General features: G+C 56.8%; 54 protein-coding genes and 4 tRNA genes (1 of these 58 only partly in view). 45 read left to right on the forward strand and 13 right to left on the reverse strand.

The window, feature by feature from the left end; all coding sequences use genetic code 11:
• From trxA to GO007_RS26555, 17 genes are all read left to right on the forward strand, one after another.
• A partial coding sequence (gene trxA / locus GO007_RS26475) for a thioredoxin TrxA (RefSeq protein ID WP_095105221.1) occupies positions 1 to 286 on the forward strand: 286 nt, incomplete at its 5' end.
• Positions 287 to 619: 333 nt separating this feature from the next.
• Complete coding sequence (gene rho, locus GO007_RS26480) at positions 620 to 1879, forward strand: transcription termination factor Rho (protein WP_002883293.1); 1260 nt, start codon at positions 620 to 622, stop codon at positions 1877 to 1879.
• A gap of 240 nt (positions 1880 to 2119) precedes the next feature.
• Positions 2120 to 3223: a UDP-N-acetylglucosamine--undecaprenyl-phosphate N-acetylglucosaminephosphotransferase gene (gene wecA / locus GO007_RS26485; RefSeq protein WP_041143476.1), complete on the forward strand. Its 1104-nt coding sequence runs from the start codon at positions 2120 to 2122 to the stop codon at positions 3221 to 3223.
• Positions 3224 to 3236: 13 nt separating this feature from the next.
• Positions 3237 to 4283 (forward strand): ECA polysaccharide chain length modulation protein, encoded by a 1047-nt coding sequence (wzzE, locus tag GO007_RS26490; protein WP_095105145.1) that lies wholly within the window; start codon positions 3237 to 3239, stop codon positions 4281 to 4283.
• A 56-nt stretch (positions 4284 to 4339) separates the two neighbouring features.
• Positions 4340 to 5470, forward strand: coding sequence for a non-hydrolyzing UDP-N-acetylglucosamine 2-epimerase (wecB, locus tag GO007_RS26495; protein WP_095105147.1), 1131 nt, complete (start codon positions 4340 to 4342; stop codon positions 5468 to 5470).
• Positions 5467 to 6729 (forward strand): UDP-N-acetyl-D-mannosamine dehydrogenase, encoded by a 1263-nt coding sequence (wecC, locus tag GO007_RS26500; protein ID WP_095105149.1) that lies wholly within the window; start codon positions 5467 to 5469, stop codon positions 6727 to 6729. The genes wecB and wecC overlap by 4 nt, the downstream gene beginning before the upstream one ends.
• Before the next feature lie 78 nt (positions 6730 to 6807).
• Positions 6808 to 7482, forward strand: coding sequence for a dTDP-4-amino-4,6-dideoxy-D-galactose acyltransferase (gene rffC, locus GO007_RS26505; protein WP_095105225.1), 675 nt, complete (start codon positions 6808 to 6810; stop codon positions 7480 to 7482).
• A gap of 4 nt (positions 7483 to 7486) precedes the next feature.
• The gene (gene rffA / locus GO007_RS26510) at positions 7487 to 8617 is read left to right on the forward strand and encodes a dTDP-4-amino-4,6-dideoxygalactose transaminase (RefSeq protein ID WP_095105223.1); all 1131 of its coding nucleotides are present in this window, start codon (positions 7487 to 7489) and stop codon (positions 8615 to 8617) included.
• Between the two features lies 1 nt (position 8618).
• On the forward strand, positions 8619 to 9869 hold the full coding sequence (gene wzxE, locus GO007_RS26515) for a lipid III flippase WzxE (RefSeq protein ID WP_095105153.1): 1251 nt from the start codon (positions 8619 to 8621) through the stop codon (positions 9867 to 9869).
• Positions 9866 to 10945 carry a TDP-N-acetylfucosamine:lipid II N-acetylfucosaminyltransferase gene (locus GO007_RS26520; protein WP_095105154.1) on the forward strand — a complete coding sequence of 360 codons (1080 nt, stop codon included), beginning with the start codon at positions 9866 to 9868 and terminating at the stop codon, positions 10943 to 10945. Before wzxE ends, GO007_RS26520 begins: the two co-directional genes overlap by 4 nt.
• Positions 10942 to 12288: an ECA oligosaccharide polymerase gene (gene wzyE / locus GO007_RS26525; RefSeq protein WP_095105155.1), complete on the forward strand. Its 1347-nt coding sequence runs from the start codon at positions 10942 to 10944 to the stop codon at positions 12286 to 12288. Before GO007_RS26520 ends, wzyE begins: the two co-directional genes overlap by 4 nt.
• Positions 12289 to 12299: 11 nt before the next feature.
• Positions 12300 to 13040: a lipopolysaccharide N-acetylmannosaminouronosyltransferase gene (gene wecG / locus GO007_RS26530; RefSeq protein WP_095105157.1), complete on the forward strand. Its 741-nt coding sequence runs from the start codon at positions 12300 to 12302 to the stop codon at positions 13038 to 13040.
• 338 nt (positions 13041 to 13378) lie between these two features.
• Positions 13379 to 14764 carry a bifunctional threonine/serine APC transporter ThrP gene (gene thrP / locus GO007_RS26535; RefSeq protein ID WP_095105158.1) on the forward strand — a complete coding sequence of 462 codons (1386 nt, stop codon included), beginning with the start codon at positions 13379 to 13381 and terminating at the stop codon, positions 14762 to 14764.
• A gap of 102 nt (positions 14765 to 14866) precedes the next feature.
• Positions 14867 to 14943: transfer RNA gene (locus tag GO007_RS26540), tRNA-Arg, on the forward strand.
• A gap of 65 nt (positions 14944 to 15008) precedes the next feature.
• Positions 15009 to 15084: transfer RNA gene (locus GO007_RS26545), tRNA-His, on the forward strand.
• Between the two features lie 22 nt (positions 15085 to 15106).
• Positions 15107 to 15192 (forward strand) — tRNA-Leu (locus tag GO007_RS26550).
• A 42-nt stretch (positions 15193 to 15234) separates the two neighbouring features.
• Positions 15235 to 15311: transfer RNA gene (locus GO007_RS26555), tRNA-Pro, on the forward strand.
• A 497-nt stretch (positions 15312 to 15808) separates the two neighbouring features.
• Here the strand turns inward: GO007_RS26555 and hemY are convergent.
• The 4 genes from hemY to hemC are packed head-to-tail and all read right to left on the reverse strand — an operon-like array spanning position 15809 to position 19896.
• On the reverse strand, positions 15809 to 17005 hold the full coding sequence (gene hemY, locus GO007_RS26560) for a protoheme IX biogenesis protein HemY (protein WP_095105160.1): 1197 nt from the start codon (positions 17003 to 17005) through the stop codon (positions 15809 to 15811).
• A 3-nt stretch (positions 17006 to 17008) separates the two neighbouring features.
• Positions 17009 to 18196, reverse strand: coding sequence for a uroporphyrinogen-III C-methyltransferase (gene hemX / locus GO007_RS26565; protein ID WP_095105161.1), 1188 nt, complete (start codon positions 18194 to 18196; stop codon positions 17009 to 17011).
• A gap of 21 nt (positions 18197 to 18217) precedes the next feature.
• Positions 18218 to 18958 (reverse strand): uroporphyrinogen-III synthase, encoded by a 741-nt coding sequence (gene hemD / locus GO007_RS26570; RefSeq protein ID WP_095105162.1) that lies wholly within the window; start codon positions 18956 to 18958, stop codon positions 18218 to 18220.
• Positions 18955 to 19896: a hydroxymethylbilane synthase gene (hemC, locus tag GO007_RS26575; protein WP_095105163.1), complete on the reverse strand. Its 942-nt coding sequence runs from the start codon at positions 19894 to 19896 to the stop codon at positions 18955 to 18957. Before hemC ends, hemD begins: the two co-directional genes overlap by 4 nt.
• A 348-nt stretch (positions 19897 to 20244) precedes the next feature.
• Here hemC and cyaA point away from each other — a divergent pair, with 348 nt between their 5' ends.
• Entirely contained in the window at positions 20245 to 22797 is a 2553-nt protein-coding gene (cyaA, locus tag GO007_RS26580; protein WP_095105165.1) for a class I adenylate cyclase, read from the forward strand.
• Between the two features lie 47 nt (positions 22798 to 22844).
• Here cyaA and cyaY read toward each other — a convergent pair whose 3' ends face one another.
• Positions 22845 to 23165: an iron donor protein CyaY gene (cyaY, locus tag GO007_RS26585; RefSeq protein WP_095105166.1), complete on the reverse strand. Its 321-nt coding sequence runs from the start codon at positions 23163 to 23165 to the stop codon at positions 22845 to 22847.
• 138 nt (positions 23166 to 23303) lie between these two features.
• On the opposite strand from cyaY, the gene lptM reads away from it, so the two are divergent.
• The 9 genes from lptM to GO007_RS26625 all read left to right on the forward strand — a co-directional run bounded on the left by lptM (position 23304) and on the right by GO007_RS26625 (position 31380).
• Positions 23304 to 23507, forward strand: coding sequence for an LPS translocon maturation chaperone LptM (gene lptM / locus GO007_RS26590; protein WP_095105167.1), 204 nt, complete (start codon positions 23304 to 23306; stop codon positions 23505 to 23507).
• Between the two features lie 64 nt (positions 23508 to 23571).
• A complete protein-coding gene (gene dapF, locus GO007_RS26595; RefSeq protein WP_045853712.1) occupies positions 23572 to 24396 on the forward strand; it encodes a diaminopimelate epimerase in 825 nt (274 codons plus the stop codon).
• A complete protein-coding gene (locus GO007_RS26600; RefSeq protein WP_095105169.1) occupies positions 24393 to 25100 on the forward strand; it encodes a DUF484 domain-containing protein in 708 nt (235 codons plus the stop codon). The genes dapF and GO007_RS26600 overlap by 4 nt, the downstream gene beginning before the upstream one ends.
• Positions 25097 to 25999, forward strand: a complete 903-nt coding sequence (xerC, locus tag GO007_RS26605) for a tyrosine recombinase XerC (protein ID WP_095105170.1) — start codon at positions 25097 to 25099, stop codon at positions 25997 to 25999. Before GO007_RS26600 ends, xerC begins: the two co-directional genes overlap by 4 nt.
• A complete protein-coding gene (yigB, locus tag GO007_RS26610) occupies positions 25999 to 26715 on the forward strand; it encodes a 5-amino-6-(5-phospho-D-ribitylamino)uracil phosphatase YigB (RefSeq protein WP_095105171.1) in 717 nt (238 codons plus the stop codon). Before xerC ends, yigB begins: the two co-directional genes overlap by 1 nt.
• A 78-nt stretch (positions 26716 to 26793) precedes the next feature.
• On the forward strand, positions 26794 to 28956 hold the full coding sequence (uvrD, locus tag GO007_RS26615) for a DNA helicase II (RefSeq protein WP_095105173.1): 2163 nt from the start codon (positions 26794 to 26796) through the stop codon (positions 28954 to 28956).
• 148 nt (positions 28957 to 29104) lie between these two features.
• On the forward strand, positions 29105 to 29161 hold the full coding sequence (gene ysgD, locus GO007_RS29675; protein ID WP_350028775.1) for a YsgD/CorL family protein: 57 nt from the start codon (positions 29105 to 29107) through the stop codon (positions 29159 to 29161).
• 148 nt (positions 29162 to 29309) lie between these two features.
• Positions 29310 to 30260 carry a magnesium/cobalt transporter CorA gene (gene corA / locus GO007_RS26620; RefSeq protein ID WP_041143496.1) on the forward strand — a complete coding sequence of 317 codons (951 nt, stop codon included), beginning with the start codon at positions 29310 to 29312 and terminating at the stop codon, positions 30258 to 30260.
• A gap of 217 nt (positions 30261 to 30477) precedes the next feature.
• The gene (locus GO007_RS26625) at positions 30478 to 31380 is read left to right on the forward strand and encodes an endonuclease/exonuclease/phosphatase family protein (protein ID WP_095105174.1); all 903 of its coding nucleotides are present in this window, start codon (positions 30478 to 30480) and stop codon (positions 31378 to 31380) included.
• A 46-nt stretch (positions 31381 to 31426) separates the two neighbouring features.
• Here GO007_RS26625 and rarD read toward each other — a convergent pair whose 3' ends face one another.
• Positions 31427 to 32320: an EamA family transporter RarD gene (rarD, locus tag GO007_RS26630; protein ID WP_095105176.1), complete on the reverse strand. Its 894-nt coding sequence runs from the start codon at positions 32318 to 32320 to the stop codon at positions 31427 to 31429.
• A 49-nt stretch (positions 32321 to 32369) separates the two neighbouring features.
• Positions 32370 to 32834 (reverse strand): acyl-CoA thioesterase YigI, encoded by a 465-nt coding sequence (gene yigI, locus GO007_RS26635; protein ID WP_095105177.1) that lies wholly within the window; start codon positions 32832 to 32834, stop codon positions 32370 to 32372.
• A 156-nt stretch (positions 32835 to 32990) separates the two neighbouring features.
• On the opposite strand from yigI, the gene pldA reads away from it, so the two are divergent.
• The 3 genes from pldA to rhtC all read left to right on the forward strand — a co-directional run bounded on the left by pldA (position 32991) and on the right by rhtC (position 36539).
• On the forward strand, positions 32991 to 33863 hold the full coding sequence (pldA, locus tag GO007_RS26640; protein WP_095105178.1) for a phospholipase A: 873 nt from the start codon (positions 32991 to 32993) through the stop codon (positions 33861 to 33863).
• Between the two features lie 68 nt (positions 33864 to 33931).
• A complete protein-coding gene (gene recQ / locus GO007_RS26645; protein ID WP_095105179.1) occupies positions 33932 to 35758 on the forward strand; it encodes an ATP-dependent DNA helicase RecQ in 1827 nt (608 codons plus the stop codon).
• 160 nt (positions 35759 to 35918) lie between these two features.
• A complete protein-coding gene (rhtC, locus tag GO007_RS26650; RefSeq protein ID WP_041143502.1) occupies positions 35919 to 36539 on the forward strand; it encodes a threonine export protein RhtC in 621 nt (206 codons plus the stop codon).
• Positions 36540 to 36582: 43 nt separating this feature from the next.
• Here the strand turns inward: rhtC and rhtB are convergent, their stop codons facing one another.
• A complete protein-coding gene (rhtB, locus tag GO007_RS26655) occupies positions 36583 to 37203 on the reverse strand; it encodes a homoserine/homoserine lactone efflux protein (protein ID WP_095105181.1) in 621 nt (206 codons plus the stop codon).
• 109 nt (positions 37204 to 37312) lie between these two features.
• Between rhtB and pldB the strand changes: the two genes are divergently transcribed.
• From pldB to GO007_RS26670, 3 genes are all read left to right on the forward strand, one after another.
• Positions 37313 to 38305, forward strand: a complete 993-nt coding sequence (gene pldB / locus GO007_RS26660; RefSeq protein WP_095105183.1) for a lysophospholipase L2 — start codon at positions 37313 to 37315, stop codon at positions 38303 to 38305.
• A gap of 192 nt (positions 38306 to 38497) precedes the next feature.
• Positions 38498 to 39298, forward strand: a complete 801-nt coding sequence (gene yigL / locus GO007_RS26665) for a sugar/pyridoxal phosphate phosphatase YigL (RefSeq protein WP_095105185.1) — start codon at positions 38498 to 38500, stop codon at positions 39296 to 39298.
• A gap of 88 nt (positions 39299 to 39386) precedes the next feature.
• Entirely contained in the window at positions 39387 to 40286 is a 900-nt protein-coding gene (locus GO007_RS26670) for a carboxylate/amino acid/amine transporter (protein WP_095105190.1), read from the forward strand.
• Here the strand turns inward: GO007_RS26670 and metR are convergent.
• Positions 40174 to 41127 (reverse strand): HTH-type transcriptional regulator MetR, encoded by a 954-nt coding sequence (gene metR / locus GO007_RS26675; RefSeq protein ID WP_095105193.1) that lies wholly within the window; start codon positions 41125 to 41127, stop codon positions 40174 to 40176. The two genes, GO007_RS26670 and metR, sit on opposite strands and share 113 nt — an antisense overlap.
• A 236-nt stretch (positions 41128 to 41363) precedes the next feature.
• Here metR and metE point away from each other — a divergent pair, with 236 nt between their 5' ends.
• Entirely contained in the window at positions 41364 to 43628 is a 2265-nt protein-coding gene (gene metE, locus GO007_RS26680) for a 5-methyltetrahydropteroyltriglutamate--homocysteine S-methyltransferase (protein ID WP_095105196.1), read from the forward strand.
• An 81-nt stretch (positions 43629 to 43709) separates the two neighbouring features.
• On the opposite strand, the gene GO007_RS26685 is transcribed toward metE, so the two are convergent.
• On the reverse strand, positions 43710 to 44525 hold the full coding sequence (locus tag GO007_RS26685; protein ID WP_095105199.1) for a dienelactone hydrolase family protein: 816 nt from the start codon (positions 44523 to 44525) through the stop codon (positions 43710 to 43712).
• A 267-nt stretch (positions 44526 to 44792) separates the two neighbouring features.
• Between GO007_RS26685 and udp the strand changes: the two genes are divergently transcribed.
• From udp to tatD, 9 genes are all read left to right on the forward strand, one after another.
• Complete coding sequence (gene udp, locus GO007_RS26690) at positions 44793 to 45554, forward strand: uridine phosphorylase (RefSeq protein WP_095105200.1); 762 nt, start codon at positions 44793 to 44795, stop codon at positions 45552 to 45554.
• A gap of 141 nt (positions 45555 to 45695) precedes the next feature.
• Positions 45696 to 47144, forward strand: a complete 1449-nt coding sequence (gene rmuC, locus GO007_RS26695) for a DNA recombination protein RmuC (protein ID WP_095105201.1) — start codon at positions 45696 to 45698, stop codon at positions 47142 to 47144.
• Positions 47145 to 47214: 70 nt separating this feature from the next.
• The gene (gene ubiE, locus GO007_RS26700; RefSeq protein ID WP_095105202.1) at positions 47215 to 47970 is read left to right on the forward strand and encodes a bifunctional demethylmenaquinone methyltransferase/2-methoxy-6-polyprenyl-1,4-benzoquinol methylase UbiE; all 756 of its coding nucleotides are present in this window, start codon (positions 47215 to 47217) and stop codon (positions 47968 to 47970) included.
• Between the two features lie 13 nt (positions 47971 to 47983).
• Positions 47984 to 48589, forward strand: a complete 606-nt coding sequence (ubiJ, locus tag GO007_RS26705; protein WP_095105203.1) for a ubiquinone biosynthesis protein UbiJ — start codon at positions 47984 to 47986, stop codon at positions 48587 to 48589.
• On the forward strand, positions 48586 to 50226 hold the full coding sequence (gene ubiB / locus GO007_RS26710) for a ubiquinone biosynthesis regulatory protein kinase UbiB (protein WP_095105205.1): 1641 nt from the start codon (positions 48586 to 48588) through the stop codon (positions 50224 to 50226). The genes ubiJ and ubiB overlap by 4 nt, the downstream gene beginning before the upstream one ends.
• A 131-nt stretch (positions 50227 to 50357) precedes the next feature.
• On the forward strand, positions 50358 to 50609 hold the full coding sequence (gene tatA / locus GO007_RS26715) for a Sec-independent protein translocase subunit TatA (RefSeq protein WP_095105206.1): 252 nt from the start codon (positions 50358 to 50360) through the stop codon (positions 50607 to 50609).
• Positions 50610 to 50612: 3 nt separating this feature from the next.
• Positions 50613 to 51149 (forward strand): Sec-independent protein translocase protein TatB, encoded by a 537-nt coding sequence (tatB, locus tag GO007_RS26720; protein WP_095105207.1) that lies wholly within the window; start codon positions 50613 to 50615, stop codon positions 51147 to 51149.
• 2 nt (positions 51150 to 51151) lie between these two features.
• Positions 51152 to 51925, forward strand: coding sequence for a Sec-independent protein translocase subunit TatC (gene tatC, locus GO007_RS26725; protein WP_041143522.1), 774 nt, complete (start codon positions 51152 to 51154; stop codon positions 51923 to 51925).
• Between the two features lie 27 nt (positions 51926 to 51952).
• Positions 51953 to 52747, forward strand: coding sequence for a 3'-5' ssDNA/RNA exonuclease TatD (tatD, locus tag GO007_RS26730; protein ID WP_189339928.1), 795 nt, complete (start codon positions 51953 to 51955; stop codon positions 52745 to 52747).
• 8 nt (positions 52748 to 52755) lie between these two features.
• Here tatD and rfaH read toward each other — a convergent pair whose 3' ends face one another.
• A complete protein-coding gene (gene rfaH, locus GO007_RS26735) occupies positions 52756 to 53244 on the reverse strand; it encodes a transcription/translation regulatory transformer protein RfaH (RefSeq protein WP_041143524.1) in 489 nt (162 codons plus the stop codon).
• A gap of 177 nt (positions 53245 to 53421) precedes the next feature.
• On the opposite strand from rfaH, the gene ubiD reads away from it, so the two are divergent.
• Positions 53422 to 54891: a 4-hydroxy-3-polyprenylbenzoate decarboxylase gene (gene ubiD, locus GO007_RS26740; RefSeq protein ID WP_095105209.1), complete on the forward strand. Its 1470-nt coding sequence runs from the start codon at positions 53422 to 53424 to the stop codon at positions 54889 to 54891.
• 55 nt (positions 54892 to 54946) lie between these two features.
• On the forward strand, positions 54947 to 55648 hold the full coding sequence (gene fre, locus GO007_RS26745; RefSeq protein WP_095105211.1) for an NAD(P)H-flavin reductase: 702 nt from the start codon (positions 54947 to 54949) through the stop codon (positions 55646 to 55648).
• 306 nt (positions 55649 to 55954) lie between these two features.
• Here fre and fadA read toward each other — a convergent pair whose 3' ends face one another.
• The gene (gene fadA, locus GO007_RS26750) at positions 55955 to 57118 is read right to left on the reverse strand and encodes an acetyl-CoA C-acyltransferase FadA (protein WP_095105212.1); all 1164 of its coding nucleotides are present in this window, start codon (positions 57116 to 57118) and stop codon (positions 55955 to 55957) included.
• A 9-nt stretch (positions 57119 to 57127) separates the two neighbouring features.
• On the reverse strand, positions 57128 to 57671 hold the end of the coding sequence (fadB, locus tag GO007_RS26755; protein WP_095105213.1) for a fatty acid oxidation complex subunit alpha FadB. Its footprint extends 1646 nt past the window's final position; only the last 544 of its 2190 coding nucleotides appear in the window; its start codon lies off the right edge, out of view; it ends in the stop codon at positions 57128 to 57130.

Consider the following 57671-nt stretch of genomic DNA (forward strand, 5'->3'; position numbering starts at 1 on the left):
GGACGTACTCAAGGCTGACGGGCTAATCCTCGTCGATTTCTGGGCAGAGTGGTGCGGTCCGTGCAAAATGATCGCCCCGATTCTGGATGAGATCGCTGGCGAGTATCAGGGCAAGCTGACCGTAGCGAAACTGAACATCGATCAGAACCCGGGTACGGCGCCGAAATACGGCATTCGCGGCATCCCGACTCTGCTGCTGTTTAAGAACGGCGAAGTGGCGGCAACCAAAGTTGGCGCACTGTCTAAAGGCCAGCTGAAAGACTTCCTCGACGCCAACCTGGCGTAATCAGTTTGCCATTCCGGCGTCCGGATTCCTATTTTTTGCGGAACTCTGGACGCCCGGCTTGAGTCGTGCTAAGTTAACTTCAGACTTCGTTTTAAACATACCTTTATTGTTTGAATCTTGCTTTACCCGAAGCATCCCGCAGAAATGCGCGTGAAGCTAAAAATTCCGGGCTTATCACTCATTCCGTTTTGTCGTTTCAGCTCTGCGTTCTTTCCTGTGACCAGGCAACGTACAGACACGAGATGTAGGCCGCTAACAGGCATGGATGTTCCTGCCATACCATTCACAACATGAAGTTCGAGTTCTACCCCGAGTTTAAGAACCCACACCATTATGAATCTTACCGAATTAAAGAATACGCCGGTTTCTGAGCTGATTACTCTCGGCGAAAATATGGGGCTGGAAAACCTGGCCCGTATGCGTAAGCAGGATATTATTTTTGCCATCCTCAAGCAGCATTCGAAGAGTGGCGAAGATATCTTTGGCGATGGCGTACTGGAGATACTGCAGGATGGATTTGGTTTCCTCCGCTCCGCAGACAGCTCCTACCTCGCCGGTCCCGACGATATCTACGTATCCCCTAGCCAAATCCGCCGTTTCAACCTTCGCACTGGTGACACCATTTCCGGTAAGATTCGTCCTCCGAAAGAGGGTGAGCGTTACTTTGCGCTGTTGAAAGTCAACGAAGTTAACTACGACAAGCCGGAAAACGCGCGCAATAAGATCCTGTTCGAGAACTTAACGCCGCTGCACGCAAACTCACGTCTGCGTATGGAACGTGGTAACGGCTCGACTGAAGACTTAACCGCTCGCGTCCTGGATCTGGCTTCGCCGATCGGTCGCGGTCAGCGTGGTCTGATTGTTGCTCCGCCGAAAGCCGGTAAAACGATGCTGCTGCAGAATATTGCGCAGAGCATCGCTTACAACCATCCTGACTGCGTGCTGATGGTCCTGCTGATCGACGAACGTCCGGAAGAAGTGACCGAGATGCAGCGTCTGGTTAAAGGTGAAGTTGTTGCTTCTACCTTTGACGAACCCGCATCCCGCCACGTTCAGGTTGCCGAGATGGTTATCGAGAAGGCCAAGCGCCTGGTTGAGCATAAGAAAGACGTTATCATTCTGCTCGACTCCATCACCCGTCTGGCTCGCGCCTACAACACCGTCGTACCGGCTTCCGGTAAAGTTCTGACCGGTGGTGTGGACGCCAACGCCCTGCACCGTCCGAAGCGTTTCTTCGGTGCCGCGCGTAACGTCGAAGAGGGCGGTAGCCTGACTATCATCGCTACGGCGCTGATCGACACCGGCTCCAAGATGGACGAAGTTATCTACGAAGAGTTTAAAGGCACCGGTAACATGGAGCTGCACCTCTCGCGTAAGATTGCAGAAAAACGCGTCTTCCCGGCTATCGATTACAACCGTTCCGGTACGCGTAAAGAAGAGCTGCTCACCACTCAGGAAGAGCTGCAGAAGATGTGGATCCTGCGCAAAATCATCCATCCGATGGGTGAAATCGACGCGATGGAGTTCCTCATCAACAAGCTGGCTATGACCAAAACTAACGATGATTTCTTCGATATGATGAAGCGTTCGTAAGTTAAAAAAAGCTGAAAAACGCCACGCAACCGCGTGGCGTTTTGTTTTTGGGATTTGTATGATCCAGAAAGGGAAATCGGAGCGGGTATTATCGTATGATGGGCTAGCTTCTCCTGGCAGAGATAACTTTAACAGACTAAAATCTATACAATAAATTTGTAATGATCTGCATTACCCCTTCAGGAGTTGAGACATCGTCGTTATACTTCCCGGATTAACCATGCTGAGAGCACATGCGTTGTGAATTTACTCACTGCTATTACTGAATTAATCAGTATTTTCTTATTCACTACCCTTTTTATATTTGTGGCTCGCAAGGCGGCAAAAAAGGTTGGGTTAGTCGATAAGCCTAACTATCGAAAACGGCATCAGGGTCTGGTTCCGTTAGTGGGTGGGATCTCAGTTTACGCGGGTATTTGTTTTACATTTGCGATCGCAGATTATTACATCCCCCATGCCTCGCTGTACCTGGCGTGCGCCGGTATTCTGGTACTGGTCGGCGCGCTGGATGACCGATTTGATATCAGCGTAAAAATTCGTGCGGTTATGCAGGCCGCCATTGCCGTCGTCATGATGATGGCAGGAAACCTGCATCTTAGCAGCCTGGGTTTTATTTTTGGCTCGTGGGAGCTGGTGCTCGGCCCCTTCGGTTTCTTCCTCACTCTTTTCGCCGTTTGGGCCGCGATTAACGCCTTTAATATGGTTGATGGCATCGACGGCTTGCTCGGCGGTCTGTCTTCGGTCTCCTTTGCGGCAACGGGCATCATCCTGTGGTTTGATGGCCAGTACAGCCTGGCAATGTGGTGTTTTGCGATGATTGCCGCCATTCTGCCCTATATTTTACTTAACCTCGGTGCGCTTGGCCGTCGCTATAAGGTTTTTATGGGCGATGCCGGCAGCACCATGATTGGCTTCACCATTATCTGGATCCTGCTGGAAACAACGCAGGGTAAAACGCATCCCATCAGCCCGGTTACCGCGCTGTGGATTATTGCAATTCCGTTGATGGATATGGTGGCGATTATGTATCGTCGCCTGCGCAAAGGCATGAGTCCGTTCTCTCCGGATCGCCAGCACATTCATCATTTGATCATGCGCGCTGGGTTTACTTCCCGGCAGGCATTCGTTCTGATCACGCTGGCGGCCGCTTTACTGGCGCTGGTAGGGGTGGTGGCGGAATATACCCGTATCGTTCCTGAATGGGTGATGTTAATACTCTTTTTGTTAGCCTTCTTCCTTTACGGCTACTGCATTAAACGCGCCTGGAAAGTGGCGCGCCTGGTTAAGCGCATCAGACGCAGAATACGGCGACACAGCAGCAATAATCCAAAATTAACCAAGTAGAACTGGGGACGTGATGACTCAACCATTACCGGGAGCACAAGCAGTGAACGTTGAGAATGAGCTGGATATTCGCGGGCTGTTTCGCGCCTTATGGGCAGGAAAAATTTGGATAGCAGGGATGGCCGTGCTGTTTGCGCTGATCGTACTGGTTTATGCCTTTTTTGCTCGCCAGGAGTGGAGCGCGACGGCAATTACCGACCGGCCAACCGTCAATATGCTAGGCAGCTACTACTCTCAACAGCAGTTTTTACGCAATCTGGATATCAAAGCCAATCTTGCGCCGGTCGATCAGCCTTCGGCAATGGACGACGCCTATAAAGAGTTCATCATGCAGCAGGGGTCCTGGGACACCCGCCGTGATTTCTGGCTGCAAACCGACTATTACAAACAGCGCCAGTCGGGTAATTCTCGCGCCGATGCCGCGCTGCTGGACGACCTGATTAACAATATTCAGTTTATGCCGGGCGATGCGGTAAAAAATATCAACGATAGCGTGAAGCTGACGGCCGAGACCGCGCCGGATGCCAATAATCTGCTGCGCCAGTACGTGGCGTTTGCCAGCCAGCGCGCGGCGGGTCATCTGAATGACGAGCTCAAGGGGGCCTGGGCGGCACGTACCGTGCAGATGAAAGCGCAGGTTAAGCGTCAGGAAGAGGTTGCCCGTCAGATTTTCAACCGTCGTACGCACAGCGTGGAAGAGGCGCTGAAAATCGCCCAGCAGCATAATATTTCCCGCAGTGAGACCGATATTCCGGCCGATCAGCTGCCGGATTCCGAGCTGTTTTTACTCGGCAGGCCGATGCTGCAGGCGCGCTTAGAAAATCTGCAGGCGGTAGGTCCGGAATACGATCTTGACTATGACCAGAGCCGCGCGATGCTGAATACCCTGAACGTTGGGCCGACATTAGATCCGCGTTTTCAGACTTACCGATATTTGCGTACGCCGGAAGAACCTGTAAAACGCGATAGCCCGCGGCGCGTATTTCTGATGGTGATGTGGGGGATTGTGGGCGCGCTCATCGGCGCAGGCGTTGCGTTATCGCGGCGTCGTATCCAGTGAATGCGGCCTGTGATGACGGTCATGCGGACTTCATCACCTAATCGAAGAGAATCGATGTGAAAGTACTAACTGTATTTGGCACAAGACCCGAAGCCATCAAAATGGCACCGCTGGTTCACGCGCTGGCCAGGGACCCTCATTTTGAGGCGAAAGTGTGCGTAACCGCGCAGCATCGGGAGATGCTCGATCAGGTGCTGAAGCTGTTTGCTATTGTTCCGGATTACGACCTGAATATCATGCAGCCGGGCCAGGGCCTGACGGAGATTACCTGCCGCATCCTTGAAGGGCTGAAGCCGGTTCTGGAGTCGTTTAAGCCTGACGTCGTGCTGGTGCATGGCGATACCACCACGACGATGGCTGCAAGCCTGGCCGCTTTCTATCAGCGCATCCCGGTGGGGCACGTTGAGGCGGGGCTGCGCACCGGCGATCTCAGCTCGCCGTGGCCGGAAGAGGGTAACCGGACGTTAACCGGGCGTCTGGCAACGTATCATTTTGCGCCGACGGAGACCTCGCGGCAGAACCTGCTGCGGGAGAATATTGCCGATAGCCATATCACGGTAACCGGTAATACGGTTATTGATGCGCTGTTCTGGGTTCGCGATCGCGTGTTGGGTGATGAGGCGCTGCGCATCGAGCTGACGCAGCGCTATCCGTTCCTTGCTAACGGAAAGAAGATGATCCTGGTTACCGGCCACCGTCGCGAAAGCTTCGGCCGCGGGTTTGAGCAAATCTGCCACGCGCTGGCGGAAATTGCGGCCAGCAATCCCGATGTACAAATTGTCTATCCGGTGCACCTGAACCCAAACGTCAGCGAGCCGGTAAACCGCATTCTTGGTCATGTTGATAACGTGATTTTGATCGAACCGCAGGATTACCTGCCGTTTGTCTGGCTGATGGATCGCGCATGGCTGATCCTCACCGACTCCGGCGGTATTCAGGAAGAAGCCCCTTCGCTGGGCAAACCGGTTCTGGTGATGCGTGAGATGACGGAACGGCCGGAGGCGGTGGCCGCAGGCACCGTCACTCTGGTCGGTACCGATAGCCAGCGCATCGTCGCGGAAGTCACGCATCTGCTGCACAATGATGCCGCATACCAGGCGATGAGCCGGGCGCATAACCCTTACGGCGATGGGCAGGCATGTAGCCGTATTTTGACCGCACTTAAAAATAATCAGGTAACGCTATGAGTTTTTCTACCATTTCAGTGATTGGCCTTGGGTATATCGGTTTGCCAACCGCTGCCGCGTTCGCCTCCCGGCAGAAGCGGGTGGTCGGCGTTGATGTTAATCAGCATGCCGTGGAGACCATTAACCGTGGCGAGATTCATATCGTGGAACCGGATTTGGCCAGCGTTGTTAAGACCGCGGTCGAGCAGGGCTATTTAAGCGCGACGACCGTACCGGTGGAAGCGGACGCCTATCTGATTGCCGTACCTACTCCATTTAAGGATCTGCACGAGCCGGATATGGTCTTCGTCGAGTCGGCGGCAAAATCGATAGCGCCGGTGCTCAAGAAGGGGGCGCTGGTTATCCTTGAGTCCACCTCCCCCGTCGGTGCGACGGAGCTGATGGCGGGCTGGCTGGCCGAGCTGCGCACCGATCTGAGCTTCCCGCAGCAGGCAGGCGAAGCGGCGGACGTGAATATCGCCTACTGTCCGGAACGCGTGCTGCCGGGCCAGGTGATGGTCGAGCTGATTAAGAACGACCGGGTGATTGGCGGGATGTCGCCGGTCTGTTCCGCCCGCGCCAGCGAGCTGTATAAAATTTTCCTCGAAGGCGAGTGCGTGGTGACCAACTCCCGCACCGCAGAGATGTGCAAGCTGACCGAAAACAGCTTCCGCGACGTCAATATCGCCTTTGCCAACGAACTGTCGCTGATCTGCGCCGAGCAGGAAATTAACGTCTGGGAGCTGATTCGCCTGGCGAACCGCCATCCGCGCGTCAATATCCTGCAGCCGGGACCGGGCGTTGGCGGCCACTGTATCGCGGTCGACCCGTGGTTTATCGTGGCGCAGAATCCGCAGCAGGCGCGGCTGATCCGCACCGCGCGTGAGGTCAACGACCATAAGCCCGAATGGGTTATCGAGCAGGTGAAGGCGCGGGTGGCGGAGTGTCTTGCCGCCAGCAACCGGCGTGCCAGCGAGCTGAAAATTGCCTGCTTTGGCCTGGCCTTTAAGCCGAATATCGACGATCTGCGCGAAAGCCCGGCGATGGCTATCGCCATGCAAATCGCGGCCTGGCACAGCGGTGAAACGCTGGTTGTCGAACCCAATATTCACCAGCTGCCGAAGAAGCTCGATGGTCTGTGTACGCTGGCATCGCTGAATGATGCGTTGGCGAACGCCGATGTGCTGGTGATGCTGGTCGATCACCATGAGTTCAAAGCGATCGACGGCGACAGCGTGACCCAGGCATTTATCGTCGATACCAAAGGGGTATGGCGGTGAGAACGCTTCTGGCCAGCGGAATGAGCCTGGGCCCGACGCCTGGTTCCGGCTATGGCCAATATTTACGGGATCTTATCCGTGTCCGTCCGCGCCAGTATTGAGCCCCTGGAGTGGGAAAATCGCTTCTTTGGCGTTAACAGCGCGATCGTGCGCTTTCGCGCCGATGCTCCGCCGCTGACGAACCAGGCGCTGACCGGCTGGTCGCGTCTGCAGGCGAAGATTGCGGCGGACGATACCGAACGGCTGGACGCCTTACAGCAGCTGGGTTTCCAGCTTGTGGAAGGGGAGGTCGATCTGGCGCTGTCGGTCGGGACGGCTGACGACCTCGGATGCGAAGTCGCCACCGCGTCGGACATTCCGCGACTGCGGGAGCTGGCGGCGCAGGCGTTTGCCCTGAGCCGCTTTCGCGCGCCGTGGTATGCCGCTGATGCCAGCGGCCGTTTCTATGCTCAATGGATTGAAAATGCGGTGCTGGGGACCTTTGATAACCAGTGCCTGATTTTTCGCACCTCCGACGGCGATATTCGCGCTTTTGTCTCCCTGCGTCAGCTCAATGCTACGGACGCCCGGATCGGCCTGCTGGCCGGCCGCGGCGCCGGCGCTGAGCTGATGCAGGCGGCGCGAAGCTGGGCCGGATCGCGCGGGCTCTCAACACTGCGGGTGGCGACCCAGATGGGTAATACCGCCGCGCTTAAACGTTATATTCTCAGCGGTGCGAATGTGGAAAACACCGCGTACTGGTTATACAGGTGACATGATGATTCCATTTAACGCGCCGCCGGTGGTGGGAACCGAGCTTGATTATATGCAGTCTGCGATGGGCAGCGGCAAGCTGTGCGGCGATGGCGGATTTACCCGCCGCTGCCAGCAGTGGATGGAGCAGCGTTTCGGCACGGTAAAAGCGCTGCTGACGCCGTCCTGTACCGCTTCGCTGGAGATGGCGGCGCTGCTGCTGGATATCCAGCCGGGCGACGAAGTCATTATGCCGAGCTATACCTTCGTCTCTACCGCCAACGCCTTTGTGCTGCGGGGAGCGAAAATTGTCTTTGCCGATATTCGTCGCGATACCATGAATATCGATGAAACGCTGATCGAAGCTGCCATTACTGAGAAGACCCGGGCGATTGTGCCGGTTCACTATGCCGGCGTTGCCTGCGAGATGGACACCATCATGGCTATTGCCAGCAGGCACAACCTGTTCGTGGTGGAGGATGCCGCACAGGGCGTCATGTCGACCTACAAAGGGCGTGCGCTCGGAACCATCGGGCACATCGGCTGCTTTAGCTTCCATGAAACCAAAAATTATACCGCCGGCGGCGAAGGCGGGGCGACGCTGATCAACGATCGCCAGCTGGTCGAGCGCGCGGAAATCATTCGTGAAAAAGGCACCAACCGCAGCCAGTTTTTCCGCGGACTGGTGGATAAGTACACCTGGCGCGATATCGGCTCCAGCTATCTGATGTCCGACCTGCAGGCCGCCTATCTGTGGGCGCAGCTTGAAGCGGCGGAGAAAATTAATCAGCAGCGCCTGACGCTGTGGCAGAGCTATTACGACGCGCTGCTGCCGCTGGCGCGCGCCGGGCGTATCGAGCTGCCGATTGTCCCTGCCGACTGCGGACATAACGCGCATATGTTCTATATCAAGCTGCGGGATATCGACGACCGCAGCAGGCTGATCGCGTGGCTGAAAGAGGCCGAGATTCTCGCCGTATTCCACTATATCCCGCTACACAGCTGCCCGGCAGGGGAGAACTTCGGCGAGTTCCGCGGTGAAGACCGTTTTACCACGCAGGAGAGCGAGCGCCTGCTGCGCCTGCCGCTGTTCTACAATTTGTCGCCGGTTAACCAGCGTACGGTGATTAACTCGCTGCTGAGCTATTTCTCCTGATATGTCGTTGGCAAAAGCTTCGCTGTGGACCGCGGCGTCCACCTTGGTCAAAATCGGCGCCGGGCTGCTGGTGGTTAAGCTGCTTGCCGTTTCCTTCGGGCCGGCAGGCGTAGGCCAGGCCGGTAACTTTCGCCAACTGGTCACCGTGCTTGGCGTCCTTGCCGGCGCCGGTATTTTCAATGGCGTAACCAAGCTGGTTGCGCAGCATCATGACGATAGCCAGCAGCTTACCCGGGTGGTCGGCACCTCCTCTTCGATGGTGCTGGGCTTTTCGACGCTGCTGGCGCTGATATTTTTACTCGCCGCGGCGCCCGTCAGCCAGGGGCTGTTTGGTCATCCGCAGTACCAGGGGCTGGTGCGGCTGGTGGCGCTGGTGCAGATGGGCATTGCCTGGGCTAACTTTCTGCTGGCGCTGATAAAAGGCTTCCGCGATGCGGCGGGGAACGCGGTATCGCTGATTGCCGGCAGCCTGATCGGCGTGGCGGCATACTATGCCTGTTACCATTTCGGCGGCTATCAGGGCGCGCTGCTTGGGCTGGCGCTGGTGCCGGCGCTGGTGGTGGTTCCGGCGGCTATCGTTTTGTGGCGGCGGGGGACCATCCCGCTTAGCGCGCTGCGCCCGCGCTGGGATAACGGCCTGGCGGGGCAGCTGTCTAAATTTACCCTAATGGCGCTGATTACCTCGGTGACGCTGCCGGTCGCGTACGTGATGATGCGTAACCTGCTGGCGGAACATTACGGCTGGGAGGCGGTCGGGATCTGGCAGGGGGTGAGCAGTATTTCCGACGCCTATCTGCAGTTCATCACCGCGTCGTTCAGCGTCTATTTGCTGCCTACGCTCTCCCGGCTAACCGCCAAAGCGGATATTACCCGCGAGATCGGCAAATCGTTAAAATTTGTCCTGCCGGCGGTGGCGGCGGCAAGCCTGACCGTTTGGCTACTGCGCGACTTTGCCATCTGGCTGCTGTTTTCCGAACGCTTTACGGCGATGCGCGATCTGTTTGCCTGGCAGCTGGTTGGCGATGTTCTTAAGGTCGGAGCCTATGTTTACGGCTACCTGGTGATCGCCAAAGCGTCACTGCGTTTTTATATTCTGACGGAAATCAGCCAGTTCACGCTGTTGACCGCCTTCTCACACTGGCTTATTCCGGCGCACGGCGCAGTTGGCGCAGCGCAGGCGTATATGGCTACGTATATTGTTTATTTCGCCCTTTGTAGCGGCGTGTTTTTACTTTGGCGTAAACGGGCATGACAGCACTGATACACGTACTGGGATCGGATATTCCGCACCACAACCAGACCGTTCTGCGGTTCTTTAATGACGAGCTGGCCGGTAGCGACGAGCGGGCGCGCACGTTTATGGTCGTCGGTGATGCAGCGGGCGTCCGCGAGGCGTACCCGGCGCTGTCGATTGCCTGCTATCCCGGGAAGAAATCGCTGGCACAGGCGGTTATTTCCGCGGCCAAAGCGGATCGACACCAGCGCTTTTTCTTCCACGGCCAGTTTAATACCGGGCTGTGGCTGGCGCTGCTCAGCGGCGGAATTCGCCCTTCCCAGTTCAACTGGCATATCTGGGGCGCCGATCTGTATGAGAATTCGTCCAGCCTGAAGTTTCGTTTATTCTATCCCCTGCGGCGTATGGCGCAGGGGCGAGTGGGGCGCGTTTTTGCCACCCGCGGCGACCTGAGCTGGTTTGCCCGTCGCCACCCTAAGGTGGCGGGGGAGCTGCTCTATTTCCCGACCCGGATGGATCCGGCGCTGAATACGCTGGCGGATAGCGCTCCGCGTGCCGAAGCGCTGACTATTCTGGTGGGCAACTCAGGCGATCGCAGCAATGAACATATTGCGGCGCTGCGCGCTATTCATCAGCAGTTTGGCGATACGGTAAATGTGATTGTCCCGATGGGCTATCCGGCCAACAATGCGGAATATATTAACGAAGTGCGCGCGGCGGGCGCGGCGTTGTTTAGCCCCGGGCGTTTACAGGTACTCAGCGACAGGCTGGAATTCAACGATTACCTGGCACTGCTGCGCCGCTGCGATCTGGGCTATTTCCTCTTTGCCCGCCAGCAGGGGATCGGCACGCTGTGCCTGCTGATTCAGGCGGGTATTCCCTGCGTCCTGAATCGGGAGAATCCGTTCTGGCAGGATATGACGGAGCAGAATATTCCGGTACTGTTTACCAGCGATACCCTGGATGTTGCCGTGGTACGCGAGGCTCAACGTCAGCTGGCGAACGTTGATAAGAACCAGATCGCCTTCTTCCGGCCAAACTACCTGACGGGCTGGCAGCGGGCATTGCAGATTGCCTCGGGAGTGAGCGCATGACATTAATGCAATTTTGCGGACTGCTGGTGGTCTGGCTGCTGTCGTCGCTGTTTATTGCCACCGCGACGTATTTCGAGTTTCGCCGGGTGCGCTTTAACTTCAACGTCTTTTTTTCGCTGCTGTTTCTGCTGACTTTTTTCTTTGGCTTCCCGCTGACCAGCATTCTGGTATTCCGCTTTGATGTCAGCGTTGCGCCGCCGGAAGTGCTGCTGCAAACCCTGCTGGTGTCGGTGTGCTTTTATGCGGTGTATTACGTCACCTACAAAACGCGGCTGCGTTCGTCCGCGCACGATCGCCAGCGCCGTCCGCTGTTCACCATGAACCGCGTTGAGACCCATCTGGCATGGATTATTCTTCTGGGCGTTGCGCTGCTGTGCGTCGGGATTTTCTTTGCCCACAACGGCTTCCTGCTGTTCAGGCTCAACTCCTATAGCCAGATCTTCTCCAGCGAAGTGTCCGGCGTGGCGCTGAAGCGCTTTTTCTATTTCTTTATCCCGGCGATGCTGGTGGTCTATTTTCTGCGCCAGGACTATAAGGCGTGGATTTTCTTCCTTATCAGCACCACCGCCTTCGGCCTGCTGACCTATGCGATCGTCGGCGGCACGCGGGCGAACATCATTATTGCCTTCGCCATCTTCCTGTTTATCGGCATTATTCGCGGCTGGATAAGCCTGTGGATGCTGGCTGCGGCCGGCGTGCTGGGCATTGTCGGTATGTTCTGGCTGGCCCTGAAGCGCTACGGGATGAACGTCAGCGGCGATGAGGCGTTTTATACCTTCCTGTATCTGACCCGCGATACCTTCTCACCGTGGGAGAACCTGGCGCTGCTGCTGCAGAACTACGGTAAGATAGAGTTCCAGGGGCTGGCGCCGATGATCAGGGATTTCTACGTCTTTATCCCCAACTGGATGTGGCACGGCCGGCCTTCGATGGTTCTGAATACCGCCAACTACTTCACCTGGGAAGTGCTGAATAATCACTCCGGGCTGGCTATCTCGCCCACGCTGATTGGTTCACTGGTGGTGATGGGCGGAGTTTGGTTTATTCCGCTTGGGGCGGTCGCGGTCGGGCTGATTATTAAGTGGTTTGACTGGCTGTATGAGCTTGGCAACCGGGAGAGCAACCGCTATAAGGCGGCCATTCTGCATAGTTTTTGTTTCGGCGCTATCTTCAATATGATCGTGCTGGCGCGTGAAGGGCTGGATTCTTTCGGCTCCCGCGTGGTGTTTTTCCTCGTGATCTTTGGTATCTGCCTGCTGGCGGCGAAATTGCTGTACTGGTTCCTGGATAGCGTAGGACTGATTCATAAGCGGACCAAACCGCTTTCGCAACCTCAGGTCTGATAAGGATTAACATGTCTGAGAGTACTTCCGCGCCGTTGTATCTGCTGAGAGGTTTACAGCTCATCGGATGGCGCGATATGCAGCATGCGCTGGATTTTCTCTACGCTGACGGCGCAATTCGTCAGGGTACGCTGGTGGCGATCAATGCCGAAAAGATGCTGGCAGTCGAGGACGATCCCGAGGTTCGGGCGCTGATTGAAGCGGCTGAATTTAAATATGCCGATGGCATTAGCGTGGTGCGTTCATTACGTAAAAAATATCCTCAGGCGCAGGTATCGCGCGTGGCGGGGGCCGACTTATGGGAAGCCCTGATGCAACGCGCCGGGGCCCAGGGCACGCCGGTCTTTCTGATCGGCGGCAAGCCGGAGGTGCTGGCCCAGACCTGTACGCAGCTGCGCCAGCGCTGGAACGTTAACATTGTCGGTAGCCAGGACGGCTATTTCTCCGCCGACCGGCGTCAGGAGCTGTTTGAGCGCATCCGCGACAGCGGGGCCGGGATTGTCACCGTCGCGATGGGCTCGCCGCGCCAGGAGATCCTGATGCGTGACTGCCGGCTGGTCTATCCCCAGGCGCTCTATATGGGCGTGGGCGGCACCTACGACGTATTTACCGGCCACGTTCACCGGGCGCCAAAGTTCTGGCAGGACATGGGGCTGGAGTGGTTTTATCGTTTGATATCACAGCCCAGCCGGATTAAAAGACAGATCAGACTGCTGCGATATTTACGTTGGTATTATACCGGTCAGCTCTAATATTCCACTGCAAACTGGCGCGTTTTCACACATATTCTGTGTAATGTATTCGCCTGGCTGATACTTTATTTGCCATTTCGGCAAAATTAATTAACCATTCGCATGCTTAATGCGCGCCGGCACTCTTTACCGGCGCGCAGGCAGGGCTATTTCATTTCACATATTTATAAAAATAACCGGTATATGCGCGGGACCTTCAGAAGGGCATCAAGGCGGCTCATCCGTTAACTTTCCGACATCGATAATCATGACGGAGGGACGGGTACGTGCTGCCAATAAAGAGGCCGTTCGGAGAGGAACAGCTAAAAACCCGGAGCAGGGCAAACACAAGAGGCTATATGACTAAGAAAAAAGCGGAACTTCAGCGCGGGCTGGAGGCCAGGCACATTGAGCTAATCGCCCTTGGCGGTACGATTGGCGTCGGTTTATTTATGGGATCGGCGAGTACGCTGAAATGGGCCGGCCCGTCCGTCCTGCTGGCGTATATTATTGCGGGCTTATTTGTCTTCTTTATCATGCGTTCGATGGGGGAGATGCTGTTTCTTGAACCGGTAACCGGTTCGTTCGCCGTTTACGCCCACCGCTATATGAGCCCGTTCTTCGGCTATCTTACCGCCTGGTCCTACTGGTTTATGTGGATGGCGGTAGGGATATCGGAGATTACGGCCATCGGGGTTTACGTCCAGTTCTGGTTCCCTGAGATGGCGCAGTGGATACCGGCCCTGATTGCCGTTGGGCTGGTGGCATTGGCGAACCTGGCGGCGGTACGCCTGTATGGTGAGATCGAGTTCTGGTTTGCGATGATTAAGGTCACGACCATCATCGTGATGATTGTGGTCGGGCTGGGGGTTATTTTCTTTGGCTTTGGTAACGGTGGGCACTCTATCGGCTTTGGCAACCTGACCGAACACGGCGGCTTCTTTGCCGGCGGCTGGAAGGGCTTCCTGACCGCGCTATGTATTGTCGTTGCCTCTTACCAGGGCGTTGAGCTTATCGGTATTACCGCCGGAGAAGCGAAGAATCCGCAGGTGACCCTGCGCAGCGCGGTCGGCAAAGTTCTGTGGCGTATCCTTATTTTTTACGTAGGCGCCATTTTCGTCATTGTGACTATCTTCCCGTGGAATCAGATTGGCTCCGGCGGCAGCCCGTTCGTGCTGACCTTTGCTAAGATCGGCATCACGGCGGCGGCGGGCATTATCAACTTTGTGGTGCTGACGGCCGCGCTTTCCGGCTGCAATAGCGGAATGTATAGCTGTGGGCGCATGCTCTACGCGCTGGCCAAAAACCGTCAGCTACCGGCGGCAGTCGGCAAGGTCTCCCGCAACGGCGTACCGGCGGCAGGCGTCGCGCTGTCGATCCTGATTCTGCTGGTCGGCTCCTGCCTGAACTATATTATTCCTAATCCACAGCGGGTATTCGTCTACGTCTACAGCGCCAGCGTGCTGCCGGGGATGGTGCCGTGGTTTGTGATCCTGATTAGCCAGCTGCGTTTTCGTCGCGCGCACCGGGCGGCGATGGCCAGCCACCCGTTCCGCTCGCTGCTCTTCCCGTGGGCGAACTATTTTACGATGGCATTTCTGGTTTGCGTGCTGATCGGCATGGGTTTTAACGACGATACCCGGATGTCGCTGTTTGTCGGAATTCTTTTTCTTGCCCTGGTGACCCTTATTTATAAGGTTTTTGGCCTCGGGCGGCATGGAAATGTCGACAAAGCGACGGAATAAGCAGCAAAGCGAATAAAGTGTGAGCAAACGGAAATTTTATTTAAAAAGGCACTAGACAGCGGGGGGGGAAGTCCGTAATATCCGACCCCGCAACGGCGCTAAGCGCCCGTAGCTCAGCTGGATAGAGCGCTGCCCTCCGGAGGCAGAGGTCTCAGGTTCGAATCCTGTCGGGCGCACCATTTAACCCGGTGCTTGAGCTGCGGTGGACTGTTTAAGACAGTGCCGCGTGAAAAGATTTGTAGTGGTGGCTATAGCTCAGTTGGTAGAGCCCTGGATTGTGATTCCAGTTGTCGTGGGTTCGAATCCCATTAGCCACCCCATTATTTGATAGAGTTGTGAATTGCGAAGGTGGCGGAATTGGTAGACGCGCTAGCTTCAGGTGTTAGTGTCCTTAGGATGTGGGGGTTCGAGTCCCCCCCCTCGCACCACGACTTTAAAGAATTGAACTAAAAATTCAAAAAGCAGTATATCGGCGAGTAGCGCAGCTTGGTAGCGCAACTGGTTTGGGACCAGTGGGTCGGAGGTTCGAATCCTCTCTCGCCGACCAATTTTGAACCCCGCTTCGGCGGGGTTTTTTGTTTTCTGCTATCGCGAAAACTTCTTGTATCTCCCTGATTTAAAAAATAAAACATCCCCGGCTCTGGCAAAATTTTTCGTCCAGAAAACTCTCAATTCGCCATCGGGGGAGATGTCATCTCCACAGAACCTGTGCGATAATAACCGGGTAGATGCTCATTCCATCTCTTATGTTCGCCTTAGTGCCTCATAAACTCAGGAATGATGCAGAGCCGTTTACGGTGCTTATCGTCCACTGACAGATGTCGCCATTCTATATCTGGTCTCATCAAACACCATGGACACGACGTTGAGTGAAGCACCCAATTTGTTGTCAAACAGACCTGTTTTAACGCCCGCCCTGATTATCAGTGCGGGCGTTTTTTTCTTTCAGGGACCGGTAAGAAAAGGGCAGGGGATAAACAGAGAAGGGGCGCGGCGAGAAGAGAGCTGTCGCCCCTGATGAGGCGACAGCTGCAGGAAGGACGGCTACTGCGGCGTATTGTTCTGCAGGGTTAGCAGCAGGCCATCGCGGCGCAGAGCGGCTGCCTCTTCCGGCTGATGCAGGCGGTCGAGCGTATCGGCCAGCCAGGCGTAGTCAAACGCATCCGGGCGCTGCTTCAGCGCGGCGCGGAACGCGATGCTGGCTTCCTGCCATTCGCCATGGCGCATCAGCGATTGCCCCAGCGTACTCCACAGCAGCGGACGATCGCCGACGGTTTTGATCTGCTGGCGCAGCACTTTTTCCAGCTGTTCCGGATTATTGGTCTTCAGGCGCGGGATAAGCATCACCAGACGATCGTCATACTGCTTTTTCAGGCCGTCGATAATAATTTGCTGCGCGGTATCGTGGTCATCGCTCTCAATGAGCAGATTCGCCATCGCCACCTGCAGCGCGACCTGGCCACGCGTTTTACGGCTTTGGTTTTTCCACCATTCGCGCAGGCCTTCGCTGCCCCGATCGGCCAGCGTCTTATCCATTAAACCGATCCACGCCTGCTGCTCCAGCGCGGCGCGATGCTCTTCATCGTTGACGTTGGCTTTTGCCATGGACGGGATGATATCCAGCAGCGAGTGCCACGCGCCGGTGCGGGTGTAGGCCTGTTCCGCCAGACGCAGGACTTCAGGATGTCGGGGAGTGATTTCCAGCAGTTTATCAATACCGTGGCGAGCCGCATGATTTTCATTACGCGCCAGCTGCAGGCGCACGCGGGCAATCTCTACCGGGATCAGATCGTCTCCGGCCAGCTCTGTCGCGCGCTCAAGATGCTGATTGGCGCGGGCTTCATCACCGCGCTGCTGAGCCGCTTCCGCCGCCAGAAGATAGTTAACCACCGGCTGCTCGGCGTGATCGGCATTTTTGGCCATCAGCTTTTCAACCTGCTGGTAGTCGCCTTCAGCCAGTTTTAGCAGCGCCTGCTCGGTTTGCTTACGCGCGCGGCGGCGTTTACGTCCTACGAACCAGCCGCGGGTATGCGCGCTGGTGCGAAAAATACGCCGCAGCAACCATTCAATGGCGAACAGCACCACCATCGTGAGGATCAGCACGATCGCCAGGCCGGTGACGCTGGTTTCAATGTTGTAGTTATCGGTTTGGATCAGCACATAGCCCTGATGCCCGGAAATGATGGGGCCGATAACGATCCCGGCGATCAGCAGTGCGAAGAGTAAGAGAATTTTCAACATGCGTTACTCTCCTTGTGGCGCAGGCGCTGGTGCCGGCACGGCTGGCGTCGGGGCAGGAGCCGGGGTAGCGCTCTGCGCGACGGCGGGCTGTGCCATCAGATTACGTACTCGCGTCTGCATCAGCTTCTCAAGTATTGCCTGACTCTGCAGATTTTCCGGTACGCTCATGGTGATGCTCTGCTGGCTCAGCTTATCGACTTCCTCAAGGAAGGCTTTGGTTGTGGCATCGTCAGTATCGTAATAGGCGCGGACCCAGGTCGACACGTTTTCCAGGGCCTGCTTGTACGTCTCTTCCTGGTGGCGCGGAACCGCCTGCGCGGCGACCAGCAGACGGGAGCGAATATTCTCGCGCAGGTAGACGTCCTGGTTCGGCGCCAGCAGCGGCACTGCCGTTTCGTCGCGGCGGCGGATGGTGATAAAGCTGTCCATAAAGCTCTGCCAGCTCTTCTGCAGGTTAATGCGCCACTCACCGATTGAGCTGGATAGCTCTTCGCTGTCGGAATCCATCGGGGAATCGTCGTCGTTATTATCTGCAAGACGCAGGTTGTCTATCTGATTAGCAAGCTGATTCACTTTGAGAATGATGCCGTCGTAGTCGACCTGGCTTACCGCCGAGAGCGAGGCGATATCGTCGGTGATGGCGCGACGGGCGCCAATCAGGCTGGGGTCGTTCATGTCGGCGAGGCTGGCGTCGGCGCTTTTTAGCAGCGCGGCGGCGGTCGTGACGTCCTGATCGCTCCACAGCTTGCGTCCGGCGACTTTCACCAGGAAATCAGCCTGAGCCAGCAGCCAGGTTTTGGCGTCGCTGCCGGAGATAACGGCCACTTTCTGCTGCACTTCTTCCAGCTGCTTCGCCAGCGCATCCTGCTGACTTTTGGCCGCGGTCAGCTGGTCAGCCTGCTGCCTGATGATGCCTTCGAGTTCGGTTTTTTGGCCTTCCTGCGATTTTTGCAGGGCCGCAATTTGCGCGGCTAACGCTGAGCTGGCCGCGTTTTGTCGGGATAGCTGCTGCTTGTGCACGCTGTACAGGCCCACGCCGGCGGCGAGGGCAATAGCGATAGCGACCGCGCTCAAAACGAGACTGGTTTTATTCCCGCCGTTTTCCTTCCCGGTTTTCTCTGGCTGTGGCGTCTTTTCCACGGCCTCCCTGGTCTCTTCAACCACGGCGGATTGATTTTGTTGTTCCGTCATTATGGCTTCCAATGTTGAGAGTTATTGTAATGCGCGTAGCAGCGTATCGTTGTCGGCGCTTTCGGCAACCTGGATATCCTGCCAGCCCAATTCCCGTGCCTGCTGGGCCAGGCGCTCGCTGACAACTAAAATGCGACAGCGGAGGAGCCACCGTTCTCGATACCATTGCGGGATCAGCGTCCAAAGCTGTTGCAGCATCTCACCGCTGGTAATGACCAGCGTGGAGACGCCGCGAGACTGCCAGCGCATTGCTTCTTCTGCACCATCATAATGCTTTGCACAACGTTGATAGCACTCACAAAAAGTGACATCAGCGCCGCGCTCGCGGAGCGTTTCGCCGAGTAGTTCCCGGCCGCCGTTGCCGCGAAGCAGGAGGGCCTTCTTACCAGCAATGTTTTGTAATTCAGGTAATTGTAGCAAGACTTCGCTGATTTCCCGATCTAATGGGTAGCGAATATTGTGGCCGCTGACCTTATGCAGAGCCAGCGCCGTGGTGCGGCCAATGGCAAAATAGCCGGGAGCCAGCGGCCAGCGCAGGGCCTGCTGCTGCAGGCGAGCGTGGGCAAACTCCACGGCGTGCTGCGAAAGGGCGAACAATAAATCGCCCGCGGAGAGGGCCGCCAGCCGGTCGCCGAGCGTGTGCAGCTCGCGGCCGGGCGTAAATTCAATGAGCGGAAAGCTCCAGGCCACGTGTCCCAGCCCGCGCAGGCGGCTGACCAGCTCTTCGCCTTGCGGCAGCGGACGGGTGACCAGGATACTCATCGTGGCGCGTCTCCGGCATAAACGGCGGTCAGGATCTCCCGGGCGCCATTATCCAGCAGCTCTTCCGCCAGAGAGACGCCAAGGCGCTCGGCGTCTTCCGGGCGTCCGCGGCGCTCGCCGTGAACCATCTGCGAACCGTCCGGCGCGCCGACCAGCGCGCGTAGCCACAGCTCGCCGTCAATAAGCTCGGCGTAGCTGCCGATCGGCACCTGACAGCCGCCCTCAAGACGGGTATTCATTGCCCGCTCGGCGCGAACACGTATTGCCGTTGGCGCATGGTTCAGCGGTGCCAGCAGAGCTTGCGTCCATTCGTCGTCAAGCCGACACTCAATGCCGACTGCGCCCTGGCCGACGGCGGGCAGCGACTGTTCAGGGCTTAACGGTTGGCGAATTCGCGCTTCGAGCCCCAGGCGTAGCAGCCCCGCAGCGGCGAGAATAATTGCGTCATACTCACCGCTATCAAGTTTACCCAGCCGGGTACCGACGTTGCCGCGCAGGGAGCGAATCTGCAGATCCGGGCGCTGTGCGGCCAGCTGACACTGGCGGCGTAAACTTGATGTGCCAACAATGCTGCCCTGAGGCAGCGCGTCAATGGAAGCATAGTGATTTGAGACAAAAGCGTCGCGAGGATCTTCGCGTTCACAAATGGTTACCAGTCCCAGACCCTCGGGAAACTCGACGGGAACATCCTTCATGGAATGCACGGCGATATCGGCGCGCCCTTCCATAATGGCAAGCTCTAACTCTTTGACAAACAGGCCCTTGCCACCCACTTTTGCGAGGGGTGTATCAAGGAGCACGTCGCCGCGTGTGACCATTGGCACCAGTTCAACCTTGAGCTCCGGATGGCAGGACTCAAGGCGCTCTTTCACATAATGCGCCTGCCATAGCGCAAGTGGGCTTTGCCGTGTGGCAATTTTCAAAACTTTGTCTAACATGCTTGTTACCGTCATTGTCGACCACAAACCATCCTAACATTGTTGTCTTATGGATGTTAGTTTTGTGGGTCAGGGCCTTGGCGATCTCTTTATTGGCCTTTTATGCGCATACCGGTTGCCGAACCGTAGAGAGGAATTTACACGCACTAAACGGTGCTACACTTGTATGTAGCGCATCTTTCTTTACGGTCAATCAGCAAGGTGTTAGATTGATCACGTTTTAAACCATTTGTCCGTCAGCAGTTCATCACAACCACACCGACGACGAATGGTGACGGTTTTTGTTGAAATACTGAAACCCGGTACTGGCTATGGTACGGCGGGTTTTTGAACATCAGGCGATATGTCTTGTACCTCTATATTGAGACGCTGAAACAGAGACTGGATGCCATCAACCAACTGCGCGTAGATCGCGCGCTTGCTGCTATGGGGCCCGCTTTCCAGCAGGTTTACAGTCTACTGCCGACATTACTACATTATCATCACCCGTTGATGCCGGGTTACCTTGACGGTAACGTTCCCCGAGGCATTTGCCTTTACACGCCTGATGAAACCCAACGCCACTACCTTGACGAGCTTGAGCTGCACCGCGGAATGCTGACGCAGGAGCCGCCGAAAGGCGAGCTGCCGATCACTGGCCTTTACTCCATGGGCAGCACCTCATCCGTCGGCCAAAGCTGCTCTTCCGACCTTGATATATGGGTATGCCACCAGGCCTGGCTCGATACCGATGAGCGCCAGCTGCTGCAGCGTAAATGCAGCCTGCTGGAGAGCTGGGCGGCGTCGCTGGGCGTGGAAGTCAGCTTCTTCCTGATCGATGAAAACCGCTTCCGCCATAACGAAAGCGGTAGCCTGGGCGGTGAAGACTGCGGCTCAACGCAGCATATCCTGCTGCTGGACGAATTCTATCGTACCGCCGTGCGCCTTGCCGGTAAGCGTATTCTGTGGAATATGGTGCCGTGCGACGAAGAAGAGCACTATGACGACTATGTCATGAGCCTCTACGCGCAGGGCGTGCTGACGCCGAACGAATGGCTGGATCTCGGCGGCCTGAGCTCGCTGTCGGCGGAAGAGTATTTCGGCGCCAGCCTGTGGCAGCTGTATAAAAGCATTGATTCGCCTTATAAGGCGGTGCTGAAAACGCTGCTGCTGGAAGCCTATTCCTGGGAATATCCAAATAACCGCCTGCTGGCGAAAGATATTAAACAGCGCCTGCACGACGGCGAGATCGTTTCGTTCGGTCTCGATCCTTACTGCATGATGCTGGAACGCGTCACGATCTACCTGCAGGCCATCGGGGACGATACGCGTCTCGACCTGGTACGCCGCTGTTTCTACCTCAAAGTGTGCGAAAAGCTGAGCCGCGAGCGCGCCTGCGTAGGCTGGCGTCGTGAGGTGGTGAGCCACCTGGTGAAAGAGTGGGGCTGGGATGAAAAGCGTCTGGCGATGCTGGACAACCGGGCCAACTGGAAGATCGACGAAGTACGTAAAGCGCACAACGAACTGCTTGATGCGATGATGCAGAGCTACCGCAACCTGATTCGTTTTGCGCGTCGCAACAACCTGAGCGTTTCCGCCAGCCCGCAGGATATTGGCGTGCTGACCCGTAAGCTGTATGCGGCGTTTGAAGCGCTGCCGGGGAAAGTAACCCTGGTTAACCCGCAGATATCGCCGGATCTGTCCGAACCAAATCTGACCTTTATCCACGTGCCGCCGGGCCGTGCTAACCGCACCGGCTGGTACGTCTATAATCGCGCGCCGGATATGGAATCGATCGTTAGCCATCAGCCGCTGGAATATAACCGCTATCTTAACAAGCTGGTGGCATGGGCGTGGTTTAACGGCCTGCTGACGTCGCGTACCCGGCTGTTTATTAAGGGTAACGGCATTGTCGACCTGGCGAAGCTGCAGGAGATGGTGGCCGATGTTGCCCACCACTTCCCTTTACGCCTGCCTTCACCCACGCCGAAAGCGCTGTATAGCCCCTGCGAAATCCGCCATCTGGCGATTATCGTTAACCTTGAATACGATCCGACCGCCGCGTTCCGCAATCAGGTGGTGCATTTTGACTTCCGCAAGCTGGACGTATTTAGCTTTGGCGAAGAGCAGAAGTGCCTGATAGGCAGCGTGGACCTGCTGTATCGTAACTCGTGGAACGAAGTGCGAACCCTGCACTTTAACGGCGAGCAGGCGATGATCGAAGCGCTGAAGACCATTCTGGGTAAAATGCACCAGGACGCCGCGCCGCCGGATAGCGTTGAAGTGTTCTGCTATAGCCAGCATCTGCGCGGACTTATTCGCACCCGCGTGCAGCAGCTGGTCTCCGAGTGCATTGAGCTACGCCTTTCCAGCACCCGTCAGGATACCGGCCGCTTCAAGGCGCTGCGCGTGTCCGGACAGACGTGGGGCCTGTTCTTCGAGCGTCTTAACGTCTCGGTGCAGAAGCTGGAAAATGCCATCGAATTCTATGGCGCCATCTCGCACAACAAGCTGCACGGCCTGTCGGTTCAGGTGGAAACCAACCACGTTAAGCTGCCGCAGGTGGTCGATGGTTTTGCCAGCGAAGGGATTATTCAGTTCTTCTTTGAAGATGCGGATAACGACAGCGGGTTTAATATCTATATTCTCGATGAGAGCAATCGCGCCGAGGTTTACCATCACTGTGAAGGCAGTAAAGAGGAGCTGGTGCGCGACGTTAGCCGCTTCTACTCGTCATCGCACGACCGGTTCACCTACGGTTCCAGCTTTATCAACTTCAACCTGCCGCAGTTCTACCAGATCGTTGACGTTGACGGCCGGCCTCAGGTCATTCCCTTCCGTAGCCAGGCAATCGGCGCCGTGACGGCACCGATGAATCAGGATGCCGCGGTGTCGCCGATGCTCCAGCAGCACTACTCCTGATATCGCGCAGTATTCCCCGGCTGCGCGAGGCGTAAGCGCAGTCGGCTTTAACGGAAACTCACCGCTTCGCCTGCCTGCTGGGTTGCCGCCTGCTCCAGCAGATCCCAGAAGGCTTCGCCGCTGCGATCGCAAATCCACTCATCGCCTTTCAGGTCAAAATGGTAGCCGCCCTGTTTGGTCGCCAGCCAGACCTGATGCAGCGGTTCCTGACGGTTAATGATGATTTTGCTGCCGTTTTCAAAGCTAATGGTCAGCACGCCGCCGTTAATCTCACAATCGATATCGCTATCGCCGTCCCACTCGTCCAGGCGCTCTTCGATAGTCATCCACAGGCTGTCAGCCAGGCGATGGAATTCACTGTCATTCATGGTTCTACCCTGCTTTTTTGAAGATGGCGGCAGTATAGCGCGAAACAAAAGCGCGCGCAGTCGGATGCTAAACGCTTGCTTTTACGTCTTCTCCTGCGATGATAGAAAGCAGAAAGAATGACTCACGGGCAACTATCAATGAAAAACCTTTTTCCTACGCTTGCCGTTCTGCTGGCGATCTTCAGCCTCACCGGCTGTGGTCTGAAGGGGCCGCTGTATTTCCCACCGGCGGATAAAACGGCGCCGCCGCCGACCAAACCGGTCGATAGCGGTATCCAGAGCGCAACGCCGGATCGTAACGATCGCGGCGATAGCGGTGGCCCGACCCAGGTAGACTACTGACGATACTCCCGGGGATGCACGGCTTGCCGTCTTCCTGAAACGCAAATTAGTTAGAGTACAGATGATGCAGTTTTCTAAAATGCATGGCCTGGGTAACGACTTTATGGTCGTTGACGCGGTAACACAGAATGTTTTTTTCTCTCCGGAGCTGATTCGCCGGCTGGCAGACAGGCATCTTGGCGTTGGCTTCGATCAGCTGCTGGTTGTCGAGCCGCCCTACGATCCGGATCTGGATTTTCATTACCGCATCTTTAACGCTGACGGCAGCGAAGTGTCGCAGTGCGGCAACGGTGCGCGCTGCTTTGCGCGGTTTGTACGTCTGAAAGGCCTGACCAATAAACGTGATATCCGCGTCAGCACGGCGAACGGGCGTATGGTATTAAGCGTAACGGAAGACGATCTGGTGCGGGTGAATATGGGCGAGCCGAACTTCGAGCCGTCCCAGGTCCCGTTCCGCGCGAACAAAGCGGAAAAGACCTATATTATGCGCGCCGCTGAACAGACAGTATTGTGCGGCGTGGTCTCAATGGGGAACCCGCACTGCGTCATTCAGGTCGATGATGTGGAAACCGCGGCGGTGGAAACGCTTGGCCCGGTGATGGAAAGCCACGAACGCTTCCCGGAACGCGCGAACATCGGTTTTATGCAGATAGTCGAGCGTCATCGCATTCGCCTGCGCGTCTATGAACGCGGCGCAGGCGAGACTCAGGCCTGCGGCAGCGGCGCCTGCGCGGCGGTCGCGGTTGGCATCCAACAGGGACTGCTGGCCGAGGAAGTGCGCGTGGAATTACCAGGCGGGCGTCTTGATATCGCCTGGAAAGGCCCGGGTCAACCGTTGTTTATGACTGGCCCGGCGGCACACGTCTACGACGGATTTATTCATCTATGAAACAAGTCGGGGAAGAACAGCAGGATACGATCGGCGCGCTGGATGACCGCGCGGTGGTGGACTATCTGTTGCAACATCCTGAATTCTTTATTCGTAATGCCGCTCTTGTGGAGCACATGCAGGTTCCTCACCCGGTTCGAGGCTCCGTTTCGCTGGTAGAGTGGCACATGGCCCGCGCGCGTAATCATATCAACGTGCTGGAAGAGAACATGACGCTGCTGATGGAGCAGGCGACGGCCAACGAAAGCCTGTTCCAGCGGCTCTTTCATCTGCAGACGCGGCTGGCGGCGGCAGACAGCCTCGATGAGATGCTCAATCGCTTTCATCGCTGGGCTCGCGAGCTGGGCCTGGCCGGAGCGACGGTGCGTCTGTTCCCCGATAGCTGGCGGCTCGGCGCGCCCTCAAAGTTCACCCACCTGGCGTTGACCCGACAGGCCTTTGAACCCGTGCGTATTCAGCGTCTCAGGCAAGAGCGCCACTACCTCGGTCCGCTGAACGGGCCGGAGCTGCTGGTGGTGCTGCCGGAAGCGAAAGCCATCGGTTCGGTGGCGATGTCGCTGCTGGGCGGCGATGATGCGCCCGGCGTTATGCTGTTCAGCAGCCGCGATGCGCAGCACTATCAGCAGGGACAGGGCACGCAGCTGCTGCAGGAAATAGCCCAGATGCTGCCAGGACTGCTGGAGCGCTGGGTTGAACGCGCATGACCGACTCTCCTCTGTTTGCCTCCGTCGCCCGTTTCCTGCGCTATCTTGGCGTGGAGCGTCAGCTTAGCCCGATTACGCTGCTTAACTACCGACGCCAGCTTGATGCGCTGATCGCGCTTGCTGAAAGCGCTGGCTTAAAAAGCTGGCAGCAGTGCGATGCGGCCCAGGTGCGTGGCCTGGCGGTGCGGAGTCGAAAACAGGGATTGGGTCCGGCAAGCCTGGCGCTGCGCCTTTCCGCGTTGCGCAGCTTTTTTGACTGGCTGGTGGCGCAGGGCGAGCTTACCGCGAACCCGGCAAAGGGGATTTCGGCGCCTAAAATACCGCGCCATTTACCGAAAAATATCGACGTTGATGACGTGAACCGACTGCTGGATATCGATCTGAACGATCCGCTGGCGGTACGCGACCGGGCGATGCTGGAAGTGATGTACGGCGCGGGTCTGCGTCTTTCTGAGCTGGTGAATCTCGACATTAAGCACCTCGACCTGGAGTCGGGAGAAGTGTGGGTGATGGGGAAAGGCAGTAAAGAGCGCCGGCTGCCGATTGGCCGCAGCGCGGTGGCGTGGATTGAGCACTGGCTTGATTTGCGCGGGCTGTTCGGCACCGATGACGACGCGCTGTTTTTGTCGAAGCTCGGCAAACGCATCTCCGCGCGTAATGTTCAAAAACGTTTTGCCGAATGGGGAATTAAGCAGGGGTTGAACAGCCACGTTCATCCGCACAAGCTGCGCCACTCCTTTGCCACGCATATGCTGGAATCGAGCGGCGATCTGCGCGGCGTGCAGGAGCTGCTGGGCCATGCCAACCTCTCCACCACTCAAATTTATACCCATCTTGACTTTCAACACCTTGCCTCGGTGTACGATGCGGCGCATCCGCGCGCCAAACGGGGGAAATAATGCGCTTTTACCGACCTCTGGGCCAGATTTCAGCACTGACGTTTGACCTGGACGATACCCTTTATGACAACCGCCCGGTCATCGACCGGACGCTGCACGAGTCGCTGGCCTTCGTGCGCAGCTACCATCCTTCGCTGAGCGAGTTCGATGCCCACCATCTGCAGCAGCTGCGCCAGACGCTGCTGGAGACCGAACCGGATATTTACCACGACGTGACCGAATGGCGACGCCGGGCCCTGGTGCTGGGAATGATGAACGCCGGACTCTCTGCGGCGCAGGCCGAATCCGGCGCCGATGCGGCGATGGCAAACTTTGCCCACTGGCGCAGCCTGATTGACGTACCGCAGGAAACCCACGATACCCTGGCCGCGCTGGCGGAAAAATGGCCGCTGGTGGCGGTGACTAACGGCAATGCGCAGCCTGAACTGTTCGGCCTGAGCGACTATTTCCGCTTTGTGCTGCGCGCCGGGCCGGATGGTCGTTCTAAGCCGTTCGCCGATATGTATCATCTGGCGGCGGAACGGCTGGCGCTGCCGCTGGGCCGGATACTGCACGTAGGCGATGACCTGACGACCGACGTGGCGGGCTCCATCCGCTGCGGCATGCAGGCCTGCTGGATTAAGCCGCAGGGCGCCGACCTGATGCACACCACCGACAGCCGGCTGCTGCCGCACATTGAAATTTCGCGGTTGGCATCTCTGACCTCGCTGATATAATCACCATTAGTTCTGTATATATTAACAGTATGCCCGGTCGGCGAAGCGCTGCCGGGCGGCTCATTTCCGGCGGTGCCAATGGACGTTTCTTACCTGCTCGACAGCCTTAATGATAAACAGCGTGAAGCCGTCGCGGCCTCGCGTACCAATATGCTGGTTCTGGCTGGAGCGGGCAGCGGTAAGACCCGCGTACTGGTGCATCGCATTGCCTGGCTGATAAGCGTAGAGAACTGTTCGCCGTTCTCCATTATGGCGGTGACCTTTACCAATAAAGCGGCGGCGGAAATGCGCCATCGTATCGGCCAGCTGATGGGCACCACCCAGGGCGGCATGTGGGTAGGAACCTTCCACGGCCTGGCGCACCGTCTGCTGCGCGCCCACCATCTTGATGCCAACCTGCCGCAGGATTTCCAGATCCTCGATAGCGAAGATCAGCTGCGCCTGCTGAAGCGTCTGATCAAAGCGATGAACCTCGATGAGAAGCAGTGGCCGCCGCGTCAGGCGATGTGGTACATCAACAGTCAAAAAGATGAGGGGCTGCGCCCGCATCATATCCAGAGCTACGGCAATCCGGTGGAGCAGACCTGGCAGAAGGTGTATCAGGCCTACCAGGAAGCCTGCGATCGCGCTGGGCTGGTGGATTTTGCCGAACTGCTGCTGCGCGCGCACGAGCTGTGGCTCAACAAGCCGCATATTCTTCAGCACTACCGCGAACGCTTTACCAATATCCTCGTCGACGAATTCCAGGATACCAACAATATTCAGTATGCCTGGGTCCGCCTGCTGGCGGGCGATAGCGGCAAGGTGATGATCGTCGGCGATGATGACCAGTCGATCTACGGCTGGCGCGGTGCGCAGGTTGAGAATATCCAGCGCTTCCTGACCGATTTCCCCGGCGCGCAGACCATTCGCCTGGAGCAGAACTACCGCTCAACCAACAATATCCTCAGCGCCGCCAACGCCCTGATTGAAAATAACAGCGGGCGTCTGGGGAAAAAGCTGTGGACCGACGGCGCCGACGGCGAGCCGATCTCTCTGTACTGCGCCTTTAACGATCTCGACGAAGCGCGTTTCGTGGTTAACCGGATTAAAACCTGGCAGGAAAACGGCGGGGCGCTGGAGCAGTGCGCCATCCTCTACCGCAGCAACGCCCAGTCGCGCGTGATGGAAGAGGCGCTGCTGCAGGCCAGCATGCCGTACCGTATCTATGGCGGTATGCGCTTCTTCGAACGCCAGGAGATTAAAGACGCGCTCTCTTACCTGCGCCTGATTGCCAATCGCAACGATGACGCGGCGTTTGAGCGCGTGGTCAATACGCCGACCCGCGGCATCGGCGATCGCACCCTGGACGTGGTTCGTCAAACGTCGCGCGATCGCCAGCTGACGCTATGGCAGGCGTGCCGCGAGCTGCTGAAAGATAAAGCCCTCGCGGGTCGTGCCGCCAGCGCCCTGCAGCGCTTTATGGAGCTGATTGACGCTCTGGCGCAGGAGACGGCGGATATGCCGCTGCATGTCCAGACCGATCGGGTGATTAAAGATTCCGGCCTGCGCATGATGTACGAGCAGGAGAAGGGCGAAAAAGGCCAGACGCGTATCGAGAACTTAGAAGAGCTGGTTACGGCAACGCGCCAGTTCAGCTACAACGATGAAGATGAGGATTTAATGCCGCTGCAGGCGTTCCTTTCTCATGCCGCGCTGGAGGCGGGCGAAGGGCAGGCGGATACCTGGCAGGATGCGGTGCAGCTGATGACCCTGCACTCGGCGAAAGGCCTGGAATTCCCGCAGGTGTTTATCGTCGGCGTGGAGGAGGGGATGTTCCCGAGCCAGATGGCGCTCGACGAGGGCGGGCGCCTGGAAGAAGAGCGCCGCCTTGCCTACGTTGGCGTGACCCGTGCGATGCAGAAGCTCACGATGACCTACGCCGAAACCCGTCGCCTGTACGGCAAAGAGGTTTACCATCGTCCGTCGCGCTTCATCGGCGAGCTGCCGGAAGCGTGCGTGGAAGAGGTGCGCCTGCGCGCAACGGTGAGCCGTCCGGTTAGCCATCAGCGAATGGGGACGCCGATGGCGGAAAACGATACCGGCTACAAATTGGGCCAGCGCGTGCGCCATCCGAAATTCGGTGAAGGCACTATCGTGAATCTGGAAGGCAGCGGCGAGCATAGCCGCCTGCAGGTGGCTTTCCAGGGGCAGGGCATCAAATGGCTGGTGGCGGCCTATGCGCGGCTGGAAACAGTGTAACAGTAAGAAAAGTATCGTTTTTTTGTAATAATCTGCTAGCCTTATATGCTAAAGGGCAGGATTTGCTCTTTAGCGTTCCGTTGCGTGTTGACGCCGTTTTTGCGCTGGCGTAACATGCGCGCACGATTACGCTAAGAGGACATTCGCCTTGGACACACCCAGTAGATGCTGGCTCAACTTCCTGTCCGTCAGGAACAACTCCTAAGGCTATCCTCTTATGCTGATAGCCTTAGCGGTTGTCAGCGACCCGTCATACCCGTCGCTCTGAGTCAGGCTTAATGGTCTGAAACCCCTTTTGTTTCTGTGTGCCCACCGAACTGTCCGATAATTTTTTTGCATTGGGAGTCCCGGTCATGCTGAGCGCATTTCAACTGGAAAATAATCGTCTGACGCGCCTCGAAGCCGACGAGATCAAGCACCTTGCCAGCTCGGTGTGGGTCGATTTGGTCGAGCCTGACGATGAAGAACGTAGCCGCGTGCAGACGGAACTGGGCCAGAACCTGGCAACCCGTCCGGAGCTGGAAGATATCGAAGCGTCGGCGCGTTTCTTCGAAGATGAAGACGGTTTACACATTCACTCATTTTTCTTCTTTGAAGATGCAGAGGATCACGCCGGCAACTCCACGGTGGCGTTTACCATCCGCGAAGGGCGCCTTTTTACCCTGCGTGAGCGTGAGTTGCCTGCATTTCGTCTGTACCGCATGCGCGTTCGCAACCAGTCAATGGTTGATGGTAATGCCTATGAGCTGTTGCTCGATCTGTTCGAAACAAAAATCGAGCAGCTGGCGGATGAAATTGAAAATATCTACAGCGACCTGGAAAAGCTGAGCCGGGTGATTATGGAAGGTCGGCAGGGCGACGAGTACGATGACGCGCTCTCTACCCTGGCGGAACAGGAAGATATCGGCTGGAAGGTGCGCCTGTGCCTGATGGATACCCAGCGGGCGCTGAACTTCCTCGTGCGTAAGGCGCGTTTGCCGGCGGGCCAGCTGGAGCAGGCGCGCGAGATCCTGCGAGATATCGAATCGCTGCTGCCGCATAACGAATCGCTATTCCAGAAGGTGAACTTCCTGATGCAGGCGGCGATGGGCTTTATCAACATCGAGCAGAACCGCATCATCAAAATCTTCTCGGTGGTATCCGTGGTCTTCCTGCCGCCAACGCTGGTGGCGTCGAGCTACGGGATGAACTTTGAGTTTATGCCTGAGCTGCACTGGAGCTTTGGCTATCCGGGGGCGATTGTCTTTATGATGCTTGCCGGGCTGGCGCCATACCTCTACTTTAAGCGAAAAAACTGGCTTTAAAACAATATATTATATCAAAACCGGCTCTCTCCTGGGGTAGCCGGTTTTTTTTTTGCCTTTATGTCGGTCATCAGCGGTGGCCACCGGAAATATTCTTTTATTATCCCGGCCAACTTAATTCTCTTCGCACCAAAAGTGTGGGCCGTGTATCACAAAAAGGGGGCTGGATAATTGTTACCATCGCAATATTCCCGCTAAAAAAAGGTGAAATTTCATAATGAAAAGTATCTTTACACTAACCTTCCTGGCCCTTGCCTGCCTCTCTGTAAATGCACAAGCTGTTGAAAAACTTGCTGGTAATGAAATCCTTGCGGTTCAAAAAGGCGGCGTTGCGGATAAAGTCTATGCCGAGAATTATCCTCAGCTGAAGATTGCGACCTATAACATCGGCAAGAATGAAGCTTCCGATAACGTGGCGGATTTTACTGCACTCAATTTAGCGATTAAGAACATTGGCGCCGATATTATTGCGGTTCCGGAAGTCGATAATAAAACCGCCAGAAGCCAAAAAATCGATCAGCTAAAAACCATCGCGGACGCTAACGGCTATCGCTATGCCTTCGGCAAAGCGCTGGAGTTCGACGGCGGAGAGTACGGTGTCGGTATTCTGTCTAAATATAAAATTGAGCATACTCAGGTGATTAAGCTGCCGTCAGGGGATGCCGAGCAGCGAATTGCGCTGCTGGCGCAAATCGCCGTTCCCGGCTTTGACAGCCCGGTGCTGGTGATGGTTACCCATCTCGACTGGCAAAAAGATCCGACGATGCGCGTTGAGCAGGTTCGCCATCTTCTGGACGTGAGCATCGGCGATGCCCCGTCGGACTTCAAAGATATCGCCTCATCAATCAAAATTCTCGCGGGTGATTTTAACTCCACGCACGATGAGCAGCCGTTAAAAGAGGTAGGTTATTTCTTTAACCCCGTGGCGAAGCAGGGGACGGATTACCGCACCTGGCCTGCGGTTAACCCGGCAATAGATATTGATCATATTTTCACCTTCAAAGGGCAAAAATGGAATGTGAAAAAAATCGAGGTGCCGCATAACTCACCGGCCTTTAGCTGGTCATCCGCCAGCGATCATTTACCCCTGATTGCCGAGCTGGAGCTTACCGAGCAGTAAGATAACGCTCCTGCCTCTGCGCACGAGAGGCAGGAGCGTGATGGCGTTATGCCCGACGCAGCCGGCGCTGGGTATACAGCGCATCGACGATAAACACCGCCAGCGCCACCCAGATAAAGGCGAAGGTCACCATCTTATCTGCCCCCGGCACTTCCCCGTAAAACAGCACCGCCAGCAGGAACATCAGCGTCGGGCCAATATACTGGAAAAAGCCCAGCGTGGAGAGACGCAGGCGGGTGGCCGCACCGGTAAAGCACAGCAGCGGGATGGTGGTAACGACGCCGGCGGCCATCAGCAGCAGGTTCAGCGACCACGGGTTTTGTCCCATATGGCTGGTGGGGCTATCGGCAATACCGAACAGGTAAAGGGCGGCAACCGGCAAGAGCCACAGGGTTTCAAACAGCATCCCGGTTTGGGCATCAACGGCAATCTTCTTGCGCACCAGCCCGTAGAAGGCAAAGCTAAACGCCAGCCCGAGGCCAATGATCGGCAGCGAGCCAAAGGTCCATAGCTGCACCAGCACCCCGCAGAGGGCCAGCAGCACCGCCAGCCACTGCATGCGGCGAAAACGCTCGCCGAGGAAAATCATCCCCAGCACAATATTGACCAGCGGGTTAATAAAGTAGCCCAGGCTGGCCTCCAGCATATGGTGGTTATTCACCGACCAAATGAAGAGCAGCCAGTTGCCGCCGATCAGCACCGCCGACAGCGCCAGCAGGAGCACTTTTTTCGGCGTATGCAGCAGTTTTTTAACCTGCGACCACTGGCGGCTAAGGCTAATAAGCGCCAGCATAAAGAAGAAGGACCAGATCACGCGGTGAGTCAGAATTTCATCAGCGGGAACGTAGTAGATAAGCTTGAAATATGCGGGTGCAATACCCCAGATAAAATAGGCGGCAAGAGCCAGAATAACGCCAAGCCGCGTTTGTTTTGCATCCATCGGTAAAATCCGTTACGCCAAAACAGCGATGTTACTCGATTTATGCCGATCAACCCACCATATACGTCGCCGTTGCGCTGGCAATATAAACCTGATCTTCGTTATGTAATTCTACGCGGGCGACCGCCACTTTATTGCCGGCGCGCAGCAGGCTGCTGGTGGCGGTGAAGTGCTCCCCGCGGCCCGGCCGCAGATAGTCGACGCGCAGATCGATGGTGCCCATACGCGACAGACGCTGGCGCAGCTCTTCCTCGTTGATGGTGCCATGACGGGTCAGCGTGCTTCCCACGCACACCAGGCCGGCGGCAACGTCCAGCGCCGAGGCAATCACGCCGCCGTGCAGAATGCTTTGCGCCCAGTTACCGACCATCATGGGCTGGTTTTTAAAGCTAAGCTGAGCGAACTCCTTTTCGTAACGCTCCAGCTTCAGGCCTAAGGCGCGGTTAAACGGCATATGGTTGACAAAAATTTCTCCCACCAGCTTTAGGGCGGCTTCGGAAGTGAGTTCAGACATAGCAGGCGTATCCATTCGTTAATGAGATGTTGATTTTATGCCTCAAAAATATTGATTTCCACTTTCGGAACGGATAACCGCGCAGGGAGTCGATAAACAGGTAAAATGAGCCCGGTGTAAAATAGAAATAAAAATCACTCTTTCAGGAGAACAGTAATGCGTATCTCTTTGGCCTGGCTGCTGGCGCTGGTTGCGCTTCCGGCCGGCGTTTTGGCACAGGACGTTCCGGTTAATCATCAGGTTCACGATACCCCGCCGGTGCGCGGCAGCATTATCGCTAACCTGCTGCAGGATCATGATAATCCGTTCTTGCTTTATCCCTATGAGAGCAACTATTTGCTCTATACGTGGAGCAGCGATATCAACAAGGAAGCGATCTCCAGCTACGACTGGGCCGAAAATGCCCGCAAGGATGAGGTGAAATTCCAGCTCAGCCTGGCCTTCCCGCTGTGGCGGGGGATCCTCGGTGATAATTCGCTGCTCGGCGCTTCCTATACGCAGAAATCCTGGTGGCAGCTCTCAAACAGCAAGGAGTCCGCGCCGTTTCGCGAAACGAACTATGAACCGCAGCTGTTCCTCGGCTTTGCGACGGATTATCGGCTCGCCGGCTGGACGCTGCGCGATATTGAGGTAGGCTATAACCATGACTCCAACGGCCGCTCCGATCCCACCTCCCGCAGCTGGAATCGCCTGTATACCCGCCTGATGGCGCAAAACGGCAACTGGCTGGTGGAAGTGAAGCCCTGGTACGTTATCGGCAGCACCGATGATAATCCGGACATTACCAAATATATGGGCTATTACCGGCTGAAAATCGGCTATCAGCTAGGCGATGCCATACTCAGCGCGCAGGGGCAATATAACTGGAATACCGGCTACGGCGGCGCAGAGGTTGGCGTCAGCTATCCGATAACCCGTCACGTGCGTTTTTATACTCAGGTCTACAGCGGCTATGGCGAGTCGCTTATCGACTATAACTTTAACCAGACGCGCGTCGGCGTCGGCGTGACGCTCAACGATCTGTTTTAATCGTTGCACTCTGGCTCACGGGCGCTGAAAATAGCGCCTGTTTTTCTTTTCAGGCAGACGGGGTCAATGTGGCACAGGCGGAAGTATTGAATCAAACATTGCTGGCAAAGCAGGTTTTACAGGAAACCTTCGGCTACCAGCAGTTCCGCCCGGGTCAGGAAACCATTATCGACACCGCGCTGGAAGGGCGTGATTGCCTGGTGGTTATGCCAACCGGCGGCGGTAAATCGCTGTGTTATCAGGTACCGGCTCTGGTACTTGATGGCCTGACGGTGGTGGTGTCCCCGCTGATCTCGCTGATGAAAGATCAGGTCGATCAGCTGCTGGCGAACGGCGTATCGGCGGCCTGCCTGAACTCAACGCAGAGCCGTGAGCAGCAGCAGGAGGTGATGGCCGGCTGCCGCAGCGGACAGATTCGCCTGCTCTATATCGCTCCTGAACGCCTGATGCTGGATAATTTCCTCGAGCATCTTAGCCACTGGAATTTGTCGATGCTGGCGGTGGATGAGGCGCACTGTATTTCCCAGTGGGGGCATGATTTCCGTCCGGAATACGCCGCGCTGGGGCAGCTGCGTCAGCGGATGCCGCAAATCCCGTTTATGGCGCTGACCGCCACCGCCGATGACACCACCCGTCGCGATATTGTTCGCCTGCTGGGTCTGAACGACCCGCTGATTCAGGTCAGCAGCTTCGATCGCCCCAACATCCGCTATATGCTGATGGAAAAGTTTAAGCCCCTGGATCAGCTGATGCGCTATGTGCAGGACCAGCGGGGCAAGTCGGGCATTATTTACTGTAACAGCCGTTCGAAAGTCGAGGATACCGCCGCTCGTCTGCAAAGCCGCGGCGTCAGCGCGGCGGCTTACCATGCCGGGCTGGAGCATGAGGTCCGTGCCGATGTGCAGGAGAAGTTCCAGCGCGATGATTTACAAATCGTGGTGGCGACGGTGGCCTTCGGGATGGGCATCAATAAGCCGAACGTCCGTTTTGTGGTGCACTTTGATATTCCCCGCAATATTGAATCCTACTATCAGGAAACCGGCCGCGCCGGGCGTGACGGTCTGCCCGCGGAGGCGATGCTGTTTTACGATCCGGCCGATATGGCGTGGCTGCGCCGCTGCCTTGAAGAAAAGCCCGCCGGGCCGCTACTGGATATTGAACGCCATAAGCTGAACGCCATGGGCGCTTTTGCCGAGGCGCAGACCTGTCGCCGCCTGGTGCTGCTGAACTATTTTGGTGAAGGGCGTCAGGAGCCGTGCGGCAACTGCGATATCTGCCTTGACCCGCCGAAGCAGTACGATGCCTTAATGGATGCGCGTAAGGCGCTGTCGACGATCTATCGCGTCAACCAGCGGTTCGGGATGGGCTACGTCGTGGAGGTTCTGCGCGGCGCGAATAACCAGCGTATTCGCGAAATGGCGCACGATAAGCTGCCGGTTTACGGCATCGGTCGCGATCAGAGCCACGAGCATTGGGTGAGCGTGATTCGCCAGCTGATTCATCTCGGTCTGGTGACGCAGAATATCGCCCAGCATTCGGCGCTGCAGCTAACCGAAGCCGCTCGCCCGGTACTGCGCGGCGAGGTCCCGCTGCAGCTGGCCGTGCCGCGCATCGTGGCGCTGAAGCCGAAAGCGATGCAAAAATCATTCGGCGGCAATTACGATCGCAAGCTGTTTGCCAAGCTGCGCAAACTGCGTAAAGCGATTGCCGATGAAGAAAATATCCCGCCCTATGTGGTCTTTAACGATGCGACGCTTATCGAAATGGCCGAGCAATCGCCGCTGACCGCCAGCGAGATGCTCAGCGTCAACGGCGTCGGTACGCGAAAACTGGAGCGCTTCGGCAAAGAGTTTATGGCGCTGATCCGCGCGCATATTGATGGTGAAGAGGAGTAGTCAGGCGGGCGAAAAGGTGTCAGGATATCCTCTTCATCCTTCAAGCTGCTCTGCGTTGACTGCGCTCACTCACCCTCGTCGCCGGCTGTTTTCCGCGCCTGGGAATGTCCTCATTTGTCACCTTGACGCATCTTGATCACTCAATTCCAGTGGGTTAACTATGCTGATGCTTTTCCTTACCGTCGCGCTGGTACACATCATCGCGCTGATGAGTCCGGGCCCGGACTTTTTCTTCGTTTCGCAAACCGCCGTCAGCCGTTCGCGCAAAGAGGCGATGATGGGCGTACTCGGGATCACCTGCGGGGTGATGGTTTGGGCGGGAGTGGCGCTGCTCGGCCTGCACCTGATCATTGAAAAAATGGCCTGGCTGCACACCATTATTATGGTCGGCGGCGGGCTCTATCTGTGCTGGATGGGCTATCAAATGCTGCGCGGGGCGCTGAAAAAAAGCGAGGCGCCCGCCGCGGAGCCGCAGGTTGAACTGGCCCGCAGCGGCCGTAGCTTCCTCAAAGGGCTGCTCACCAACCTGGCTAACCCGAAAGCGATTATCTACTTCGGCTCCGTTTTCTCGCTGTTTGTTGGCGATGACGTAGGCGCAGGGGAGCGCTGGGGTATTTTCCTGCTGATCGTCCTGGAAACGCTGGCGTGGTTTGCGGTGGTTGCCAGCCTGTTTGCCCTGCCGGCTATGCGCCGTGGCTACCAGCGCATGGCGAAGTGGATTGACGGCGTCGCCGGCGCGCTGTTCACCGGATTCGGCATTCATCTGATTATTTCACGTTAAGCCCGAACGACCCGGCAGGCGGCGCCTGGCCGGGCTATTCACCTCAGGCGTGGCGCGCTGAAGCCAGCAGCGCGCCAACCAGCATAAACAGCGATCCAAAGATCTTGTTCAACGCCGTCATCTGCTTTGGCCCCTTAATCCATACCGCAATGCGCTGCGCCAGCGTGGCATAGCCAATCATCACGATGATATCGACCACAATGGTGGTGACTCCCAGTACCAGATACTGCATCACCTGGGGCTGATGCGGCACGATAAACTGCGGGAACAGGGCGGCCAGGAACACAATGCTCTTCGGGTTGGTCAGATTAACGAAAACCGCCCGCTGGTATAATTTCCCCTGGGTTTGCGCTTTGGCGAGGGTCGTCAAATTGATTGCCCCCGCGGCTCGCCACTGCTGAATGCCCAGCCAGATAAGATAAGCCGCGCCCGCCCATTTCAGCACTTCAAAGGCCAGCACCGAACGGGAAAACAGCGTTCCCAGACCAATACCCACCAGAACGATGTGAATCGCTAGGCCGGTCTGCAGGCCGGCAATCGAGGCCGTCGCTCCGCGGTAGCCGTGGTTGATTGAGGTGGTCATGGTATTAATCGCCCCTGAGCCCGGGGACAGGCTGAGAATAATCGATGTCAGCAGATAGGCGAACCACCACTCGAACGTCATGAGAAACTCCCTGATTGTCTGTTTTTATGCCACAATACGCTATTGTGTAAGCCTTGTGTGATACACGATAAAAAAACGATTTCTGGCGGTTAACAGGGGTGTAAACCCGATGTTTTGGCAGCAAAAGGATTGGGACACACGAGAAAACGCGTTTGCGGCTTTTACTATGGGGCCGCTGACCGATTTCTGGCGACAGCGGGAAGAAGCGGAATTTACGGGCGTGGATAGCATCCCGGTCCGCTTTGTTCGCTTCTGCGCCAAACAACACGACCGGGTGGTGGTTATCTGCCCGGGGCGTATCGAAAGCTACGTGAAGTACGCCGAGCTGGCCTACGATCTGTTCCACAGCGGTTTTGATGTGATGATTATCGATCACCGCGGACAGGGGCGATCGGGGCGCATATTAACCGATAGCCACCGTGGTCACGTCGTCAACTTCAGCGATTATGTTGACGATCTTGCTGCGCTTTGGCAGCAGGAAGTTGCGCCAGGCCACTGGCGAAAACGCTTTATACTGGCCCACTCAATGGGCGGTGCAATCGCGACGTTATTTTTGCAACGCCACCGCCAGCACTGTGACGCCATCGTGCTGTGCGCGCCGATGTTCGGGATCGTCATGCGCCTCCCGGACTGGATGGTGCGCCATATTCTCGACTGGGCTGAGGGCTATCAGCGCATTCGTGAAGAGTACGCCATTGGCACCGGCCGCTGGCGGGCGCTGCCCTTCTCGGTTAACGTCCTGACGCATAGCCGCCAGCGCTACCGGCGCAACCTGCGTTTTTATGCGGACGAACCCCAGCTGAGGGTGGGCGGGCCAACGTATCACTGGGTGCGCGAGGGGATCCTCGCGGGCGAAGAGGCGCTGGCTGGCGTAGAAAAAGATATTACCCCCACGCTGTTGTTGCAGGCTGAAGAAGAACGCGTGGTCGACAACCGTATGCACGAGCGCTACTGCGAGCTCCGCGCTGCGGCGGGCCACCCCTGCGAAGGTAATAAGCCGCTTGTCATAGAAGGGGCATACCATGAGATCCTTTTTGAAAAGGACGCCATGCGCTCAGTCGCGCTCAATGCCATCGTCGATTTTTTCACTCGACACAATTAGAGCCTATCCCAGCAGGTGTAAATTGTTGCAGCCAGTTTGGACACCGACAGCGCGGAACAACCGCAACGTACACGTAGTACGTGAGGATTGTGAGCACTGCCCAGGTCCAAAATGGCAAATAAAATAGCCTAATGGGATAGGCTCTTAATCCGACGAAAACGCTCGTCGCCCTGCTTAGAGGTTAAAATTTTTATGTACCAGGTTGTTGCGTCTGACTTAGATGGCACGCTGCTTTCCCCCGATCACTACTTAACCCCCTACGCGAAAGAGACGCTGCAGCTGCTGACCGCTCGCGGCATTAATTTTGTTTTTGCTACCGGCCGTCATTACATCGATGTCGGGCAGATTCGCGATAATCTCGGCATTAAGTCCTACATGATCACCTCCAACGGCGCGCGCGTGCACGATAGCGAGGGGAATCAGGTGTTTGCCCATAACCTCGATCGCGATATTGCCAGCGATCTGTTTGAGATGATGCGTAGCGATCCGCTGGTCGTCACCAACGTTTATCGCGACGACGAGTGGTACATGAACCGCCACCGCCCGGAAGAGATGCGTTTTTTCAAAGAAGCGGTGTTTAACTACAAGCTGTACGAGGCCGGTGAGCTTGATTCTCAGGGGATCAGCAAGGTGTTTTTCACCTGCGAGGATCACCAGCATCTGCTGCCGCTGGAGCAGGCGATCAACGCGCGCTGGGGCGATCGCGTAAACGTCAGCTTCTCCACGCTGACCTGTCTGGAAGTAATGGCGGGCGGCGTATCGAAAGGTCATGCCCTCGAAGCGGTGGCCAAAATGCTGGGCTATAGCCTGAAGGATTGTATCGCCTTTGGCGACGGCATGAACGATGCAGAGATGCTATCGATGGCGGGAAAAGGCTGCATTATGCTGAATGCGCACCAGCGCCTGAAAGATCTTCACCCCGAGCTGGAGGTGATTGGCAGCAACGCCGACGATGCGGTGCCGCACTATCTGCGCAGGCTCTATCTCTCCTGATAAAGATTGACGACTGTCGGTTTATTGTTCAGTTGTCAACCTGACTCTTCGCTACAATGAGTGCTCTTCCTCCTGAGAGACATTCATTGTGGCGCTACTGATTATTACCACCATCCTGTGGGCCTTCTCCTTTAGCCTGATCGGCGAATACCTGGCGGGCAGCGTGGATAGCTACTTTTCGGTGCTGATGCGCGTTGGGCTGGCGGCGCTGGTGTTCCTGCCGTTTTTGCGCACCCGCGGGCAGTCGCCGCGTACTATCGTGCTGTATATGCTGGTAGGGGCCATGCAGCTTGGCATTATGTATCTGCTGGCGTTCCGCGCCTACCTCTACCTGACGGTATCTGAATTCCTGCTGTTTACGGTATTTACGCCGCTCTATATCACCTTGATTTATGACCTGATCAGCGGGCGCAAGCTGCGCTGGGGCTACCTGCTCAGCGCCGGGCTGGCGGTGCTGGGGGCGGCCATTATTCGCTACGATAAAGTGAGCGATCATTTCTGGACCGGGCTGCTGCTGGTTCAGCTGTCGAATATCTGTTTTGCCATCGGCATGGTGGGCTACAAACGCCTGATGGAGCTGCGGCCGATGCCCCAGCACAACGCTTTCGCGTGGTTCTATATGGGGGCGCTGCTGGTGGCGGTTGCGGCCTGGCTTATGCTGGGCAACCCGCACAGGCTGCCGACGACTACCCTCCAGTGGAGCATCCTGGTATGGCTCGGCGTGGTGGCGTCAGGGTTAGGCTACTTTATGTGGAACTACGGGGCGACGCAGGTGGATGCCGGAACGCTGGGCATCATGAATAACGTCCATGTTCCAGCCGGGCTGCTGGTTAACCTTGCCATCTGGCAGGAGCAGCCCCACTGGCCGAGCTTTATTATCGGGGCTCTGGTGATCCTGGCCTCGCTGTGGGTCCATCGCCGCTGGGTCGCTCCGCACTCCGGACAAACGGCAGATGATCGCAAGCGTGGTTCCGCGCTGAGCGAATAAACGCTTCGGTAACCGGCTGACGCTGCTCGCCATCGCGCACGGCGGCGTACAGCCGGCTCCACAGGCCGTCCCCGAGGGTTTTGGTCACCACCAGACCCTGGCGTTCAAAATTCTCCACTACCCAGTGCGGCAGCGCCGCGATGCCCATGCGTGCGGCAACCATCTGAATTAACAGCAGCGTATTATCGACGCTCTTCAGCTGTGGGCTGATGCCCGCCGGCTGCAGGAAGTGGCGCCAGATATCCAGGCGACTGCGTTGCACCGGGTAAATCAGCAGCAGCTCTGCGGCCAGGTCTTCCGGCACAATCCGCGTTTTCAAGGCCAGCGGATGATCCGGCGCCAGCACCAGGCGCACTTCAAAATCAAACATCGGCGAATAGTGCAGCCCGCTGCGCGGCAGAATATCGGAAGTCATCACCAGATCCAGCTCGCCCTGCTGCAGCGCAGGCTGCGGGTCAAAGGTTACCCCGGACTGAAAATCAACCTCAACGTGCGGCCAGCTGGCGCGGAAGCTCTCCAGCGCCGGCGTCAGCCACTGAATGCAGCTATGGCACTCAATGGCGATGCGCAGCCGGGTTTGCTGCGGCTCGTTACAGTCCTGCAGGGCGCGGGTGATTTGCGGCAGCACCTGGTTTGCTAACTGCAGCAAAATCTCCCCCTGGGCGGTGAAGCGCAAGGGCTGACTTTTACGCACAAACAGACGGAAGCCAAGGCGCTGTTCCAGATCGCTGAACTGGTGGGACAGGGCGGATTGGGTCTGGTGCAGGGCCGCTGCTGCGCCCGCCAGTGAACCGCTATTCCGCAACGCCAGCAGCGTTTTCAGGTGTTTAATTTCGATCATGAAAGTCCTTCACTTCGGCATGAATAATTTGCGCTTGAGGAATATACAGTAACCGCCAATTATGGATGTGTAAACATCTGGACGTCTAAAAAATCCGTCGTCTTTTAAATTAATAGCGCGTTGGCTACGTTTCCCCACCCCGGTCACTGACTTATGTAACCTCCCGGGGATGAGCAAACTTGCCGCCTTCTCTGAATTTAAAATCCTTAGGATTTGCACATCATGAGGCTCAAAAAATGACAATTATTAATCACACCCTCGGTTTCCCTCGCGTTGGTCTGCGCCGCGATCTGAAAAAAGCGCAAGAGAGCTACTGGGCGGGTAACGCCACCCGTGAAGAACTGCTGGCGGTGGGTCGCGAGCTGCGCGCTCGCCATTGGGATCAGCAAAAGCAGGCGGGCATCGATCTGCTGCCGGTGGGCGATTTCGCCTGGTACGACCATGTTCTGACCACCAGCCTGCTTCTGGGTAACGTGCCGGCTCGTCATCAGAACAAAGACGGCTCCGTCGATATCGATACGCTGTTCCGCATTGGCCGCGGCCGCGCGCCGACCGGCGAACCGGCGGCAGCGGCGGAAATGACCAAATGGTTTAACACTAACTATCACTACATGGTGCCGGAGTTTGTGAAAGGTCAGGCGTTCAAACTGACCTGGACCCAGCTGCTGGACGAAGTTGACGAAGCCCTGGCGCTGGGCCATAAGGTGAAGCCCGTGCTGCTTGGCCCGGTCACTTATCTGTGGTTGGGTAAAGTGAAGGGTGAGCAGTTCGATCGTCTGGATCTGCTGAACGATATTCTGCCGGTCTATCGGCAGGTGCTGGCGGAGCTGGCAAAACGCGGCGTTGAGTGGGTGCAAATTGATGAACCGGCGCTGGTGCTGGAGCTGCCGCAGGCGTGGCTGGATGCCTTCAAGCCGGCATACGATGCGCTACAGGGAGAGGTTAAGCTGCTGCTGACCACCTATTTTGAAGGGGTTAGAGCCAACCTCGATACCATCACCGCGCTGCCGGTGCAGGGTCTGCACGTTGACCTGGTTCACGGTAAAGATGATGTTGCCGAACTGAATACGCGCCTGCCGTCAGACTGGCTGCTCTCTGCGGGCCTGGTCAACGGGCGTAACGTCTGGCGTGCGGATCTCACCGAGAAATATGCGCAAATTAAAGAGATCGTCGGCAAACGTCCGCTGTGGGTGGCCTCCTCCTGCTCCCTGCTGCACAGCCCGATCGATCTGAGCGTGGAAACCCGCCTGGATGCGGAAGTGAAAAGCTGGTTTGCCTTCGCCCTGCAAAAATGTGAAGAGCTGGCGCTGCTGCGCGATGCGCTGAACAGCGGCGATACCGCCGCTCTTGAGGAGTGGAGCGCGCCGATTCAGGCCCGTCGCCACTCGACCCGCGTACACAACGCCGCGGTGGAAAAACGTCTGGCGGCCATTACCGCCCGGGACAGCCAGCGCAACAGCCCGTACGCAGAGCGTGCCCAGGCGCAGCGCGCCCGCTTTAACCTGCCATCATGGCCGACCACAACCATCGGCTCTTTCCCGCAGACCACTGAGATTCGCGGCCTGCGCCTGGACTTCAAGAAAGGTAATCTCGACGCTAACAACTACCGTACCGGCATTGCGGAACATATTAAGCAGGCGATCGTTGAGCAGGAGCGTTTAGGCCTGGACGTGCTGGTACACGGTGAAGCCGAGCGTAACGACATGGTGGAGTATTTCGGTGAGCATCTCGACGGCTTTATCTTTACGCAAAACGGCTGGGTGCAGAGCTACGGTTCGCGCTGCGTGAAGCCGCCGGTGGTTATCGGCGATGTCAGCCGCCCGGAAGCCATCACCGTTGAGTGGGCGAAATACGCGCAGTCTCTCACCGACAAACCGGTGAAAGGCATGCTGACCGGCCCGGTGACGATTCTGTGCTGGTCATTCCCGCGCGAAGACGTCAGTCGTGAAAAGATTGCTAAGCAGATTGCGCTGGCGCTGCGTGATGAGGTCGCGGATCTTGAGGCTGCGGGTATCGGCATCATTCAGATTGATGAACCGGCACTGCGTGAAGGCCTGCCCCTGAAGCGTAGCGACTGGGATGCATACCTGCAGTGGGGCGTGGAAGCCTTCCGTATCAACGCCGCTGTGGCGCAGGATGATACCCAGATCCATACCCATATGTGTTACTGCGAGTTCAACGACATCATGGATTCTATCGCGGCGCTGGACGCGGACGTGATTACCATTGAGACCTCGCGTTCCGACATGGAGCTGCTGGAGTCGTTCGAGGAGTTCGAATATCCGAACGAAATCGGGCCGGGGGTGTATGACATCCACTCGCCTAACGTTCCGAGCGTAGAGTGGATTGAAGCCCTGCTGGAGAAAGCCGCTCAGCGCATCCCTGCGGAGCGTCTGTGGGTTAACCCGGACTGCGGCCTGAAAACTCGCGGCTGGCCGGAAACCCGCGCTGCGCTGGCTAACATGGTCACAGCCGCGCAGAACCTGCGTGAATCCGCGTAAAGAGCCGCAGCGGTAGCGTGATAATAAAAGAGGAGGCTAATGCCTCCTCTTTTTTATTTTTTATTCGTCGGGAGCGTAAGTTCAGGCTTTCTTCCGTCCGCCATACTGAGCAAACCACGCCAGCATGCGCTGCCAGCCGTCCTGCGCCGACTCCTCGTGGTAGCTGGCACGATAGTCGGCATTAAACGCGTGTCCGGCCTGTGGGTAGACCACGATTTCTGCCGTAGCGTTGGCGGCGCGCAGCGCCTGGCGCATGGTTTCTACCGTATCCTGCGGGATGCTCTCATCCTTCGCACCGTAGAGTCCCAGCACCGGCGCGTTAAGATCGACGGCGATGTCCACCGGATGCTTCGCGGAGTTCAGCGTTTTCTGCCCGACCAGTTTGCCATACCAGGCGACCGCGGCCTTCAGCTGCGGGTTATGCGCGGCATAGAGCCAGGTAATTCGTCCGCCCCAACAGAAACCGGTGATCAGCAGGCGATGAGCGTCGCCCCCATGACGCGCCGCCCAGCTGGCGACATGGTCAAGGTCTGCCAGCACCTGAGAGTCCGGGACTTTGCTGACCAGCTCCTGGAATAGCGTCGGGATATCGGTGTACTCATTCGGATCGCCCTGGCGAAAGTACAGCTCTGGGGCGATAGCCAGATAGCCTTCCAGCGCCAGACGACGGCAAACGTCGCGGATGTGCTCATGGACGCCGAAAATTTCCTGCACCACGATAACCACCGGAAGCGGCCCATCGCTATTTTTTGGCCGGGCATGGTACGCCGGCATGTTCTCTCCCTGGGAAGGGATAGAGGTTTCTCCGGCAGTAATGCTCTCTTCCGGCGTATAAACGGCGGTAGAAGCGTGCGGGGTGGCTGCAGGTGCAAAGCCGGGTTGCTTGGTTGTGGTCATGGTATTCTCCGTACCCTTAATTTATCAGCGCATCGATAACTATAGACTCTTAAGACCGAACGTTAACGAATCACAGTGCCCGAAACAGGCTATCTTTTGTTCAGCTGCAGTGAATATAACTTGTTAATGTGACGTAACTCACTATTTAATGGAATATTGTTGCAATGATTTTCATTCATGGTGATTGGTGTCACAAAATTAAGCGGATGGCTTCTGTAAAGTACCGTTTTGCTTCTGCTGATAATTCGACCCACAGAGGAGTTTTTTATGTCTAAGTCTGATGTTTTTCATCTCGGCCTCACCAAAAACGATTTACAAGGGGCTACGCTGGCTATCGTCCCTGGCGATCCGGAGCGTGTGGAAAAGATCGCCGCGCTGATGGATAAGCCGGTCAAGCTGGCATCTCACCGCGAATTTACCTCCTGGCGCGCCGAGCTTGACGGCAAGCCGGTGATTGTATGCTCTACCGGTATCGGCGGCCCGTCGACATCGATTGCTGTTGAAGAGCTGGCTCAGCTGGGAATCAATACCTTCCTGCGTATCGGTACCACTGGCGCCATCCAGCCGAATATTAACGTTGGCGACGTTCTGGTTACCACGGCATCCGTACGCCTCGACGGCGCGAGCCTGCACTTTGCGCCAATGGAATATCCGGCAGTCGCTGACTTTGCCTGTACCACCGCGCTGGTGGAAGCGGCTAAATCAATCGGTGCGACGACTCATATCGGCGTGACCGCATCGTCCGACACCTTCTATCCGGGCCAGGAGCGCTATGACACCGTTTCCGGTCGCGTGGTGAGCCGTTTTAAAGGCTCGATGGCAGAGTGGCAGGCGATGGGCGTGATGAACTATGAAATGGAATCCGCCACGCTGCTGACCATGTGCTCCAGCCAGGGCCTGCGTGCCGGGATGGTTGCCGGGGTGATCGTTAACCGTACCCAGCAGGAAATACCTGACGCCGAAACCATGAAGCAAACCGAAAGCCATGCGGTGAAAATTGTCGTTGAAGCGGCCAGCCGTCTGCTGTAGTTCATCCCCTCGTTGCGAAGGCCGGCTCGTCCGGCCTCTCTTTTTTGCGCTGCGCCTCGCAGGAAATTCCTTTTAAACTGGACGTTTGTACAGCACAATTCTATTTTTGTGCCGTAAGCGGTTGCAGTAGCAGGGGGCGTTGTGGATATCTCAATGATTATAAGTGCCATCGCGGCGCTGGCCGTAGGGCTGGTCGTCGGTTGGCTGGCGACGAAGGCCGCCGCCGATCAAACGCGTGCTGACCTTATTGAAGAGCGGCGCGAGCTGGATATTGAGCTGAGCTCGGCCCGGCAGCAGCTGGTGCAGGCGGCCCACTGGCGCGATGAGTGCGAGCTGCTGAATAATGAGCTGCGCAGCCTGCGCGATATCAATAGTTCGCTGGAGGCCGATCTCCGTGAAGTCACCACTCGCCTTGAATCCACCCAGCTACATGCGGAAGAGAAAATTCGCCAGATGGTGAACAGCGAGCAGCGACTCAGCGAGCAGTTTGAAAATCTGGCTAACCGTATCTTCGAACACAGCAACCGGCGGGTTGATGAGCAGAACCGGCAAAGCCTGCACGGCCTGCTGACGCCGCTGCGCGAACAGCTGGACGGTTTTCGTCGCCAGGTACAGGACAGCTTCGGTCAGGAGGCGCGAGAACGCCACACGCTGGCCCATGAAATCCGCAATTTGCAGCAGCTGAATACCCGGATGGCTCAGGAGGCCCTGAACCTGACCCGTGCGCTTAAAGGCGATAACAAAACCCAGGGCAACTGGGGGGAAGTGGTTTTAACCCGCGTGCTGGAGGCTTCCGGGCTGCGGGATGGCTACGAATACCAGACCCAGGTCAGTATTGAAACGGAAAACCGCTCGCGGATGCAGCCGGACGTGATCGTCCGTTTGCCGCAGGGAAAAGACGTGGTCATTGATGCCAAAATGACGCTGGTGGCCTATGAGCGCTACTTTAACGCCGAAGATGATTACGCCCGCGAGGCGGCGCTGCAGGAGCATATTGCGTCGGTGCGCAGCCATATCCGCCTGCTTGGCAGGAAAGATTATCAACAGCTGCCGGGGCTGCGATCGCTCGACTACGTCCTGATGTTTATCCCCGTTGAGCCCGCATTTCTGCTGGCGATAGACCGCCAGCCCGAACTGATCAGCGAAGCGCTGCAGCACAATATTATGCTGGTCAGCCCCACCACGCTTCTGGTGGCGTTGCGTACCATTGCCAATCTCTGGCGCTATGAGCACCAAAGCCGCAATGCGCAGAAAATTGCCGAACGCGCGGGCCGCCTGTACGACAAAATGCGGCTGTTCGTCGATGATATGTCCGCAATAGGCCAGAGCCTCGACAAAGCGCAGGATAATTACCGCCAGGCGATGAAAAAGCTGGCCTCCGGCCGCGGCAACCTGCTGGTGCAGGCTGAAGCCTTTCGTGGCCTCGGCGTGGAGGTTAAGCGCGGGATTAATCCTGACTTAGTCGAGCAGGCAACCGCCCAGGACGATGAATACCGGCTGGATGAGGATGATAACTCACCGGAAAATAACGAATTTTCATCAGAATCTTCCGCTGCATCGATGTCAGGTGAGGGTTCTCAGCCGCGTTGAACCGTATGGGAAATGCGCTAAATCTGTTACACTCGCTGAACATTTTCTTGATAAGCAAGCAGGCATTGAGATGGTTGAGGATTCACAAGAAACGACGCACTTTGGCTTTCAGACGGTTGCCAAAGAGCAGAAGGCGGACATGGTTGCGCATGTATTCCATTCTGTGGCCGCAAAATATGATGTGATGAACGATTTGATGTCGTTCGGTATTCATCGTTTGTGGAAGCGTTTCACCATCGATTGCAGCGGCGTGCGTCGTGGGCAGACCGTACTGGATCTGGCCGGCGGCACCGGCGACCTGACGGCGAAATTCTCCCGCCTGGTGGGTGAGTCTGGCCGCGTCATGCTGGCAGACATTAACGATTCAATGCTGAAAATGGGCCGCGAAAAGCTGCGCAACATCGGCATTATCGGCAACGTTGAATACGTTCAGGCAAATGCGGAAGCGCTGCCGTTTGCCGATAACACCTTTGACTGCATCACTATTTCATTCGGCCTGCGTAACGTCACTGATAAAGAAAAAGCGCTGCGTTCCATGTACCGGGTTCTGAAGCCGGGCGGACGTCTGCTGGTGCTGGAATTTTCAAAACCGATTATTGAGCCGCTTAGCAAAGCGTACGACGCCTACTCCTTCCATATCCTGCCGCGCGTGGGGGAGCTGGTGGCTAACGACGGCGAGAGCTATCGCTACCTTGCGGAATCTATTCGCATGCATCCCGATCAGGACACCCTGAAGGGCATGATGCAGGATGCGGGCTTTGAAAGCGTCGATTACTACAACCTGACGGCAGGTATCGTGGCGTTACACCGCGGTTATAAGTTCTGACAGGGGAGACGCTATGCCTTTCAAACCACTGGTAACCGCGGGTATTGAGACGGTCCTGAATACTTTTCTCTGGCGCGATAAGGCCTTAAAACCGGCGCGTCAGCGTTTGTCAGGGAAAGTGCTGCGCGTGGAGCTGCAGGAGCTGGCGACGCCGGTGGTTCTGGTCTTTAGCGACCGCCAGGTCGATGTGCTCGGCGCGTGGGAAGGCGAAGCGGACTGTACCGTCATCACCCGCCTGAGCGTTCTGCCGCAGCTGCGCAATCGTCAGCAGCTTACCGCGCTTATCCGCAGCGGCGACCTGCAGGTGCAGGGCGATTTGCAGGTGGTGCAGAATATGGTGACGCTGTGCGATCTGGCGGAGTTCGATCCCGCAGAGCTGCTGGCCCCGTATACCGGCGATATTGTCGCCGAGGGCGTCAGCAAAGTATTCCGCACCGGCGCTCGCTTCCTGCTGCACGGCGCGCAGCGCCAGCAGCGGTATGTTGCTGAGACGCTCACCGAAGAGTGGCGTCTGGCGCCAGGTCCGCTGGAAATGGCCTGGTTTGGGGAAGAGACCGCCGCCGCGGAACGCGCCCTGTCTGCGCTTGAAAAACGGCTGGAAATGCTGGAGGGCAAATGACGCCAGGAGAATTACGGCGCCTGTATCTTATTATCCGCACCTTTTTGAGCTACGGGCTTGATGAGCTGATCCCCAGGATGCGTATCACGCTGCCGCTGCGTATCTGGCGGCGCACGCTGTTCTGGATGCCAAATCGTCATAAAGACCAACCCCTCGGCGAACGCTTACGCCTTGCGTTACAGGAGCTGGGACCCGTCTGGATCAAATTTGGTCAGATGCTGTCAACTCGTCGCGATCTCTTTCCTCCGCAAATTGCCGATCAGCTCGCGCTCCTGCAGGATCGCGTGGCGCCGTTTGATGGTCAGCAGGCTAAAAAGCAGATCGAGCAGGCGATGGGCGGCCTTCCGGTTGAGGCCTGGTTTGATGATTTCTCGATTGAGCCGCTGGCTTCCGCCTCGATTGCCCAGGTACATACCGCGCGCCTGAAAGAGAACGGCAAAGAGATCGTGATTAAGGTTATCCGCCCGGACATCGTGCCGGTTATCAAAGCGGATATGAAGCTTATCTATCGCCTGGCGCGCTGGGTACCTCGCCTGCTGCCCGACGGCCGCCGCCTGCGCCCGCAGGAAGTGGTGCGCGAATATGAAAAAACGCTGCTCGACGAGCTCAACCTGCTGCGCGAATCGGCAAACGCTATCCAGCTGCGGCGGAATTTTGAAGATAGCCCAATGCTGTACGTTCCGGAGGTTTACTCCGACTACTGCAGCGAAGGCATGATGGTGATGGAGCGGATTTACGGCATCCCGGTTTCCGATGTCGAGGCGCTGGAGGCCCAGGGCACCAATATGAAGCTGCTCGCAGAGCGGGGCGTGCAGGTCTTTTTCACCCAGGTATTCCGCGACAGCTTCTTCCACGCCGACATGCACCCGGGTAATATTTTTGTCAGCTACGAACATCCGGAGAACCCGAAATATATCGGCATTGACTGCGGCATTGTGGGCTCGCTGAATAAAGAGGATAAGCGCTATCTGGCGGAAAATTTCATTGCCTTCTTCAACCGCGATTATCGCAAAGTTGCCGAGCTGCACGTTGATTCCGGCTGGGTGCCTGCGGATACAAACGTTGAAGAGTTCGAATTTGCCATCCGCACCGTCTGCGAACCTATCTTCGAAAAGCCGCTGGCTGAAATCTCCTTTGGGCATGTTTTGCTGAACCTGTTCAATACCGCCCGGCGCTTCAATATGGAAGTTCAGCCGCAGCTGGTATTGTTACAGAAGACATTACTTTACGTAGAAGGGGTAGGCCGCCAGCTCTATCCTCAGTTAGACTTGTGGAAAACGGCGAAGCCTTTCCTTGAGTCGTGGATTAAAGATCAGGTCGGTATTCCGGCGCTGGTACGCGCGTTCAAAGAAAAAGCGCCGTTCTGGATTGAAAGAATGCCGGAGATACCGGAGCTGGTGTACCAAAGCCTGCAGCAGAGCAAACAGCTGCAGAACAGCGTTGATACTATTGTCCGGGACATCCAGGTGCGGCACGCTCGCCAGGGACAGTCCCGTTATCTGTTTGGTATAGGCGCCGTTTTGTTACTTAGCGGTACTCTGTTATTCATCCACCGACCGGAGTGGGGCCTGATGCCCGGCTGGCTAATGGCCGGTGGCGTTGTGACCTGGCTGATTGGCTGGCGGAAAACGCGCTAAGCGGTATTGCCTTCATCACGGCGCATTCGTTCATGCGCGAAGTCATGCGAGCGGCCGGACAAAGAGGCGACCCGCAGGATGACGTGTATAATGCGTCCCATTAATTCATCATCTGTCATAGAGGAATGTGTATGGGTGGTATCAGTATCTGGCAGTTATTAGTTGTTGTCGTCATCGTAGTTCTGCTTTTTGGGACAAAAAAGCTGAGCTCGCTGGGGTCGGATTTAGGCGCATCAATCAAGGGCTTTAAAAAGGCCATGAATGATGATGAAAAACCTGAAAACGGGACTCAGGATGCAGATTTCGCGGCGAAATCTATCGCTGATAAGCAGGATGATGCGAAAAAAGACGAGACAAAACGCCACGACAAAGAGCAGGTGTAATTCGTGTTCGATATCGGTTTTAGTGAACTACTGCTGGTGTTTGTGATTGGCCTTATCGTACTGGGGCCACAGCGACTGCCTGTAGCGGTAAAAACGGTGGCTAGCTGGATCCGCACGCTGCGGTCGCTGGCGGCCACCGTACAAAATGAGATTACTCAGGAACTAAAACTGCAGGAATTTCAGGAAAGCCTGAAGAAAGTGGAAAAGGCGAGCCTGGATAACCTGACGCCTGAGCTGAAGGCCTCAATGGACGAACTGCGTGAAGCGGCCGAATCCATGAAACGCTCCTATTCCGCTCACGATCCTGAGAAAGCCAGTGACGAAGCGAACACTATCCATAACCCGGTGGTGAAAGGCAGCGAAGAACAGCGCCAGGACATCACGCCGGCGACGGCCGAGTATCAGGCCAGCGCGCCGGTTCATGCGCCAGCCAGCGCTGTCGATGAGCCGCTTCCGCCGTCGACCGAGCTTCCTGAAGCCAAAGAAAAAGCTGCCGTAAAAGCTACCGATTCCTCTCCCGCATCGAGTGATAAACCGTAAAAATGGGCGTAGACGATACTCAACCGCTAATTTCGCATCTGATTGAGCTGCGTAAGCGTCTGATCAACAGCATTCTCGCGATTCTGGTGATTTTTCTGGCGTTGGTTTACTTTGCCAACGACATCTATCAGCTGGTTTCGGCACCGCTCATCCGGCAGATGCCGGTAGGCGCGACGATGATCGCCACGGACGTAGCCTCTCCTTTCTTTACGCCGATCAAGCTGACATTTATGGTCTCGGTCATTTTGTCGGTGCCGGTCATTCTTTATCAGGTCTGGGCCTTTGTGGCGCCTGCATTGTATAAGCATGAACGCCGGCTGGTGATGCCGCTGCTGGTCTCCAGTACGCTGCTGTTCTACATCGGTATGGCCTTCGCCTACTTTGTGGTGTTCCCGCTGGCGTTCGGCTTCCTGACGCACGCGGCGCCGGAAGGCGTGCAGGTCTCCACCGATATCCGCAGCTATCTCGACTTCGTTATGGCGTTATTTATCGCCTTCGGCGTCTCGTTTGAAGTGCCGGTGGCCATCGTGCTGCTGTGCTGGATGGGCGTCACCACGCCGGACGATCTGCGTAAGAAACGCCCCTATGTGCTGGTCGGCGCCTTCGTTGTGGGTATGCTGCTGACGCCGCCGGATGTATTCTCACAAACGCTGCTGGCGATCCCGATGTACTGCCTGTTTGAAGTTGGGGTCTTCTTCGCCCGCTTCTACACCGGAAAACGACTGACGCGTGATGAAGATGCCGCCGCTGAAGAGGCGGGCAGCAAAGAAGAGTAATTAACCGCCCGTCAGGGCGGTTGTCATATGGGAGGGGCGATGTTCGATATTGGCGTAAATCTGACCAGTTCACAATTTTCCCGCGATCGCGATGAGGTCGTTGCCCGCGCTCAGGCCGCCGGAGTGACCGGTATGCTGCTGACCGGCACCAATCTCCATGAAAGCGAACAGGCGCAGCAGATGGCGCGGCGCTATTCACGCTGCTGGTCAACCGCAGGGGTACATCCGCATGACAGCAGCAGCTGGACGGAGTCGGTCGCGGTGGCGATCGGCGAGCTGGCGCGCAGGGCGGAAGTGGTGGCAATTGGCGAATGCGGTCTCGATTTCAACCGCAACTTTTCGACTCCGGCGGAGCAGGAAGCGGCGTTTAGCGCGCAGCTGGCGCTGGCGGCTGAGCTTTCGCTGCCGGTATTTTTGCACTGCCGCGACGCCCACGAGCGCTTTCTGACTCTGCTCGCGCCGTGGCTGGATAAGCTGCCCGGAGCGGTGCTGCACTGCTTCACCGGCAGTCGTGATGAGGTGCGCGAGTGTCTGGAGAGGGGTTTGTATATCGGGATCACCGGCTGGGTATGCGATGAGCGTCGCGGCCTTGAGCTGCGCAATCTGCTGACGGAGATCCCGGCCGATCGCCTGCTGATTGAGACCGATGCGCCCTATTTACTGCCGCGTGACCTGAGCCCTAAACCCAATTCCCGGCGCAATGAGCCCATGTATCTGCCGCACATTCTGACGCGCGTTGCCGGCTGGCGCGGTGAGGAGGCTCAGAGGCTGGAAGAGGTTACCGACACGAACGCCAGAACGCTCTTTGGCGTTCGCTTTTAACCGTGCCGTCAGATTTTATGGAAGTCAGTATTTTTGACGCTTTGCAGCACCTGTTTGTTAAGCAGGTTCAGCAGCAGCATAGAGCGGGTTTCGCCATCCGGCTCGCTGAAGATCGCCTGCAGGCCTTCGAACGCGCCGTCGGTAATCAGCACGCTATCGCCCCCGTGCGGCGTTTCCGGGTCCGTAATGCCTTCCGGTTTATAGATCGAGAGCTGATGAATCACCGCCGACGGTACGGTAGCCGGCTGGGCGCCGAAACGAACGAAGCTGTTCACGCCGCGCGTAGCGCTAATGGTCGTGGTATGGATAACTTCCGGATCGAATTCGATAAACAGATAGTTAGGGAACAGGGGTTCGCTGACCGTAGTGCGTTTACCGCGGACGATTTTTTCCAGTGCGATCGTCGGCATCAGGCAATTGACCGCCTGCCGTTCGAGATGTTCCTGGGCGCGCTGAAGCTGCCCACGCTTGCAATACAGTAAATACCAGGCTTGCATAATAACTCTTTCCACTCGATTAGTAGCAAGCATAACAAAAGCCTGGAGCGATCGCGAAAGCCATTATAAGTGAAAACTAAAATTCTATATTCTTTCACGCTAATTTAACAAAAGTACAGCATGGCGCCGATGAACACCGTATAATCAGCCGCCTGTATAGAGGTCAATAACAACTCCATGAAATACCACGATCTACGCGACTTTCTGACATTACTGGAGCAGCAGGGGGAGCTGAAAAGGATATCCCTGCCGGTCGATCCTCATCTGGAAATCACCGAAATTGCCGATCGCACTTTACGTGCCGGCGGCCCGGCTCTGCTATTTGAAAATCCTAAAGGTTACACCATGCCGGTGCTGTGTAATCTGTTTGGCACGCCGAAGCGCGTGGCGATGGGCATGGGGCAGGAAGACGTTAGCGCGCTGCGGGAAGTGGGCAAGCTGTTAGCTTTCCTCAAAGAGCCTGAGCCGCCAAAAGGCTTTCGCGATCTCTTCGATAAGCTGCCGCAGTTTAAGCAGGTACTGAATATGCCGACTAAGCGCCTGCGCGGCGCGCCCTGTCAGCAGAAAATTATCGAAGGCGAGAGCGTTGACCTGACGCAGATCCCGATTATGACCTGCTGGCCGGATGATGCCGCGCCGCTGATTACCTGGGGGCTGACGGTAACCCGCGGCCCGCATAAGGAGCGGCAGAATCTGGGCATCTATCGCCAGCAGCTGATTGGCAAAAATAAGCTGATTATGCGCTGGCTATCCCATCGCGGCGGCGCGCTGGATTTCCAGGAGTGGTGCGCGGCGCATCCAGGAGAACGTTTTCCGGTCTCCGTGGCGCTGGGCGCCGATCCGGCGACAATTCTTGCGGCAGTGACGCCGGTTCCCGATACACTCTCGGAGTACGCTTTTGCCGGCCTGCTGCGCGGAACGAAAACGGAAGTCGTGAAGTGTATTTCTAACGATCTGGAAGTGCCTGCCAGCGCTGAAATTGTGCTGGAAGGGTATATTGAGCCAGGGGAAATGGCGCCGGAAGGACCGTATGGCGATCACACCGGCTATTACAACGAAGTGGATAGCTTCCCGGTGTTTACGGTGACCCATATCACCCGGCGCGAAGATGCCATTTACCATTCGACCTACACCGGAAGACCGCCCGATGAGCCTGCCGTATTAGGCGTGGCGCTAAACGAAGTCTTTGTGCCGATTCTGCAAAAGCAGTTCCCGGAAATTGTCGATTTCTATCTGCCGCCGGAAGGATGCTCTTACCGCCTGGCGGTGGTCACCATGAAGAAACAGTACGCCGGGCATGCTAAACGCGTAATGATGGGCGTATGGTCGTTCCTGCGCCAGTTTATGTACACTAAGTTCGTTATTGTCTGCGATGATGACGTTAACGCGCGCGACTGGAACGATGTGATCTGGGCGATTACTACCCGGATGGACCCGGCTCGTGATACGGTACTGGTAGAAAATACGCCAATTGATTATCTGGATTTTGCCTCGCCGGTTTCCGGCCTGGGTTCAAAAATGGGGCTGGATGCCACAAACAAATGGCCAGGCGAAACCCAGCGAGAATGGGGCCGCCCGATTAAAAAAGATCCCGAGGTGACGGCGCGCATCGACGCCATCTGGGACGAACTGGCTATCTTTAAATAACAGTAAGCGGGGCTAACGCCGCTGTTTTGCTCTATAGACCCGACAGAGGGGACGCATGACAACCTTAAGCTGTAAAGTGACCTCGGTGGAGGCGATTACCGATACCGTGTATCGCGTTCGATTAGTGCCAGAAGCGGCTTTCTCTTTCCGCGCCGGCCAGTATTTGATGGTGGTAATGGACGAGCGCGACAAGCGTCCGTTCTCTATGGCCTCTACGCCAGCAGAGCAGGAGTTTATTGAACTGCATATCGGCGCTTCTGAGCTAAATCTGTATGCGATGGCGGTAATGGATCGCATCCTGAAAGAGCGTGAGATTGAGGTTGATATTCCGCATGGCGAAGCCTGGCTGCGTGAAGATGAGGATCGTCCGCTCATCCTCATTGCCGGGGGAACCGGTTTTTCATACGTGCGTTCCATTTTGTTAACGGCCCTGGCCCGCAATCCGAATCGCGATATTGCCATCTACTGGGGCGGCCGCGAGGCGAAGCACCTCTACGATCTGTCTGAGCTGGAAGCGCTGAGCATTGAGCATCCTGGCCTGCGCATCGAGCCGGTTGTTGAACAGCCGGAAGAAGACTGGCGCGGACGTTCCGGGACCGTGCTGACCGCGGTGCTTCAGGATTACGGCACCCTGGCGGAGCATGATATCTACATTGCCGGTCGCTTCGAGATGGCTAAAATTGCCCGTGACCTGTTCTGCAACGAGCGTCATGCGCGTGAAGATCGCCTGTTTGGCGATGCCTTCGCGTTTATCTGATTATCGGCGCCCCGTTCTTTCGGGAAGGGGCGGCTGATGGTAGATTGCAGAAATAAAAAACCCGCCCCTGACAGGCGGGAAGAACGGCAACTAAACCTTCTCTTTTTGCCATTATCACCATAACTGCGTTGGCTAGGCTCGTTCACCCGAATCGCTTACTATTTATGCGTAAGCTCATCGGGATGAATAAGGGACATCCATGTCCCTCACCGAAGGCAGCCTTCGGCTGTTCAAATTCGTTCCTGACGAATTTATCATTCGCTTGCCGCCTTGTTCTGGCGCCAATGGCTTGAGATAACCCCTCAATTAAACCCGCTCAAATACCGTCGCGATCCCCTGACCTAACCCAATGCACATGGTGGCCAGCCCAAACTGCGCGTCTTTGCGCTCCATCTGATTAATTAACGTAGTGCTGATACGCGCGCCGGAACAGCCCAGCGGGTGGCCCAGGGCGATCGCACCGCCGTTAAGGTTGATCTTTTCGTCAATCTGCTCCGTCAGGCCCAGATCTTTTATGCACGGCAGGATCTGCGCGGCAAACGCTTCGTTCATTTCAAAAACATCGATATCGCTGGCGGTCAGTCCGGCCTTTTTCAGCGCCAGCTTTGATGCCGGAACCGGTCCATAGCCCATGATGGAAGGATCGCAGCCAACAACGGCCATTGAGCGGACGCGGGCGCGGGGTTTCAGCCCCAGCTCCCGGGCGCGGCTCTCGCTCATTAGCAGCATGGCGGCAGCGCCGTCGGAGAGGGCGGAAGAGGTCCCCGCCGTGACGGTGCCGGTGACCGGGTCAAAGGCGGGCCGCAGCGCGGCCAGCGCTTCCACGGTGGTTTCCGGGCGAATGACTTCGTCATAGTTAAATGATTTCAGTACCCCGTCGGCATCGTGACCGCCCGTGGCGACAATCTCATTTTTAAAAGCGCCGGATTGCGTGGCTGCCCATGCCCGAGCGTGGGAGCGTGCGGCAAACTGGTCCTGCATCTCGCGGCTGATGCCGTGAAGACGCGCCAGCATTTCTGCCGTCAGGCCCATCATGCCGGCAGCTTTGGCGACATTACGGCTAAGGCCCGGGTGAAAATCGACGCCGTGGCTCATCGGGACATGGCCCATATGTTCCACGCCGCCAATCAGGCAGACGCTCGCGTCACCGGTCATGATCATGCGCGCCGCATCGTGCAGCGCCTGCATAGATGAGCCGCACAGGCGGTTAACCGTCGTCGCGGGTACCGAGTGCGGGATCTCCGCCAGCAGCGCGGCGTTACGTGCGATGTTAAAACCCTGCTCCAGCGTTTGCTGTACGCAGCCCCAGTAGATATCGTCGATCGTGGTCGCATCGAGCGCCGGATTACGCGATAGCAGGCTACGCATCAGGTGCGCGGAGAGGTCCTCCGCACGCACGTGGCGAAACGCGCCGCCTTTTGAACGGCCCATCGGGGTACGAATTGCATCGACAATGACAACCTGTTCCATTGTGACTCCTTAAGCCGTTTTCAGCTCGCCTACCGGACGGGCAGGTTCAACCGGGGGGTAATAGGGTTCGTTATGGCGCGCTTTGTTGCGCAGACCTTCCGGCACCTCATACAGCGGGCCGAGGTGCTGGTACTGCTGTGCCATATCGAGATATTTTGCGCTACCCAGGGTGTCCAGCCAGCGGAAGGCGCCGCCGTGGAACGGAGGGAAGCCGAGGCCATAAACCAGCGCCATATCCGCTTCCGCCGGGCTGGCGATAATGCCTTCTTCCAGGCAACGCACCACTTCGTTGACCATGGGAATCATCATGCGGGCGATAATTTCTTCATCGCTGAAGTCGCGCTTCGGCTGGCTTACGTCTGCCAGCAGGCCGTCAACGGCCGGGTCCTCTTCTTTCTTCGGCTTGCCTTTGCTGTCCTGGGTATAGCGCCAGAAGCCAAGGCCGTTTTTCTGGCCGAAGCGGTTAGCGTCGAACAGGGCGTCAATCGCATCGTGATAATCTTTCTGCATGCGCTGCGGGAAGCCGGCGGCCATCACCGCCTGCGCATGGTGG

The organism is Klebsiella sp. 10-1 (genome assembly GCF_009758445.1).
GTDB lineage: Bacteria > Pseudomonadota > Gammaproteobacteria > Enterobacterales > Enterobacteriaceae > Klebsiella > Klebsiella scottii.

Excerpts from the sequence above, each read along its gene's own strand:
- rho (WP_002883293.1), top strand. The coding sequence starts at position 620 with ATGAATCTTACCGAATTAAAGAATACGCCGGTTTCTGAGCTGATTACT.
- wzzE (WP_095105145.1), top strand. The coding sequence starts at position 3,237 with ATGACTCAACCATTACCGGGAGCACAAGCAGTGAACGTTGAGAATGAG.
- wecC (WP_095105149.1), top strand. The coding sequence starts at position 5,467 with ATGAGTTTTTCTACCATTTCAGTGATTGGCCTTGGGTATATCGGTTTG.
- rffA (WP_095105223.1), top strand. The coding sequence starts at position 7,487 with ATGATTCCATTTAACGCGCCGCCGGTGGTGGGAACCGAGCTTGATTAT.
- wzxE (WP_095105153.1), top strand. The coding sequence starts at position 8,619 with ATGTCGTTGGCAAAAGCTTCGCTGTGGACCGCGGCGTCCACCTTGGTC.
- GO007_RS26520 (WP_095105154.1), top strand. The coding sequence starts at position 9,866 with ATGACAGCACTGATACACGTACTGGGATCGGATATTCCGCACCACAAC.
- wzyE (WP_095105155.1), top strand. The coding sequence starts at position 10,942 with ATGACATTAATGCAATTTTGCGGACTGCTGGTGGTCTGGCTGCTGTCG.
- wecG (WP_095105157.1), top strand. The coding sequence starts at position 12,300 with ATGTCTGAGAGTACTTCCGCGCCGTTGTATCTGCTGAGAGGTTTACAG.
- thrP (WP_095105158.1), top strand. The coding sequence starts at position 13,379 with ATGACTAAGAAAAAAGCGGAACTTCAGCGCGGGCTGGAGGCCAGGCAC.
- hemY (WP_095105160.1), bottom strand. The coding sequence starts at position 17,005 with ATGTTGAAAATTCTCTTACTCTTCGCACTGCTGATCGCCGGGATCGTT.
- hemX (WP_095105161.1), bottom strand. The coding sequence starts at position 18,196 with ATGACGGAACAACAAAATCAATCCGCCGTGGTTGAAGAGACCAGGGAG.
- hemD (WP_095105162.1), bottom strand. The coding sequence starts at position 18,958 with ATGAGTATCCTGGTCACCCGTCCGCTGCCGCAAGGCGAAGAGCTGGTC.
- hemC (WP_095105163.1), bottom strand. The coding sequence starts at position 19,896 with ATGTTAGACAAAGTTTTGAAAATTGCCACACGGCAAAGCCCACTTGCG.
- cyaY (WP_095105166.1), bottom strand. The coding sequence starts at position 23,165 with ATGAATGACAGTGAATTCCATCGCCTGGCTGACAGCCTGTGGATGACT.
- lptM (WP_095105167.1), top strand. The coding sequence starts at position 23,304 with ATGAAAAACCTTTTTCCTACGCTTGCCGTTCTGCTGGCGATCTTCAGC.
- dapF (WP_045853712.1), top strand. The coding sequence starts at position 23,572 with ATGCAGTTTTCTAAAATGCATGGCCTGGGTAACGACTTTATGGTCGTT.
- GO007_RS26600 (WP_095105169.1), top strand. The coding sequence starts at position 24,393 with ATGAAACAAGTCGGGGAAGAACAGCAGGATACGATCGGCGCGCTGGAT.
- xerC (WP_095105170.1), top strand. The coding sequence starts at position 25,097 with ATGACCGACTCTCCTCTGTTTGCCTCCGTCGCCCGTTTCCTGCGCTAT.
- yigB (WP_095105171.1), top strand. The coding sequence starts at position 25,999 with ATGCGCTTTTACCGACCTCTGGGCCAGATTTCAGCACTGACGTTTGAC.
- uvrD (WP_095105173.1), top strand. The coding sequence starts at position 26,794 with ATGGACGTTTCTTACCTGCTCGACAGCCTTAATGATAAACAGCGTGAA.
- corA (WP_041143496.1), top strand. The coding sequence starts at position 29,310 with ATGCTGAGCGCATTTCAACTGGAAAATAATCGTCTGACGCGCCTCGAA.
- GO007_RS26625 (WP_095105174.1), top strand. The coding sequence starts at position 30,478 with ATGAAAAGTATCTTTACACTAACCTTCCTGGCCCTTGCCTGCCTCTCT.
- rarD (WP_095105176.1), bottom strand. The coding sequence starts at position 32,320 with ATGGATGCAAAACAAACGCGGCTTGGCGTTATTCTGGCTCTTGCCGCC.
- yigI (WP_095105177.1), bottom strand. The coding sequence starts at position 32,834 with ATGTCTGAACTCACTTCCGAAGCCGCCCTAAAGCTGGTGGGAGAAATT.
- pldA (WP_095105178.1), top strand. The coding sequence starts at position 32,991 with ATGCGTATCTCTTTGGCCTGGCTGCTGGCGCTGGTTGCGCTTCCGGCC.
- rhtC (WP_041143502.1), top strand. The coding sequence starts at position 35,919 with ATGCTGATGCTTTTCCTTACCGTCGCGCTGGTACACATCATCGCGCTG.
- rhtB (WP_095105181.1), bottom strand. The coding sequence starts at position 37,203 with ATGACGTTCGAGTGGTGGTTCGCCTATCTGCTGACATCGATTATTCTC.
- pldB (WP_095105183.1), top strand. The coding sequence starts at position 37,313 with ATGTTTTGGCAGCAAAAGGATTGGGACACACGAGAAAACGCGTTTGCG.
- yigL (WP_095105185.1), top strand. The coding sequence starts at position 38,498 with ATGTACCAGGTTGTTGCGTCTGACTTAGATGGCACGCTGCTTTCCCCC.
- metR (WP_095105193.1), bottom strand. The coding sequence starts at position 41,127 with ATGATCGAAATTAAACACCTGAAAACGCTGCTGGCGTTGCGGAATAGC.
- metE (WP_095105196.1), top strand. The coding sequence starts at position 41,364 with ATGACAATTATTAATCACACCCTCGGTTTCCCTCGCGTTGGTCTGCGC.
- GO007_RS26685 (WP_095105199.1), bottom strand. The coding sequence starts at position 44,525 with ATGACCACAACCAAGCAACCCGGCTTTGCACCTGCAGCCACCCCGCAC.
- udp (WP_095105200.1), top strand. The coding sequence starts at position 44,793 with ATGTCTAAGTCTGATGTTTTTCATCTCGGCCTCACCAAAAACGATTTA.
- ubiE (WP_095105202.1), top strand. The coding sequence starts at position 47,215 with ATGGTTGAGGATTCACAAGAAACGACGCACTTTGGCTTTCAGACGGTT.
- ubiJ (WP_095105203.1), top strand. The coding sequence starts at position 47,984 with ATGCCTTTCAAACCACTGGTAACCGCGGGTATTGAGACGGTCCTGAAT.
- ubiB (WP_095105205.1), top strand. The coding sequence starts at position 48,586 with ATGACGCCAGGAGAATTACGGCGCCTGTATCTTATTATCCGCACCTTT.
- tatA (WP_095105206.1), top strand. The coding sequence starts at position 50,358 with ATGGGTGGTATCAGTATCTGGCAGTTATTAGTTGTTGTCGTCATCGTA.
- tatC (WP_041143522.1), top strand. The coding sequence starts at position 51,152 with ATGGGCGTAGACGATACTCAACCGCTAATTTCGCATCTGATTGAGCTG.
- tatD (WP_189339928.1), top strand. The coding sequence starts at position 51,953 with ATGGGAGGGGCGATGTTCGATATTGGCGTAAATCTGACCAGTTCACAA.
- rfaH (WP_041143524.1), bottom strand. The coding sequence starts at position 53,244 with ATGCAAGCCTGGTATTTACTGTATTGCAAGCGTGGGCAGCTTCAGCGC.
- ubiD (WP_095105209.1), top strand. The coding sequence starts at position 53,422 with ATGAAATACCACGATCTACGCGACTTTCTGACATTACTGGAGCAGCAG.
- fre (WP_095105211.1), top strand. The coding sequence starts at position 54,947 with ATGACAACCTTAAGCTGTAAAGTGACCTCGGTGGAGGCGATTACCGAT.
- fadA (WP_095105212.1), bottom strand. The coding sequence starts at position 57,118 with ATGGAACAGGTTGTCATTGTCGATGCAATTCGTACCCCGATGGGCCGT.